45 protein-coding genes and 3 pseudogenes (1 of these 48 running past the window's edge) are annotated in these 57,671 nt (G+C 58.3%); 21 read left to right on the plus strand and 27 right to left on the minus strand.

Annotated elements, in window-relative coordinates; translation table 11 throughout:
• Window positions 1-661: 661 nt before the first annotated feature.
• Window positions 662-1,678, minus strand: coding sequence for a lipocalin-like domain-containing protein (locus KHU33_RS08285; protein WP_211462318.1), 1,017 nt, complete (start codon window positions 1,676-1,678; stop codon window positions 662-664).
• A 300-nt stretch (window positions 1,679-1,978) separates the two neighbouring features.
• Window positions 1,979-2,734 (minus strand): hypothetical protein, encoded by a 756-nt coding sequence (locus KHU33_RS08290; RefSeq protein WP_211462320.1) that lies wholly within the window; start codon window positions 2,732-2,734, stop codon window positions 1,979-1,981.
• Between the two features lie 382 nt (window positions 2,735-3,116).
• Here KHU33_RS08290 and KHU33_RS08295 point away from each other — a divergent pair, with 382 nt between their 5' ends.
• The 3 genes from KHU33_RS08295 to KHU33_RS08305 all read left to right on the plus strand — a co-directional run bounded on the left by KHU33_RS08295 (window position 3,117) and on the right by KHU33_RS08305 (window position 9,676).
• Window positions 3,117-6,326 (plus strand): nSTAND1 domain-containing NTPase, encoded by a 3,210-nt coding sequence (locus tag KHU33_RS08295; RefSeq protein ID WP_211462322.1) that lies wholly within the window; start codon window positions 3,117-3,119, stop codon window positions 6,324-6,326.
• A gap of 8 nt (window positions 6,327-6,334) precedes the next feature.
• Window positions 6,335-6,697, plus strand: a complete 363-nt coding sequence (locus KHU33_RS08300) for a hypothetical protein (protein WP_211462324.1) — start codon at window positions 6,335-6,337, stop codon at window positions 6,695-6,697.
• 417 nt (window positions 6,698-7,114) lie between these two features.
• Entirely contained in the window at window positions 7,115-9,676 is a 2,562-nt protein-coding gene (locus tag KHU33_RS08305; RefSeq protein ID WP_211462326.1) for an alpha/beta hydrolase family protein, read from the plus strand.
• An 18-nt stretch (window positions 9,677-9,694) separates the two neighbouring features.
• Here the strand turns inward: KHU33_RS08305 and KHU33_RS08310 are convergent, their stop codons facing one another.
• Window positions 9,695-10,393 carry a dienelactone hydrolase family protein gene (locus tag KHU33_RS08310; RefSeq protein WP_211462328.1) on the minus strand — a complete coding sequence of 233 codons (699 nt, stop codon included), beginning with the start codon at window positions 10,391-10,393 and terminating at the stop codon, window positions 9,695-9,697.
• Window positions 10,394-10,737: 344 nt separating this feature from the next.
• Here KHU33_RS08310 and KHU33_RS08315 point away from each other — a divergent pair, with 344 nt between their 5' ends.
• Window positions 10,738-11,268 (plus strand): alpha/beta hydrolase family protein, encoded by a 531-nt coding sequence (locus KHU33_RS08315; RefSeq protein WP_211462330.1) that lies wholly within the window; start codon window positions 10,738-10,740, stop codon window positions 11,266-11,268.
• A 38-nt stretch (window positions 11,269-11,306) separates the two neighbouring features.
• Here KHU33_RS08315 and KHU33_RS08320 read toward each other — a convergent pair whose 3' ends face one another.
• Together KHU33_RS08320 and KHU33_RS08325 are read right to left on the minus strand one after the other, a co-directional pair.
• Window positions 11,307-12,374, minus strand: coding sequence for an alpha/beta fold hydrolase (locus KHU33_RS08320; RefSeq protein WP_211462332.1), 1,068 nt, complete (start codon window positions 12,372-12,374; stop codon window positions 11,307-11,309).
• 54 nt (window positions 12,375-12,428) lie between these two features.
• Window positions 12,429-13,367 carry an alpha/beta fold hydrolase gene (locus tag KHU33_RS08325; protein ID WP_211462334.1) on the minus strand — a complete coding sequence of 313 codons (939 nt, stop codon included), beginning with the start codon at window positions 13,365-13,367 and terminating at the stop codon, window positions 12,429-12,431.
• A 156-nt stretch (window positions 13,368-13,523) separates the two neighbouring features.
• Here KHU33_RS08325 and KHU33_RS08330 point away from each other — a divergent pair, with 156 nt between their 5' ends.
• Window positions 13,524-14,462, plus strand: a complete 939-nt coding sequence (locus KHU33_RS08330) for a LysR family transcriptional regulator (RefSeq protein WP_211462336.1) — start codon at window positions 13,524-13,526, stop codon at window positions 14,460-14,462.
• A gap of 80 nt (window positions 14,463-14,542) precedes the next feature.
• Here KHU33_RS08330 and KHU33_RS08335 read toward each other — a convergent pair whose 3' ends face one another.
• On the minus strand, window positions 14,543-15,433 hold the full coding sequence (locus KHU33_RS08335) for a LysR family transcriptional regulator (RefSeq protein WP_211462338.1): 891 nt from the start codon (window positions 15,431-15,433) through the stop codon (window positions 14,543-14,545).
• Between the two features lie 196 nt (window positions 15,434-15,629).
• On the opposite strand from KHU33_RS08335, the gene KHU33_RS08340 reads away from it, so the two are divergent.
• Both KHU33_RS08340 and KHU33_RS08345 read left to right on the plus strand, forming a co-directional pair.
• Window positions 15,630-16,487: a pirin family protein gene (locus tag KHU33_RS08340; protein WP_211462340.1), complete on the plus strand. Its 858-nt coding sequence runs from the start codon at window positions 15,630-15,632 to the stop codon at window positions 16,485-16,487.
• Window positions 16,488-16,523: 36 nt separating this feature from the next.
• Window positions 16,524-17,234 carry an NADPH-dependent F420 reductase gene (locus tag KHU33_RS08345; protein ID WP_211462341.1) on the plus strand — a complete coding sequence of 237 codons (711 nt, stop codon included), beginning with the start codon at window positions 16,524-16,526 and terminating at the stop codon, window positions 17,232-17,234.
• A gap of 108 nt (window positions 17,235-17,342) precedes the next feature.
• On the opposite strand, the gene KHU33_RS08350 is transcribed toward KHU33_RS08345, so the two are convergent.
• Complete coding sequence (locus KHU33_RS08350) at window positions 17,343-18,140, minus strand: transporter substrate-binding domain-containing protein (protein ID WP_211462342.1); 798 nt, start codon at window positions 18,138-18,140, stop codon at window positions 17,343-17,345.
• A gap of 183 nt (window positions 18,141-18,323) precedes the next feature.
• Window positions 18,324-19,700: an aminotransferase-like domain-containing protein gene (locus KHU33_RS08355; protein WP_211462344.1), complete on the minus strand. Its 1,377-nt coding sequence runs from the start codon at window positions 19,698-19,700 to the stop codon at window positions 18,324-18,326.
• A 157-nt stretch (window positions 19,701-19,857) separates the two neighbouring features.
• Between KHU33_RS08355 and KHU33_RS08360 the strand changes: the two are divergent.
• Together KHU33_RS08360 and ggt are read left to right on the plus strand one after the other, a co-directional pair.
• A pseudogene (locus tag KHU33_RS08360) lies at window positions 19,858-20,580 on the plus strand (GNAT family N-acetyltransferase); the annotation flags it as partial.
• A 132-nt stretch (window positions 20,581-20,712) separates the two neighbouring features.
• Window positions 20,713-22,440 (plus strand): gamma-glutamyltransferase, encoded by a 1,728-nt coding sequence (ggt, locus tag KHU33_RS08365; RefSeq protein WP_211462348.1) that lies wholly within the window; start codon window positions 20,713-20,715, stop codon window positions 22,438-22,440.
• A gap of 282 nt (window positions 22,441-22,722) precedes the next feature.
• Here the strand turns inward: ggt and KHU33_RS08370 are convergent, their stop codons facing one another.
• From KHU33_RS08370 to KHU33_RS08390, 5 genes and pseudogenes are all read right to left on the minus strand, one after another.
• A complete protein-coding gene (locus tag KHU33_RS08370; RefSeq protein WP_268907118.1) occupies window positions 22,723-23,886 on the minus strand; it encodes an anti-phage dCTP deaminase in 1,164 nt (387 codons plus the stop codon).
• Between the two features lie 164 nt (window positions 23,887-24,050).
• Window positions 24,051-24,392 carry a hypothetical protein gene (locus tag KHU33_RS08375; RefSeq protein ID WP_211462357.1) on the minus strand — a complete coding sequence of 114 codons (342 nt, stop codon included), beginning with the start codon at window positions 24,390-24,392 and terminating at the stop codon, window positions 24,051-24,053.
• 373 nt (window positions 24,393-24,765) lie between these two features.
• Window positions 24,766-26,325, minus strand: a pseudogene (locus KHU33_RS08380) (S10 family peptidase); the annotation flags it as partial.
• Between the two features lie 117 nt (window positions 26,326-26,442).
• The gene (locus tag KHU33_RS08385; protein WP_211462361.1) at window positions 26,443-28,014 is read right to left on the minus strand and encodes a S53 family peptidase; all 1,572 of its coding nucleotides are present in this window, start codon (window positions 28,012-28,014) and stop codon (window positions 26,443-26,445) included.
• A gap of 132 nt (window positions 28,015-28,146) precedes the next feature.
• Complete coding sequence (locus KHU33_RS08390) at window positions 28,147-28,350, minus strand: hypothetical protein (RefSeq protein ID WP_211462363.1); 204 nt, start codon at window positions 28,348-28,350, stop codon at window positions 28,147-28,149.
• Window positions 28,351-28,611: 261 nt separating this feature from the next.
• Between KHU33_RS08390 and KHU33_RS08395 the strand changes: the two genes are divergently transcribed.
• Window positions 28,612-30,729 (plus strand): carboxy terminal-processing peptidase, encoded by a 2,118-nt coding sequence (locus KHU33_RS08395; RefSeq protein ID WP_456236948.1) that lies wholly within the window; start codon window positions 28,612-28,614, stop codon window positions 30,727-30,729.
• 105 nt (window positions 30,730-30,834) lie between these two features.
• Here KHU33_RS08395 and KHU33_RS08400 read toward each other — a convergent pair whose 3' ends face one another.
• Window positions 30,835-31,269 carry a LysR substrate-binding domain-containing protein gene (locus KHU33_RS08400; protein WP_211462367.1) on the minus strand — a complete coding sequence of 145 codons (435 nt, stop codon included), beginning with the start codon at window positions 31,267-31,269 and terminating at the stop codon, window positions 30,835-30,837.
• Between KHU33_RS08400 and KHU33_RS08405 the strand changes: the two genes are divergently transcribed.
• On the plus strand, window positions 31,167-31,691 hold the full coding sequence (locus tag KHU33_RS08405; RefSeq protein ID WP_211462369.1) for a DUF1993 domain-containing protein: 525 nt from the start codon (window positions 31,167-31,169) through the stop codon (window positions 31,689-31,691). The two genes, KHU33_RS08400 and KHU33_RS08405, sit on opposite strands and share 103 nt — an antisense overlap.
• Window positions 31,692-32,104: 413 nt before the next feature.
• Here the strand turns inward: KHU33_RS08405 and KHU33_RS08410 are convergent, their stop codons facing one another.
• The 6 genes from KHU33_RS08410 to KHU33_RS08435 all read right to left on the minus strand — a co-directional run bounded on the left by KHU33_RS08410 (window position 32,105) and on the right by KHU33_RS08435 (window position 37,858).
• On the minus strand, window positions 32,105-32,716 hold the full coding sequence (locus KHU33_RS08410; protein ID WP_211462371.1) for a ParA family protein: 612 nt from the start codon (window positions 32,714-32,716) through the stop codon (window positions 32,105-32,107).
• A 332-nt stretch (window positions 32,717-33,048) separates the two neighbouring features.
• Window positions 33,049-33,768, minus strand: coding sequence for an acid phosphatase (locus KHU33_RS08415; RefSeq protein WP_230414130.1), 720 nt, complete (start codon window positions 33,766-33,768; stop codon window positions 33,049-33,051).
• Window positions 33,769-33,837: 69 nt separating this feature from the next.
• On the minus strand, window positions 33,838-34,545 hold the full coding sequence (locus KHU33_RS08420; protein WP_230414131.1) for a TonB family protein: 708 nt from the start codon (window positions 34,543-34,545) through the stop codon (window positions 33,838-33,840).
• Between the two features lie 11 nt (window positions 34,546-34,556).
• The gene (locus KHU33_RS08425; protein ID WP_211462375.1) at window positions 34,557-34,955 is read right to left on the minus strand and encodes an ExbD/TolR family protein; all 399 of its coding nucleotides are present in this window, start codon (window positions 34,953-34,955) and stop codon (window positions 34,557-34,559) included.
• A 1-nt stretch (window position 34,956) separates the two neighbouring features.
• The gene (locus KHU33_RS08430) at window positions 34,957-35,634 is read right to left on the minus strand and encodes a MotA/TolQ/ExbB proton channel family protein (protein WP_211462377.1); all 678 of its coding nucleotides are present in this window, start codon (window positions 35,632-35,634) and stop codon (window positions 34,957-34,959) included.
• A gap of 49 nt (window positions 35,635-35,683) precedes the next feature.
• Window positions 35,684-37,858 (minus strand): TonB-dependent receptor domain-containing protein, encoded by a 2,175-nt coding sequence (locus tag KHU33_RS08435; RefSeq protein ID WP_211462379.1) that lies wholly within the window; start codon window positions 37,856-37,858, stop codon window positions 35,684-35,686.
• Window positions 37,859-38,096: 238 nt separating this feature from the next.
• Here KHU33_RS08435 and KHU33_RS08440 point away from each other — a divergent pair, with 238 nt between their 5' ends.
• The 3 genes from KHU33_RS08440 to KHU33_RS08450 all read left to right on the plus strand — a co-directional run bounded on the left by KHU33_RS08440 (window position 38,097) and on the right by KHU33_RS08450 (window position 41,214).
• Window positions 38,097-38,774, plus strand: coding sequence for a response regulator transcription factor (locus KHU33_RS08440; protein WP_211462381.1), 678 nt, complete (start codon window positions 38,097-38,099; stop codon window positions 38,772-38,774).
• Window positions 38,764-40,074, plus strand: a complete 1,311-nt coding sequence (locus KHU33_RS08445; protein WP_211462383.1) for an ATP-binding protein — start codon at window positions 38,764-38,766, stop codon at window positions 40,072-40,074. Before KHU33_RS08440 ends, KHU33_RS08445 begins: the two co-directional genes overlap by 11 nt.
• Window positions 40,075-40,182: 108 nt before the next feature.
• A complete protein-coding gene (locus KHU33_RS08450; protein WP_230414132.1) occupies window positions 40,183-41,214 on the plus strand; it encodes a questin oxidase family protein in 1,032 nt (343 codons plus the stop codon).
• A gap of 2 nt (window positions 41,215-41,216) precedes the next feature.
• Here KHU33_RS08450 and garD read toward each other — a convergent pair whose 3' ends face one another.
• Window positions 41,217-42,791 carry a galactarate dehydratase gene (garD, locus tag KHU33_RS08455; RefSeq protein WP_211462385.1) on the minus strand — a complete coding sequence of 525 codons (1,575 nt, stop codon included), beginning with the start codon at window positions 42,789-42,791 and terminating at the stop codon, window positions 41,217-41,219.
• The gene (locus KHU33_RS08460) at window positions 42,788-44,128 is read right to left on the minus strand and encodes an MFS transporter (protein WP_211462422.1); all 1,341 of its coding nucleotides are present in this window, start codon (window positions 44,126-44,128) and stop codon (window positions 42,788-42,790) included. The genes garD and KHU33_RS08460 overlap by 4 nt, the downstream gene beginning before the upstream one ends.
• Window positions 44,129-44,433: 305 nt before the next feature.
• On the opposite strand from KHU33_RS08460, the gene KHU33_RS08465 reads away from it, so the two are divergent.
• The 5 genes and pseudogenes from KHU33_RS08465 to KHU33_RS08485 all read left to right on the plus strand — a co-directional run bounded on the left by KHU33_RS08465 (window position 44,434) and on the right by KHU33_RS08485 (window position 50,366).
• A complete protein-coding gene (locus KHU33_RS08465; protein ID WP_211462393.1) occupies window positions 44,434-45,192 on the plus strand; it encodes a FadR/GntR family transcriptional regulator in 759 nt (252 codons plus the stop codon).
• A gap of 160 nt (window positions 45,193-45,352) precedes the next feature.
• Window positions 45,353-45,454 (plus strand): annotated as a pseudogene (locus KHU33_RS26845) (aldehyde dehydrogenase family protein); the annotation flags it as partial.
• A 112-nt stretch (window positions 45,455-45,566) separates the two neighbouring features.
• The gene (locus KHU33_RS08475) at window positions 45,567-46,295 is read left to right on the plus strand and encodes a GntR family transcriptional regulator (RefSeq protein WP_230414133.1); all 729 of its coding nucleotides are present in this window, start codon (window positions 45,567-45,569) and stop codon (window positions 46,293-46,295) included.
• A gap of 520 nt (window positions 46,296-46,815) precedes the next feature.
• Window positions 46,816-49,044: a TonB-dependent receptor gene (locus tag KHU33_RS08480; RefSeq protein WP_211462397.1), complete on the plus strand. Its 2,229-nt coding sequence runs from the start codon at window positions 46,816-46,818 to the stop codon at window positions 49,042-49,044.
• A 164-nt stretch (window positions 49,045-49,208) separates the two neighbouring features.
• Window positions 49,209-50,366, plus strand: coding sequence for a nucleoside hydrolase (locus KHU33_RS08485; RefSeq protein WP_211462399.1), 1,158 nt, complete (start codon window positions 49,209-49,211; stop codon window positions 50,364-50,366).
• Window positions 50,367-50,435: 69 nt separating this feature from the next.
• On the opposite strand, the gene KHU33_RS08490 is transcribed toward KHU33_RS08485, so the two are convergent.
• The 4 genes from KHU33_RS08490 to KHU33_RS08505 all read right to left on the minus strand — a co-directional run bounded on the left by KHU33_RS08490 (window position 50,436) and on the right by KHU33_RS08505 (window position 53,515).
• Entirely contained in the window at window positions 50,436-51,320 is an 885-nt protein-coding gene (locus KHU33_RS08490) for an amino acid ABC transporter substrate-binding protein (protein ID WP_211462401.1), read from the minus strand.
• A 180-nt stretch (window positions 51,321-51,500) separates the two neighbouring features.
• Entirely contained in the window at window positions 51,501-52,046 is a 546-nt protein-coding gene (locus tag KHU33_RS08495; RefSeq protein ID WP_211462403.1) for a DUF3455 domain-containing protein, read from the minus strand.
• Between the two features lie 119 nt (window positions 52,047-52,165).
• Entirely contained in the window at window positions 52,166-53,038 is an 873-nt protein-coding gene (locus tag KHU33_RS08500; RefSeq protein WP_211462405.1) for a helix-turn-helix domain-containing protein, read from the minus strand.
• 78 nt (window positions 53,039-53,116) lie between these two features.
• The gene (locus tag KHU33_RS08505; protein ID WP_211462407.1) at window positions 53,117-53,515 is read right to left on the minus strand and encodes a nuclear transport factor 2 family protein; all 399 of its coding nucleotides are present in this window, start codon (window positions 53,513-53,515) and stop codon (window positions 53,117-53,119) included.
• A gap of 195 nt (window positions 53,516-53,710) precedes the next feature.
• On the opposite strand from KHU33_RS08505, the gene KHU33_RS08510 reads away from it, so the two are divergent.
• Window positions 53,711-54,733: an alpha/beta fold hydrolase gene (locus tag KHU33_RS08510; protein WP_211462409.1), complete on the plus strand. Its 1,023-nt coding sequence runs from the start codon at window positions 53,711-53,713 to the stop codon at window positions 54,731-54,733.
• A 126-nt stretch (window positions 54,734-54,859) separates the two neighbouring features.
• Here the strand turns inward: KHU33_RS08510 and KHU33_RS08515 are convergent, their stop codons facing one another.
• Window positions 54,860-57,013 carry a S9 family peptidase gene (locus tag KHU33_RS08515; RefSeq protein ID WP_211462411.1) on the minus strand — a complete coding sequence of 718 codons (2,154 nt, stop codon included), beginning with the start codon at window positions 57,011-57,013 and terminating at the stop codon, window positions 54,860-54,862.
• Window positions 57,014-57,270: 257 nt separating this feature from the next.
• Between KHU33_RS08515 and KHU33_RS08520 the strand changes: the two genes are divergently transcribed.
• A protein-coding gene (locus tag KHU33_RS08520) for a 2-keto-4-pentenoate hydratase (RefSeq protein ID WP_211462412.1) crosses the window boundary here: on the plus strand, window positions 57,271-57,671 show its 5' portion. 370 nt of this gene lie beyond the right edge of the window; only the first 401 of its 771 coding nucleotides appear in the window; its start codon is at window positions 57,271-57,273; the stop codon falls past the right edge of the window.

Consider the following 57,671-nt stretch of genomic DNA (forward strand, 5'->3'; position numbering starts at 1 on the left):
CAAAACGGTGTTGACCGCAAATTTCACGAGCGGGCTGGTAACTACGCCAACGAGTGCTACAAGCGCTGGCCGCGCAGCTGCCCACAGACCGCAAAAATTGATTGCGGCGACTGCGGACGCATCCACGGCGAATTCCGATTGAGGGATAGTTGTAGTGATATTGATCATGATATTTTTCCTAAATTGAATCACGCTTGACGCGCAATTGTTAAGTGAAATGACTGCTAGCTTGCGCTGAAAACTTCATTTGCTCAGGAGCGCGCGGAACGGCATTGGCGGACCTGTCGTGGGATCCCGAGTCCGGCATCGGGGTCGCCACATCACCAATGTAGCTGCGGCGCCGCGGCGATATCAGTATCTTCAGGTAACACAAGCCCCGGTGTTACCGTAACATCCATCCATGCCGTCACAACGCTTGGCACTCTTGGCACGCTTCAGGCCAAGCTAGACAACATCGTTAACAAGATCGACAAGGCGCCGCTCGAGCAAATTGGTCAGGATCTGCGTAACTCGATGGCGGTGCTAGACAAGATGCTGAATGACGCCGATAAGCTGGTGGTTCAAGTCAACGGGGGAATGTTGTACCGCAGGTCATAGCGGCCAAGCGAAATTTAATAGCCGAGATCGATAACCGACACGTCTCGGCCAGAATTGAAATATCTCAAGCCAAATGTTGCTCATTCCAGGCTTGTCCTGATACCGGCTCACCGTCAAAAACACCTTCAGCAAGAGCTACGCCTTCATAGACTTGGGATCTGGCGATTTGAGGATTCCAGAATTCCTGGCCGGGGATCAAACTCGTCACCGTAAATGATGCGTTCAGCGCCGGGATTTCAACGAGCATTTTTGGAAAATAGACGGTACCGCTTGGACTTGTCCAGGATGGGGCGAGCGGCGTGGCTGTACTGGACTCGAATGTGGACATTCCATCCGGCCAAAGCACGGTTACATGCGATGGAACCGGCACATTTTCGACCAATTTTATATTTGGTTCTGTAAAATTCGAAAGACGTATGCCGTTATTCAATTGACAGTCCTGCAGCGCCCATTTGGTAGACTGAGGCCATGCGCCGTATTCGTGGTCCATCCAGGTGAGGCCGGTTACCTCAAATAATTCACTGCCTATGGTTACAGTCCCGGTGACGTTCAGATCAGTCAACGAATAATAGTAGTTATACCTCTCCAGCGGCGTTTTTCCGCTAGGGTCAACCGGTTCAGGTGAACGGCCAGTGGCCCATACCAAAAGCGGTCCTCGGCCCTGTTCAAAATTCAGATTCAACGTAATTCCAACACCGGTGACGGCATCCACGAAACTGCCCTGGACGTTCATCATAAGTGGATTAGCTGGATCTGCATGCATCGCGATCGCGCCAGGAATGCCGCTCGCTCCGACGTTGACTGACCACGGCTGCTCGGGGTCGGCTTGCGCCCAGTCCGGCGTGGAAGGAAAGGCTGTGATTTGCTGATAGTGGGTGACCGCAGCGACGTCGGTCAGCATGATATTGGCCATCAGGAACGATGGTGTTTCAGCGCTTTGCAGAAAACCCGCGGCACTTATCTCAAACCCGAACTGCCGTGAACCGCAATTGAGGCTGCCAATATGCCACCACCATTCAGCGGGGGCGCCAGGGTGGGCATATTGGTCTTGGGGCAGGCGTATGTAAGGAGACACGTTCATGCGATTTCCAATCAGAGTTGAGGAGCGAGGAAATTTCGCCGTTTTTAATGCAGTAGAACGATAGGCGAAAAACCAAGACCAGTTGGTTCCAAAAAAACCCGTTTTCTCATGCGTGGCAGCTTCATTCGAGCGAGGATGCCATTCGCTCGCCGTGCAACCTCCCACTTCGAAAAAACATCAATTGATCAGCACTTTCCTAGTGCCTCACAAAGCGCAAAGGTACGGCCACGCCATAGGAGAAATAAGTATCTTTAGGTAACGCTACCGAAGCGGTAGCGGCGAGGCTTGCGATACACGCCGTCAACCGTGGGAAAAATAATGTTTCAACGCCTCGCAAATGGAAAAGGCGAGTTCTTCCTGCAGCGAGATCGCCAAAGACGCATGGCGGTCGAATTGCTCTGACCATGCAATACAACCGGCCGCAGCATCCACCAGGCGGAAAGACAGCCGGATAAATTCCCCTTCGACGCGAATACTGCCTTCCAGCAAATGACTCACGCCGTTTTTTTCAATTTTTCTTGAGACGTCGCTTGCATTGGCGCGCTCCGCCATGGCGAAGGTATACGACACAATTTTATTGCCGAATTCTTTGAACAATTGAAAGCTGAGTTCTTCGCTCAAACCTTCGGCGAAAGAGACAGATGGCGCATCGGTCGTTATGCACCTGAGCGGCAGGATGGCCAGCATGTGGCTGTGCTTGAAACTACTGTCGGCCGTCCCCGCCCTGCGTATCTCTGGCATATAACTCCCTACAGGAATTGAAAAAATCAAGTCGGCAGCGTTACCCGATGCCGTGTAATAGCCGCAGAGCTTTTTGCGCAAGCGGCCGATCTGGACCCGCACAATAGGGTCTTCGCTAGTGTTGTACGCCGCTGGATCGCGATCAAATACTTCGATCCCGATGGTGTATTCATTGGTATCCCGGACCGCACCGGCGACCCGTTTCTCGATCAGGAATTGAAGCAGGCGGCTCATGCGCTGGGCTTTGGAGAAGGCGCCGCTTGCCAGTATCTGGGCGAGCGCCGCCTTGACGTCCGGCGCGGAAATATCAGGCACGCAATCCAGCATATCCCTTGTTAAAGGGGCAACGATTGGTTCCATCAGGTCGGCAGTATCCATTGCGGGCAAGTTAATGAGTTTTACTTGATAAAAAGTCACCAGCAAGCAATGACCGACGCAGAACCAGAGTTGACGTTTAGCAAAATCCTGTTTCCTGAGATAAACTCTAGGCGGGATTAGACAAATTAACCTTCTGAATACCTTCCGGTTTATAAGTATTTGTTTTTAAATGGATTTGTCGACTCCGCCGCCTTCAGCGCGTTCAAGAACACACCGACGACAGGTAGCCGCCGACATGAAACATGCCGTTTTTCGCTTTGCAGATTGGGAAATAAGTCCGGCGACAAATTCGATAGGCAACGGAACAACAAGACGGCAGATGGAGCCGCGCGCCATGGACGTCTTGCTGGCGCTATGCAGCCGCGCAGGTACTGTGGTGAGTGCCGAAGAGCTATTGCAGCAATGCTGGGGCAGCACCCTGTATGGCGACAATCCTGTGCATAAGACGATAACGCAGTTGCGCAGCGTGCTGGGCGACAATGCCAAGACCCCTATATATATAGAAACGATTCGCAAACGGGGGTATAGGACTGTCGCCGATGTGACTTATGCAAGCAGTCAGCCAGCTCAGCCAATTGCAGGCAGCTGGCTGAACCAATCGCCGTTCCGCGGTCTGCTGCCGTTTGTTGAAGAACATGCATCACTGTTTTTTGGCCGTAGCGACGCCGTTTTCAAATTATTGCAGACAGTTTCGGCCCGAATCAAAACAGGGCGCGCCTTGACACTGGTGCTAGGCCCCAGCGGATCCGGGAAAACCTCGTTGGTTCGCGCCGGTCTTTTACCAAGTCTGATGCAGCCGCAAAAGCCCGACGGTGGCGGCGTGCTGGTGCTGTCCGCGATCACTTTCGATTTGGCCGAAATGGGCAACCATCCATTGTTCACGGCACTTGGCAGCGTCTTGCTTGATTGGCAGGTAAACGGGACTGACGTATTTCCTGGCGCAAGCGGCAGCTCCCTCGGCTTGCGCCTGGAGCAGGACTTGGCTGCGGTCACGCTTGAACTGCAGCATGCGCTGGCGCACGATCACGCAGAGTGCAACCTGCTTCGCTTGGCCTTATTTATCGACCGCTTTGAAGCGCTATTTGCATTGCCGCATGTTTCAGAGCAAGAGCGTCACTCTTTCCTAAGAACACTCGACGCCTTAGCCCGCAGCAGCCATGTCGTCATTGTGATCGCTTGCCGCAACGATTTTTATCCTCGTCTCGCTGAGTATCCGCTATTGATGGAGGGGAAACCGCTGGGAGGGCATTTCGATCTGAGCCCGCCGTCTCCAGCTGAGATCGCGCAGATCATCCGCATGCCGGTGATCGCTGCCAATCTGTCCTTCGGCGTCGATGTCCAATCGCAAACCAGGCTCGACGACATCTTGTGCGCCAGCGCAGCGGCCAGCCCCGACGCGTTGCCGCTGCTGCAATACACACTGCAAGAACTGTACCGTTTGCGCAGCGTCGACGGCGAATTGAGTTTCGACGCCTTGCATCACCTCGGCGGCGTCGAAGGCGCCATCGGTCAGCGAGCAGAGGAAGTGGTCAACGCATTGAGCGAGGAACAACGCGCATCCTTGCCTCGGGTACTGTCTTTGCTGGTCACCTTGTCGGAGAACGAGGAAGTCGTCACCAGCCGGCGCGCGCCCTGGTCGACCTTGCAGTCCGAGGCAGAACATGAATTGGTCAAGGTGCTGGTGGAAGCCAGGTTGTTCGTCAGCGAGCTGGTTGGCGACGAACCGGGATTCGGCGTAGCGCACGAGGCTTTATTACGGCGCTGGCCAAGGGTTATGGCATGGATCGAAACGCATCGCAATGCCTTACGGGTGCGCGGCCGAACGGCCTTGCTAACCACCAGATGGGTGAACGAAGGGAGAACCGGCGATCTATTGCTGCCGCCAGGCAGGCAGCTTGATGAAGCACGCGGCTTGCTGAAAATAACGGCGTTTTCGCTATCGACGGATGAAATTGCGCTGATTCACGCCTCTATCAAGAAAACCAGACTGCGCGAACGCATACGCATCGGCGTGATGGCGACAATCGTCAGTCTTTCGCTGCTTGCGGCCGGACTGGGTATAAGCGCAATCGGCGCCAAACAGATCGCCCAGCAGCGGCGTGCCGAGGCCGAGGGCTTGATGGGTTTCATGCTGGGGGATTTTGTCGACAAGCTAAGACCAATCGGCAAACTCGATTTGCTCGATACCGTCAGCGCGAAAGCCTTGCAATATCTGTCCGGCTCGAATGCCGAATCATTAAACCCGACTTCGCTGACCCAACGCGCCAAAGCGCTGCAGCTTATCGGCGAGGTGAATGTCGAGCGCGGCAACCCGAAAGCTGCCAGCGAGGCGCTGCTGGCCGCCCACGCCACACTGCTGCGCCAAAATTCGATCGCGCCGAATGAGCGTGAGGTGTTGAAGAGCCTTGGCGCCAATTCGTTCTGGCTCGGCAGGATATGCATGGAACAGGGCGACCGCGACCAGGCCGAACGGTATTTCAAGCAGTATCAAGACTACAGCGACCGCTTGCATGCGTTAGAGCCGGACAACGTCGATTGGTGGGTTGAACAATCGTATGCGCACAGTAGCTTGGGCTCGCTGGCATTGGAGCGTGGAGATGCGCGCAGCGCCGTCAGCGAATTTCTGCTGTCGATTGATCTGAAAACGAAAGCCACCGCGAAGAAACCGCAAGACCGCACCTTGGCGGCTGATTTGGCCAACAGCCTGTCCTGGCTGGGATCAACCAAAGAAACTCTGGGCGAGCTTGATGCTGCCATGAAGCTGTATCAACGCGAACTGGAGATTGTCAAACGCGTGCATGAGGCCGCGCCCACGGATGCGCTGTGGAGCAATCGTTTGGCATTGGCGCTGCAAGGACAAGCCCGCCTGGAGCTTGCCTTAGGACAGGATCAAGTGGCGCTCGACAAGTATCAGGCCGCACAAAATCTATATCATGCAGCTCTTCAGCAAGAGCCGTCCAACCTTGGCTGGCAAAGAAATTCTGCCCTTATAAAACTGGAAGGCTTGCGCATCGCCGCGCGCCAGACAGGCACGCCCGATGTCCTGCCACAGCTTCAGGAAATTGCCAAGACGGCGCACTCCCTGGTGCAGCATGATTCGCACAACATTGTTTGGTCGCGACTGGAAGGACAGGTCCAGCAGCATATAGCCCTTGCATTGCTCGATCTTGGCCGCAACCAGGAAGCCAGGCTGCACCTTGCGCAGTCGCAGAGCCGCTTGACGGAGACGCTGATGCGCAATCCGTCGAATCTCGTCAACCGCCTGGCTCTGGCAAATGGATGGCTGGTTCTCGCCGACATTGAGGCAAAAGCAAACAACAAGGCAGCCGCCGATGATGCATGCCAGCAGGCACGCGAACTGATTGCCAAGGATGCGCCGCAAAGCAGCGACTATCGCCTGCTCGACCCATTGGTACGCATCCACGCTTGCTTCGATAACAATGCTATATTCAACGCGGCCAAAGCGCGACTGCTGCAAATCGGCTACCGCGAGCGCGGCTATCTCCTTTATCTTTCAACCCACAAATAGCTAGGAACATGATGAGCTCACAAACGACAGCTTCAAACCGTACTCGCACAGTGCTGATGAATTTGAATGCCAGCGAACCTCCGAGTGTGAAGCCCGAGAAAATTGTGTTGGATGGAGAGACCCAAATCCGCTATGAGCTGGATAAAGAATCGATAGCGGCCGGGTACTACTTCGCCGGCTACATGGACAATACGCCAGGCACCGGCAGTCAGCTGACCGGGAGATCCATTGACAATGGGGCTGGCTACCAGCTTGAGGATCTGGACGACGACCTCCCTGGGACGCAGATATCGGTGACGCTGTTTATCAGAAACAGCCAGAACCCCAAAGTCAGGTTCACCTATGACCCCGAAATTGTCAACAACCACTGACGCTGACAATTAACCAGATAGACACACGCCGCACCGAACCGACTCGCTGCATCGCATGAATGCTTGCGCTTCATATGCGACTTTAATGACAAGGATCTGCACCACGAACGCCAACCATCGCCGGTTGGCGTAATGAGATGGTCACCCTCCACCCTACAAGGTACTAATCTTGTAGGGTGTTTTCATTTCTGAAGGAGACCATCATGCAGGGCGCGCGATGAAGGGCCTGCTCCCCCCGAAGTTAGCAACATAGCTCAGTAGTGCCGGCGGCCGCTTTCCGTTGCGGATCGATGGAATTGCTAAAAATTCCGCAAGAAAATGCCTTTTTTCAGTCTCAAGTGGCAATATTAGCAAGGTCATTCACAAAACTGACAAACCCCTTATTGCATCCGAATCAAAACTGAGGACACGACACTAATGGCAATAAAATTCCCCTTGACCTGTCTCTGGGTCACACTGCTGGCGACCGGCATCACGTCAGCGGCGCTAGCGGCTTCCGCGCCGTCAACGGCGGACAACTCCGCCTCGGGCTACAACCAGCCGCCCAAAAATATCCTCGACGTCATGCGCGCCCCATCGCCGCCCGTGCCGGTGGTGAGCCCGACGCACGACCGGATGCTGCTGGTGTCCTGGCAGGACTATCCGTCGATTTCCCGGGTGGCGGCGCCTTTCCTGCGCCTGGCAGGGGTGCGCGTCGAACCCAAGAATCACAGCAAGCACGATACCCCGGGCGGTTACGGCATCACGCCCTGCGCCAGCAGCTTTGAGCTGGTGCATATTGCCAGTGGCGCGCAGACGCATATTGCGCTGCCCGCGGACGCCTGCCCGAATCGGCCGCTGTGGAGCGCCGATGGCAAGCGCTTCGCTTTCGAAAATGTCACCGCAAACGCGGTCGAGCTCTGGATTGGCGATGCCAGCAGCGGCGCTATCCATCGTGTCCCGGGCGCGCATCTGAATCCGATGCTGGAAGACCAGATGCAATGGATGCCCGATCAGAAAACGCTGCTGGTCAAACTGGTTCCCTCGCGGATGGGCCCACCGCCGCCCGAACCGGCGATACCTGCCGGCCCCAGCATCCAGGAATCAGGAGGCGGCAAAGGACAGAGCAGCACCTACGAAAACCGCGACACGCTGGGCAATCGGCACGACGAGGATCTGTTCGATTACTACGCGGCCTCGCAACTGGCGCTGGTTGACGCCAATAGCCTGGCGATCACGCCAGTGGGGGCTGCGGGCCGTTACGAATCGCTGGCGGCGGCGCCGGATGGCCGGCATCTGCTGGTTACCTCGATCCGCAAGCCCTATTCCTACGTCACGACCTTTGACCGTTTTCCGCACGAAGTGGAAATCTGGGATCTGTCAAAACGCCAGAACATAGCGGTGCATCACGTCGCCTCGCTGCCATTGGCGGACCGGGTGCCGATTGGCGGCGTCGCGCTCGGACCGCGCGATTTTTCCTGGCGCGCTACTGAACCGGCGACACTGATCTGGGCCGAAGCGCTCGACGGCGGCGACTGGAAAACCGAAGTGCCGGCGCGCGACAAGCTCATGCTGTTGAAGGCGCCGTTCAATACGGCGGCGCTGGAGATCACGCGCACCGAACAGCGTTATGCCGGCATCTCCTGGACTGAGCAAGCCGGTCTCGCGCTGATGCACCAATACGATCGCAACCGGCACTGGCGGCGCAGCTTCCTGATCGATGCCGATGATCCGCAGCAGAAGCCGCGCTTGCTGTGGGATCTGTCGACGGACGAGAAGTATGCGAATCCGGGCACTCCTGTCAAACGCCAGCTGCCGAACGGCGCCTGGGTGCTGCGCCAGGATGGCGACTCGATCTTCCTCAGCGGCGCCGGCGCTTCGCCGGACGGCGACCGCCCGTTCCTGGACAAGCTCGATCTGAAGACGCTGAAATCGGAGCGTCTGTTCCGCAGCGACAAGACATCCTATGAGCAATTCCTGGGCTTCGCCGGAGCGGATGCGCACAGCTTCCTGACCTGGCGTCAATCGGTGATCGATCCGCCCAATGCATTTTTGCGCACTATCGGTGCGCCGCTTGACGCCGCGGCCGGGGAAGCAGCCTTTGCTTCGAGCAGCGCCGCCATCACCCACATTCCGGATCCGACACCGGTGGTGCGGGAGATCAAGAAGCGCCTGGTGAAATACAAACGCGACGACGGCCTCGACTTATCGTTTACCTTGTACACGCCGCCCGGCTACCGGGAGGGCCAGCGGGTGCCGACGATTCTGTATGCCTATCCGCTCGATTACGCCGATGCTTCCAAGGCTGGCCAGACCACCGGCTCGCAAGAAACCTTCACGCGGCTGCGCCAGTATCGATTGCTGCTGCTGGCCGGCTATGCAATCATCGATAACGCGGCCTTCCCCATTGTTGGCGATCCGAAAAAAGCCTACGACAGCTACATGGAGCAACTGGTCGGCGACGCCAAGGCGGCAGTTGATGAGGCGGTGCGGCTGGGTGTCGCCGATCCCGACCGTATCGGCGTCACCGGACACAGTCATGGCGCACTGATGACCGCCAACCTGCTGGCCCACTCCGATCTGTTCCGCGCCGGCGTCGCCACCAGCGGCTCCTACAACAAGACGCTGACGCCGTTTGGCTTCCAGAACGAACAACGCTCAGTGTGGGACGCACAGGATGTTTACCTGAAGGTTTCGCCATTTTTCTTCGCCGACAAGATGAAGACGCCGCTCCTCATCGTGCATGGCGCGGACGACGCCAATCCCGGCACCACGCCGCTGCAAGCCAGCAAGCTCTACGAGGCGATCCGCGGCAACGGCGGCACCACACGCCTGGTGCTGCTGCCGCACGAACCGCATTGGTACTCGGCCATGGAGTCGAACCAGCAGCTCGTTTATGAAATGCTGCGCTGGTTCGACACCTACGTGAAGAACGCGCCGCCGCGTGCGCCTGACGCACGCCAGCCATCATCGGCTGGCGTTTTTTTGCAGAAATCATAGCCGCAGGGGCTTGCCTGCTTACAGATGGTCGCTCAGGAAAGTCAGGGAATTGCCATGAGCTTCCGCCGCGGCGCGCTGGTTGTAGCTGGAGCGGTGCGAGCAATTGAAGCCGTGTTCGGCGCCCGGATAGATGTGGACCTCGACGTCTTCATTGTTTTCGAAGCGCTCGGCAATGCTCTGCACGGCGTCCAGCGAGATATGGCTGTCAGCGCCGCCGAAATGCATCAGCAGCGGCACCTTGATGTCGTCGGCGCGCTGCAACTGATTCTGGATGCCGCCGCCGTAATACGCGATCGCCGCATCGACCAGGCCGTTGGCCGCTGTGTTATACGCGAGCATGCCGCCGAAACAATAACCGATGGCGGCCAGCTTGCCGTCCAGCCCGGGCTGCGCCTTCAAGGCCGCAATGGTCAGCGCGATATCGGATTGCGCCTTGACGACGTCGGTGGCTTTCATCAGCTCGACAGCGCGTTTCCAGCCGGCGTCGTCATAGCTCAGTTCGATACGGCTGCCGCTGCGCCAGAACAAGTCCGGCACCAGCACCATGTAGCCGTCAGCGGCATATTGCTCGGCGACCGAGCGGATGTGCTCGTTGACGCCGAAAATTTCCTGAAGCAGCACGATGCCGGGGCCTTTGCCGGTGTGCGGGATGGCCAGGTAAGCGCCGAAGGCGCCGTCGGCGGCCTTGACCTCGATCCATTTGCTGGTAACGCTCATGCTAGATCCTCTCTATGCGAGAAATAAATGTCGGTGTGTTGGGGATGGGTTCAAGCTTGCGGCTGCTGAAATTATCTGCATCTAAGGCGATCGTCTGCGAACGTATGCATCAGAACAAGCCAATGCCCAAATAGCATGCTACCAGATGGCGGAGCGACGAGTTTGATCTCTCATAATGCGGCTATCTTCGTTCGCCTCCTTGCACGCACGATATCGCCTCCCCCAAGACGCTGCGAGAGATGCACTTGGCCGCCAAAATTGCGCATCTCGTCGCAACGGCGACGACAATTTACGCCATCTGTCATACATTGGCGGGCATAGCAACAACCTGACCGGGATAAATCATGAAGATCAATTTGCCTCGCGCTCTTATCGCGCTGCTGATCGCTGCATGCACCGCTTGCGCACATGCCGTTGGCTTCCAGCACCTTATCGCTCCAGACCCCGACGGCGCGCCGCTAGAGGTCGGCATTTGGTACCCGAGCGCCGCCGTTCCCGCTTCTTCCAGCCATGACGGATCAAAGGATCCTCGCATCAAAGCCGCTGTAGTCGCGGCGCCGGCGCTCGGTTTCGCCTTTGCGCCGGATGGCCTCAAGAACGTGACGGTTCCGGTTCAACTGTGGCGGGCTGAGGAGGACGCCATTCTGCCGCACCCCTGGTACGCCGAAGCTGTGCGCCTGGCGTTGCCGCAGCCGCCGGAGTACCACGTCGTGCCAAAGGCCGGGCACTTCGATTTTCTGCATCCTTGCAGCGAGGCCTTTGCCGCAAGAGCGCCCGATATCTGCAACAGCGCTCCTGGTTTTGATCGTGCAGCATTCCACGTCATGTTCAATACGTCCGCGCTAGCGTTTTTCGACAAGGCGCTGAAACATTGAGAGCGATCATGCATAGGGGCTGCATGCACTGCCATTTACTATTGCGCGCTTAATTTCGGCGATGTACTGCCATCTTCAATTGGGAAAAGATCCTTCAGCAAATTGAAATACGCATCCGTTTCCTCCACCCATGGCCGATGTCCGCTGCGCTCAAAGACAACCAGCTTGCTGCTGGCGGCAGGCAGGGCTGCCTTGATTTCACTGGCGATCTTCGGCGTGCCGACACGGTCGTATCGGCCTACGCAAACCAAGGTCGGAACGGTGAGGGATTGCATGCGGGAGCGCGGATCGTAGCGCTTCATGGTGCCGCCCACCTGCCACTCCGGATCGTTGCCGATGAAGCTCAGGTATACATCGGAATTCGAGGCGTCTGCAGGGTCGCCGGATCGATACAGCTTGCTTTCCATGTCCGGATCGCGCCAGTAGATGTCGAGCTCCGTCTTTCCGTACAGCTCGCCATATTCATCGGCGCTCGATTTAACCCCGCGTGTCCGCAGCTGCATCAGTTGCTCCCATATCTCGGGAAACTGATTACGCGCGGTGAAATTCACGCTGTCGATATTCTGCTGCCAGCTCTGCGCATTGAGCAAGGTGTCGGATAAGACCAGCCGGGAGACATGTTGCGGATACTTCAATGCGTAAGCCAGCGCAGGCATGCCGCCGTATGAATGACCGATCACCGAGATCCGTTCATAGCCGAGCGCGATGCGCAGTGCTTCGATATCTTCCGCATCGCGTTCAACGGTATATCCTGAAGCGCGCTGCGGATCTAATCTATCCGAGCGGCCTCTGCCGATGTTATCCAGATACACGACGGTGTGTTCGGCGGCGAGCCGGGAAAACCACGGATGAAATGAGGCATGGCTTGAGCCGGGGCCGCCGGCGATAAGGAAGACCGGCGAACCGGAACCCTCGGTTTCATAATAGATCTTGCCGAATTTCGAAGGCGCAAACTGCCCTTTTCCGTGAATCTCTATTCCGCTCTTCGCAGGTGTCTCCAAACTGGTTTGCGCAACAGCGCTGACGGAAAGCCAGGAGAACATCATTGTCGTCAATACAAGCGCAGCGATTTTTAACATGCCGCGTTGGCTGAATTGTGATTTCATTTTTTTCTTTCGTTTATCGAAATTCTAATAATGCCGAGGCTGAATGACATCAACTCATTGCCTTACAAGCGTTGAGCGGGTCTCCAAGAACCTGGTGATGCGGCTGGCGATCTCTGCAGAATCCTCTTCCAGCGCAAAGTGACCGCTATCGAGAAGATGAAGCTCGGCATTTTTGATATCCCGCAAATAGGCGTTGGCGCCAGCCTCCACGAATAACGGGTCGTTCTTGCCCCACACGATCAGGGTCGGCGGCTGGCTCTTGCGGAAGTAAGCATGCCAGGCAGGGTATTGCTCAAGATTCGAATGGTAGTCGGTCAGCAGATGCATCTGGATCTTGCGATTCAAGTCATTTTGCAAACCCTCTTCGTCATGCGTCCACGCATCCGGATTCAATCGTTCCGGATTGCGGGCGCCGGTTTTGTACATGAATTGCACGCCTTGCGGACTCAGAACCTGCGACATGGCCCGTTCGGTGGCGGCATTGATGCCGACGCTGAGTTGTTTGATGTCGCTCGCCAGTTGCGAGGACAGCCCTTCCGTATAGGCATTGGCGTTCTGGATGACTAATGCGGAAATCCATTCGGGGTGGCTGGCGGCCATGCGGAAGCCGACCGGCCCGCCAAAATCCTGGACATAGAGCGCAAATTTTGTGAGCCCTTTCTGTTGCACGAAGCGCGTCATGACATCGGCCAGGCCGTCGAATGTCGGCGTAAAGCTGACGCCTTCCGGCACCTCGCTATAACCGCTGCCCGGATAGTCAGGCGCAATGACGTGAAATTTGTCCATCAGCGCCGGAATCAAATCGCGATACATGTGCGATGACGAAGGAAATCCGTGCAATAGCAGAATGGTCGGATTGGCTGGATCGCCTGCCTCGCGGTAAAAGATCTTGATGCCATCCACATCCTGGGTGCGGTAAGACACTTGTGTCGCAGCGTGCGCCTGAAGCGAAGAAAACAGCGCAATACATAATCCTATTACTGTCGATTTCATCGATGTTCTCCTGATGAGAAAGAATGGCAGGCAGTGATTTTCTGCCTCTTTAAAATATTTCATGGGAGAAATATACCTGCATTCACCAGCGCCGATAAGAGGGATAATTAGTTAAACTATGTCCACTATTAATGGACAATAAAATACCCAATCGACATGGCGAATCTTTCTTCGGTCAATCTCAATCGTCTGCAGGTTTTTGTCACGGTGGTGGAAGCCGGCTCGCTGACTGCGGCCGCTAACCGGCTGGGCCTGGCCAAGACCATGGTGAGCACCCATATGCAGCGGCTGGAGAGCGAGATCGGCGCCAGCCTGCTGGTGCGCACCACGCGCCGCCTCAGCCTGACCGACGCCGGAGAGGCCTTTTACGAAGCCAGCTGCCGCATCCTGAGCGATGCCGAGACTGCGATCTCGGCCGCCGGACACGATACGGCGGAGCCGCGCGGCACTTTGCGCATCACTGCGCCGATCGACTATGGCGCGACCGTCGTCGCTCCGGTCGCCGTCGCGCTGCAACAGCGCTATCCGCTGCTGAAAATAGAATTGCTGGCCGGCGACCGCTACTTTGATCTGGTCGCGGACGGCATCGATGTCGCCATCCGCATCGGACGACTGCCTGATTCCGGTTACCAAGCAGTGCGCATCGGCAGCTTTGCCGAATGGCTGGTGGCGAGTCCGCAATTTCTTAGCCGGGTTGGCGAGCCGCAGACACCGGAAGATCTCCGAGACTTGGCGTTTGTCGCGTTATCGGTATTGCCGCAGCCCGTGACATGGACCTTCAAGACACAGGGCGACACGGAACGAACTATCCGCTTCAACTCGACGTTTTCCGTGAACACTGCCTACGCTGCCCGCATCGCCACGCTGGCGGGAGCCGGGCTGGCGATAATGACGGACTTTGCCGCGGCGGAGGATGTAGCGGCGGGCCGCCTGCTGCGCGTGCTGCCCGGCTGGAATCTGCCGGGCGGCGGCATTCACGCGGTGTTCCCGGCCGCACGGCATCGGCCGAAGAAGACTCGTGTATTCATCGACGAACTGAGAAGTCATGTCGACAAATCATCGGGAAGCAACCGAAGGATCGACGTTCAGGGGTAGTTTTGCCAGCAGAGGCGCAATCCAAAGCAATTGCGGGCCATGCGCTGCTGGCGACGTCAACGCTCCAGATCTTATCGAATTCATCCCCGCTTTAGCTGACTTACAAACCAGCGTCCGGCGGGACCCGGCGGCATATCCTTGCGGTATATCGCATGCATGAAAAAGGCTGAACCTGCTGAAGTATGGGCCTCCAGTTCAATCGTCGCCAGCGCGCCGCGTGCGATGTCCTCGGCAACCATATGCTGCGGCATGATGCCCCAGCCCAGGCCCGCGCGTAAAAATGCATGCTTGGCGCCGAGGTCGGCAAGCCGCCAGACCAGCGGCGACACGACACCAAAATCGCGCCCTGCAGTGAGATTGGAGCGATCCGTCAATACCAGCTGCACATAACCGGCAGCCGTAGCACGAGGAATGGCGCCGCCGATGCTTGCCAGCGGATGCGAGGGCGCCGCCACCGTGATTGCGGGAACGCTCAACAGGTATTCGGAGCCGCAATTGCCTGGCACATCCGGTAAGGAACCGATGATGCCGATCCGGCTGCGGCCGTCCAGCACCGGCTGGATCACCGCTCCAAGTGCTTCCACATACAGCCTTAACGGCGTGATGGGAAAGGCTGCATGGAACGCCCGCACGGCTTCAGTGAGCGCTGCAATCGGATACATCACATCCACCGCCACAGAGAGTTCGGGTTCAAGCCCTTCGGCCAAGGTCCGCGCCCTGGCCTTGAAGCCATCCATGCTGTCGGCTGCCGCGCGCGCATCAGCCAGCAGCGCTTTTCCCGCCTCCGTCAATTGCGGATAGCGGCCGGTTCTCTCAAACAGCGGAAATCCGATTTGCTGCTCAAGATTCGCCAGCGTCTGGCTGACGACGGATTGCGCGCGCCGCAGCTTGCGGCCGGCGGCGGAGAAGCTTCCTTCGTCCGCCGCCGCAATAAACGTGCGCAACTGGTCCATGGACATCGCATCTAGCATGTATCGCTCCTGACGATAGATTCCATCTAAATATATAGGCTTCCGCGATAACGGTCTACTGCCTACCATGCAGTCATGGCTTCAGCGCATATTAAACATCCTTGAGCAAAGTTTCACCCTGCCGAAAGCGGCGCGGTTTTGAGGACGAGAAGCAACGTTGCCAAGGAATTATTTTCTTTAACTCAGGAGAAACATCATGCATGCAATTGTCACCAGAACTGCTGCCGCTTCCGAGCAAACAGCCGCCAATGCCCGCCAGGTTATCTATCGCACCCAGGGACGTCGCCAAGATTGGTTTACCCGCCTTGCCAGCCCATCCGGCATCGGTGAAAAAATCAAGCCTTTCGTGTTCCTGGACAACTTTGATGTCGGTTCCAGTGGCATGCCGCTCTCGGGCATGCACCCGCATTCAGGCATCGCAACCGTGACCGTCATTATCTCCGGCAATATGAACTACCGGGATACCACGGGAAAAAGCGGCACCCTGTCTCCCGGCAGCGTCGAATGGATGAACGCCGGCGGCGGTGTCTGGCATGGCGGCGGCGCCGCCGAAGGCGATCGCGTGCGCGGTTTTCAACTGTGGATTGCGTTGCCGCCAGAAGATGAAAACGGCCCCGCGCACAGCCAGTATCTCGCGCCGGAACAAGTACAAACTCACGGCCCAGCCCGCGTCATTCTCGGCCGCTATGGCAATGCGGCGAGCGCCGTCACAACCCGCGCGTCTATCAATTATCTGCATATCAGGCTGAAAAACGGACAGCGCTGGCGTTATCAACCGCCTGCCGGACACACGGTCGGCTGGGTCGCTCTCTACGCAGGCAAGCTGCATACGGCAGGTACGGTGCTGCAGAACGAGCTCGCTGTATTCGAAGAGTCGACAGCCGCCCTGGATTTTCTCGCAGAGGGTGATACCGAATTCGTTCTCGGTTCGGCAATCAAGCATCCCCACGATCTGGTGCTGGGTTATTACTCGGTTCACACGGACGGTTATGCGCTGGAACGCGGCGAAGCCGAGATCGAGCGCATCAGGGAGCTCGTGCCGCGCACAGCCTGAACCGCAGCGCGGAATCCTTACGCAACATCAGAGCGCATGCCCCTGTGCGCTGCCGCCGTAAGCGCCATTCATCTGCATCAACTACGACAACGAATGAAAGGAATCATCATGTCGAACAATTCACAAGCAAAACCGGAACGCGTCGAGCATCTCGGCATCATTGGCGCCGGCGCCATCGGCCAAGCCATCGCCAAACAGGCCGTCCGGGCCGGCCTGAAGGTCACCCTCAGCAATAGCCGCGGCCCTGAATCACTCGCTGGAACGGTCGATTCCCTTGGTCCGAACGCCCGCGCAGGCAGCGTCCGCGACGCGGCAGCAGCTGATATCGTAGTGCTGAGCGTGAACTGGGCGCAACTGCCATCGGCACTGGCCGATCTGCCGCCATGGAACGGGCGCATCGTCATCGACGCCACCAATCCCGTGATTCAACCCGGCTTTCAACTGGCCGAACTTGGCGGGCGCAACTCCAGCCAGGTAGTGACAGACATGCTGCCCGGCGCCCGTCTCGTAAAATCGTTCAACACCTTGCTGGCGGCGGTACTGGCTAGCGACCCCGGCCAGGCTGGCGGAAAACGCGTGGTGTTTTTGTCGGGCGACGATGCCGCAGCCAAATCCACAGTCGAACAATTGATAGACCGGCTGGGATTTGCCGGCATCGATCTGGGCAGCCTGGCCGTGGGCGGCAAGCTGCAACAGTTTCCGGGCGGTCCATTGCCTGCGCTGAACCTGATCAAACTCCCGGCCTAAAGTTGCCGCTCAATTAAGCGAGGGAGCCTGACTACAGAGCAGCGCCGAACATGGCGCTGCTTTTTCACATAGAGCTATATGACGCTCAGGCAAGGCAATTACCAATTACTATTCGATCGCGCTTGCCAGCTTGTCGGGGAGAGGGATATTCAGCCATTTCTTGACCAGCGTATTCAGCTCCCCCGATTTCTTGGCGCTGGTCAACGCTTCATTGACTTTCGCCATCAGCGCCGGCTCGTCTTTATTCATGCCCACCAGGCAGCGCGATTCCTGGATCACGTATTTCATTACCGGCTTGCGGGTGGGGTCTTTTACGCCGATCGTGGTGGCGACAAAATCTCCTGTTCCGATCAACTTTACCTGGCCGGAAACATACGCCGAGATCAAGGTGTTGTTGTCCTCGTAGCGCTTTAGCACAGTGGTTTTTGGCACCGTTTCGGTTAACAAGGTGTCCTCGAAAGTGCCTCGGGCTACGCCGACGGTTTGATTCGCCAAGTCGGCAGGGCCTGATATCTTGATATCGGCCATGCCGAACAGGCTGTTGTTAAATGGAGCGTAAGGCTGAGAAAAACTGATCACTTTTTCACGCTCCGCATTTTTACCGAGCGATGAAATAATCAGGTCCGCCTTGTGTGTCTGAAGATAGGCAATCCGATTTGCGCTGCCAACCGGAATCAGCTCTGCTTTCACGCCAAGACCCTTGGCCAGCAATTTTGCAACGTCGATATCCAAGCCTTGCAGCTGCATATCCGAAGTCACAGACCCATACGGTGGAAAATCCTGCGGCACGCCGATGCGAAGGACGCCGGCTTTTTTGATGTCAGCCAAGGCATCCGCTTTAGCGGTTTGAGCTGCGACGCCAATCAGACCGGCAGACAGAAGTACGAGCAATTTCGCGAATTTCATTTTTTACCCCGGTAAAAAGTGTAAGGGCCATCTCATATTCCACGCAGCGGATACTTAAGCGCGCGAACAAACCGAGGATAGCAATATACGTGCCCAAATACATGCAAAATAAAGTCGCGATATTGGCGCAACCGGGCTTATCTCTCCCACATCTCTTCAAAGCGTTTGCTCAGATAGCGAAAGCTAGAAAATCTCCGCTGCCCGGATCAGTTGCGACAACCGTCGGACCAAAGGTTCAAACAATTCGGCGGAGGTATTGCCGTAGCCCAGCACCAAGCCGTTGTCCTCAGGCATGGGGCGCAGCACAAAACCCGATAGCGGCGCAGGTGCGATACCGTAGCGCCGGGCGGCGTCGGCGATCCGGTGGTCGGGGTAGCGCGCCGGCAGCCGCACGGTCAGGTGCAATCCACAGTGGCCGCCTTGGATCACATGGGGCAGGCGCAGGTACCGGGTCAGGGCCTCTCGCAGCGCTTGCTGGCGGTCGCGATACAAGCGGCGCATGCGGCCCAGGTGCCGGCTGAACTGGCCGCTTTCGATGAACTCGGCCAGCGCCAGCTGTTCGTAGCGATGGCCGCCGCGCAGCATCTCTTCCAGCGGCGTCTGCATTTCCGCAAGCAGCGCTTGCGGCAGCACCAGGAATCCCAGGCGCAACGAGGGGAACATGGTCTTGCTGAAAGTGCCCACGTACAGCACCGGCGCCTGCGTCACCAGCCCCTGCATGGCGCCGATGGATTCGCCGGCGTGGCGGAATTCGCTGTCGTAATCATCTTCGATGATCCATGCGCCGTGACGCCGCGCTTGTGCGATCAGGCCGTCGGCGTCGATGCGGATCGGCGCCAGGCGCAGGTCGCCCGCATGCATCGCGGCCTTCGCACCGCGATAGCCGGGGTCTTCAATCCAGGCTGTGTCGCCGGGATTGGTTAACAAACGCACGCATAACGCGAGAGCTTCCTGCGCCCCCTCGGTAATGACGACCTGAGCCGACTCGCAGCGCACGCCGCGAGCGATGCCCAGATGGCGGGCGATAGCCGCACGCAACGCCGGCTCTCCCAGTGGATCGCCATAGCCCAAGGCCGATGGCCCCGCGTGGCGGATAGCGCGGTCGACGGCGCGACGCCAGGCAGCCAGTGGAAAATGCGACAAGGCCGGCACGCCCGGGCGCAACGTTGCGCCGGCGTCGGCGCGCGGCACGCTCGGTTGAATCCGCGCCAAGCGTAGCGCGATGGCCGGTATGGATGGCGGCGTGCCCTTCGTCTGCAACATCCGCGGCGGCGCCGGACGCGATAGCGTCGCCACCCTGGTTCCCTGCCGATCGGATTGGACATACCCCTCGGCGGCAAGCAGGTCGTATGCTGCAGTCACGGTGTTGCGGGAAATCGACAATGCCTCAGCCAGGGCGCGCGAGCCCGGCAGGCGGCTGCCGGGCGCCAGGCGGCCATCCAGGATCGCCTCTTTGATACGATGGTGCAGCTGGCGTTGCATGGGCGCGGCATCGCGGTCTTTGTCCAGCGGGGCTTCGAGCAAGACCTGGGACACGAGAGCCGGGGTAGTCATCGTCATGGGAAGAGCGGAAAGTACAAGGTTGACTATGCAGGTCTGACTGCGTGGCACCATGAAATATATATGATGTGGCACTTTTACAAGGTCCACGAAGCGCCTACTTTAGCACATGCCCGACAGACGTCTGGCTTCATGTAGCGAGGAAAGAGGACCATTTATGCCCAGCACTTTGAATCAATACCAGCAACCGGTCGGCGAGCCATTGCCGGCCTGGACCACGCGCCCGCAGCCGCCGCACAATAGCCCAATCGAAGGACGCTATTGCCGTCTGGAACCACTGGACCCGCAGCGCCACGCAGCAGATCTCTATGCGGCCTACAGCAAAGCCGCGGACGGCCGCGACTGGACCTACATGTCGGTTGGCCCGTTTGCCGACGCCGCCAGCTACCGCGACTATGCCGAGCGCGCCGCAACCAGCGCCGATCCCTTGCACTACGCGGTCATCGAGCTGAAGACCGGAACCGCAGTCGGCACCCTGGCGCTGATGCGGATCGATCCGGCTAACGGCGTCATTGAAGTCGGATTCGTCGCGTTCTCGCCGCTTCTGAAGCGCACGCCAGTTTCCACCGAGGCCCAGTATCTGCTGATGAAGCATGCCTTCGACCAACTGGGTTACCGGCGCTACGAATGGAAATGCGACAGTTTGAACGCGCCGTCACGCCAGGCGGCCAAGCGCCTTGGTTTCCAGTTCGAGGGCATATTCCGCCAGGCCATCGTCTACAAGGGACGGTCTCGCGATACCGCATGGTTCTCCATCGTCGACAGGGAATGGCCGCAGCTGCGCGCGGCCTTTGAAAGATGGCTGGCGCCGGACAACTTCGATGCGCAAGGACAGCAGCGCACATCGCTGACGGCGCTGCGCGACGCGAAATCCAGCGCCGCATAGTTGTTGTCTCTCTAGGGCCGTGCATTCACTATAGAATGTTGTGCACGGCTCTGGCGACGCTTTGCATGGAGCGCCACGCCGTGCTGCTGACAACGTCCCCCTTTCTTAGCATTGGAGACTCACACCATGAAATTCGATCCCCTTGCCAAATCGCTTCTTGCAACGGCATTCGCCCTTTGTTATGCCTGCGCACAAGCTGCTTCGCAAGCACCGGCTGCCGCCGAAAACGGCATGGTCGTCACGGCCCAGCATCTCGCCACCCGGGTCGGCGTCGACGTCCTTAAGGATGGCGGCAACGCAGTCGACGCCGCAGTCGCGGTCGGCTACGCGCTGGCAGTGGTCTATCCCGCCGCAGGCAACATCGGCGGTGGCGGCTTCATGACCGTCCAGCTCGCCGACGGCCGCAAGACCTTCCTCGATTTCCGTGAAAAAGCGCCGCTGGCCGCCACCGCCAATATGTACCTCGACAAGAACGGCAACGTGATTCCAAACCTGAGCACCAAGGGCCACCTGGCAGTCGGCGTGCCGGGCACGGTGTCCGGCATGGAACTGGCGCTGAGCAAGTACGGCACAATGAAGCGCGCCGCGGTAATCGCGCCGGCCATCAAGTACGCCGAAGACGGCTTCGTGCTGGACCAGGGCGACGTCGACATGCTGGAGACCGCGACCGAGGTTTTCAAGAAGGATGCGGCTGACTCGGGCGCTATCTTCCTGAACAAAGGCGAGCCGTTCCACGTCGGCCAGAAGCTGGTGCAAAAGGATCTGGCCAAGACCTTGCGCGAGATTAGCAGCAAGGGCAGCGACGGCTTCTACAAAGGCTGGGTTGCCAAGGCCATCGTCGCTTCGAGCCAGGCCGGCAAGGGCATCATCACGCAGGCCGATCTCGATCAGTACCGGACGCGCGAGCTGGCGCCGGTCGAGTGCGATTACCGCGGCTACCATGTGGTCTCGGCGCCGCCGCCAAGCTCGGGCGGCGTGGTTATCTGCGAGATCATGAATATTCTCGAAGGCTATTCGATGCAAAACCTCGGCTTCCGCTCGGCCCAGGCGATGCACTACCAGATCGAGGCCATGCGGCACGCCTATGTCGACCGCAACAGCTACCTGGGCGATCCCGACTACGTGAAAAATCCGCTGGCGCGGCTGCTTGACAAGGGTTACGCGACCAAGATCCGCGCCGCCATCGATCCGCACAAGGCGGGCGTGTCGCAAGACATCAAGCCAGGGGTCGCGCCGCACGAAGGCAGCAACACCACGCACTACTCGATCGTCGACAAATGGGGCAACGCAGTCTCGGTGACCTACACCCTGAACGACTGGTTCGGCGCCGGTGTCATGGCCAGCAAGACCGGCGTCATGCTTAACGACGAGATGGACGATTTCACTTCCAAGATAGGCGTGCCCAACATGTACGGCCTGGTGCAAGGCGAGGCTAACGCCATCGCTCCGGGGAAACGTCCGCTGTCGTCGATGAGCCCAACCATTGTCACCAAGGACGGCAAGACTGTGATGGTAGTCGGCACGCCGGGAGGAAGCCGCATCATCACGGCAACCCTGCTGACCATGCTGAACGTGATCGACTACGGCATGAACATCCAGGAAGCGGTCGATGCGCCGCGCTTCCATCAGCAGTGGCTGCCGGAAGCAACCAATCTTGAACCGTTCACCGTGAGCCCCGACACCCAGAAAATCCTCGAAGGCTGGGGCCAGAAATTCACCGTGCCGCAGCCGTTCAACCATGTTGCGGCGATACTGGTTGGGGCGCCTTCGTTAGGCGGCAAGCCGGTCGGCAAGAATCGCTTCTATGGCGCGAACGATCCGCGCCGCAACTCGGGGCTGGCGCTGGGTTATTGAGGAAGACGCAGCCCTGTTCAAGGCTGCGCGCCCTCTGCAGCCAACGTAGCGTCATAATGGAAAAGACCGCCACATCGGGCGGTCTCTTTGAATGGGTAATTTTTATGCCTGCGTCGCTCAAGTGCGCCTTGCCGGTCGCAGCTTAATGCTCAACAATCCCAGGAAGCACCACTCTCGTTCTTCCCGGACGCCTGAATTCTTCGTCAATTGATAGTCTCGCTTCCATGCAGGCCATTCTTCAGTCAATTTTTTTGCTCTCTCGAAATTGTTAAGCGATTTCATTTAATGCTCCTTCGAAGTTTCAATGGAAATGTCCGCAAGTTTATTGACCAAGACCAATTCTGCTTCCAAATATGACAACGGGGTCATAGGGACCCGCAATTCTGCAGTGCTACGACTCCATTCTACTAAACGTCCATCTTGCTTTCTTTCGAGATTACGCCCACTACTTAAACTTGTCGAAAATAAATCAACGAATCTTCGAGGGCCTATGCCAACAAAAGGCTCAAAATTCACTTTGTCAGTGGCTTTATCGCCGTTGGCCTCAATAGAGTCGCTATGCAATTTTGTTGCATAGCTTTTCGGATAGGGCTCCACATACCGAACTTTCGAGATTCCTGCTGCGACAATGTGTTTCGCGCAATTATGGCATGGGTAAGTAGTCGAGTACAAAGTAGCACCGCGAACCGAAATCCCGTTTCGCGCGGCAGAAAGTATCGCCTCCATTTCGGCATGTACGGCGCGACCGTATTCGGTAATGTTAAGTATCCCCGTATCCTTCAAAAATTTGCTGCCTTCAGCGATCAATACTTCATCTGTCTTCGCGCTATTTGGCTCAAGCTTTTTCATGATGCGCAGAGTAATCTCTCGCTTTTCCATTTCGTTCGAATCGTGCCCCAGCGCATAATCTCTTTGATCGTTATCTCCCGGCCAATAGAGCCCGCCACCAAATTGAGGTACGTCATTGGCTCCGGTCGCAATAATATCGTTGTGAGCGTTGGCGATCACAGCGCCAACCTGCCTTGACAGATCCGCGGATCTGAGGGACGCCGCATATGCTAAGAACATGGCGTACTCGTCCGCCGTTGGGGAAACAACCGGCTTCGAAAATAGGAGGTCTAATATCCTGGAAAGTTGTTCAGATAGAGGCTTCGCACCGTCCGTTGTAACAAACGCATCCGCCAATTCGAATACATCCCGCGTTCGTTGTCCGTAGTCTCCTGCCTCTTTGTCGTCCCTCTCAATTAATCTATCGATTTCATCTTCGGGAACACCTTTGGTCTCATGAAGATAATGCTTTCTGCTTGTGATGCTCGAAGAAACTCCCATCAGAAAAAAGCCATCACCATAGACACTCCGCAGTGTCTCCACTTCATCAGGATGTTTCAATGAACGAATCACGTGCGCATGTCTTTTTAATGGGCCGGGTTCCCTAATGCCGTTCAGTTAAGGTTACGGGGGAATGGCGTTAGCTGCGTCATTGGCGACCCCGTCATTCCCGCGAACGCGGGAATCCATTTTTAATCACCATGCTCTGCAACATGGATCCCCGCGTTCGCGGGGATGACGGAATGACCGCATCGGTCCATTTAAAGAATGCCGTTCTGGGCTTAACTGAACGGCATTAGGCCGGGTTCCCCATCTTCAGTAGTTCTTTTTACGTTAATGGCGTTGATTGCCAAAAGCGCGTAAAAATCTCCTCGCTTGTACTTTCCTCTAAGGTCTTTTCCATTATTCATGCCACTGTCAAGCCGCTCCAGCTCGGTCTTCGTCGTCGCGGGGACATCCAGATAAGACAAGCAAAGTTTACTGACATGAATAAAATTAAACTCGTACTGAAACTGATGAAAGAGTGATCCCAGTCGATTTTCCACATCATCCAGATTAACGCCAACCGGGGCGACGATACCGATAACCAACTCGCAATTCTTTGAATGATGATAGAGGCTCATGAATGTCTACTTTGTCCCGGGTGAACAACACGATTCGATCGGCGCGGCAATCCCTTTTCTTGCGCCAACAACATTACTTTAATTGCAACAAACTGTCCACTCCCAACAACCCGGGTCATGTTTTGCCCTGACTGGATAGATTAGGAAGCACCATATTGCAAGCAATATAGAAATAGAAGCACGCTTCGACATCACTCCGGCACTGGCCGCCAAGGTGAGCGCGAGTCTGTCGAAGCCGGAGTCGATGAAGCGCATGCGCTGATGGCAAAGATCGGCGTCGAAGCGGCGCAGTTGACGCAGTTGACTGAAGGCGCGTATGTCGATTCATTGACGCCGCAGCGCAGTGCGGCGTCACCCCATCCCGATTAAGCTGTCAGCCGGTTTTAAGTGTTTGCAAGGTCCTGATCCTGGCCATCGCCTGGTGGTCTGATGTAGCGGCGTCTATCATCGCCGCCACATCGGCTTTCAAGGCAGTGCGCGAAGCTGCCTCCAGATAGATCATGTGGCCCGATGGGTAGAATTTGGCGCTCAGGTTTTTTCGTATGGCCGGATCGGTCAGCGGCATTTTCTGCAGATCGATGACGGTTTGATAGAACGGCGTGACGAAATCGTAATAGCCGTTGGCGGACAGGACTTTCAAATCGATGTTCAAACTCATGGTCGCCGCCAGATCGCCGGCCGTGTACAGGATGACGTCGCCCTTGGCGTCGACGCCCTTTTGCGCACCGGTCGGATCGATATGGCTGAAATCCCAGTTCTGGAACGCCTGGTCGTTGAGATCGGTGAAGGCGGAATTCGAGGAGAACTTCAAGCCGTCATTCAGGTAGTTATTCCACATCGCGGTATATACGCCGGAGACCGCTGTCATGGTTGGATCGTTGCCGCCCGAGTTGGGCGAGATGTCGGCGGCAATCCCGGTATCGATGCCGGTCACGCGGCCGTCATAGGCGCCTAGCGCCAGGCCTTGGCTCTGCAACAGGCTGATGAGAAACAGCGTTCTGCCGTTGTGGTCGCTGGCGGCCAGGTCGAGCCCCCATGTCGTCAGGGTGGTCTGGTCGATGCCGGTGAAATCGCTCAATTTCCTGATCGCCGCCGGATCGGAGCGTGGAAATTTCCGCAATGCCGTCGCGTAGTCGCTACGCGCAAACAGCGCCGCCGTTGCCATCAGCGCCGGCAGGCTGGCCGGTGGCGGCGTCAGATGGGTTTTCTTGTGATACCAGGCGTCAGCTACCGCCGTCGGCAACGCCCCCACCGGATTGCCCGCCTGCGTGTAATCGAGAATCGACGACTGCAGGGTGACGCCGTTCAGATCCACGCCATCTTCGTGCAGCAGATACGACAGCACCGCGCTGCGTGCCGTGCCATACGATTCGCCGAACAGGAATTTCGGCGAATTCCAGCGGTCGTTCGCGGTGAGGTAGCGTTTGATGAATTGCCGGATCGATCCGGCATCCTGGTCCACGCCCCAGAAATCCTTGTTTTTGTAGGGCGCAATGGCGGCCGAATAACCGGTGCCGACCGGATTGATGAAGACCAGGTCGCTCTTGTCGAGCAGGCTGTCGGGATTGTCTTCCAGGGTATATGGCGGCGGTGGCGTAAAGCCGGGCATGGAGGTCTTGATACGCTTGGGTGCAAACGAACCCAACAACACAAACACCGACGACGAGCCCGGTCCGCCGTTATAAAAAAAAGTGAGCGGACGGGTATTGAGATCCTGGCCGTCGGCGGTAAACGCGACGTAGAATATTTTTGCGGCGGGTTGCGAATTGCCGGCGTCGACCGCCACCAGATGGCCGGCGGTTGCCGTGTATGGATAGGCGCGCTTGCCGATGGTGATGCTGTGACGGGTGACGGCCGCATTCTCCGTCGCATCGGCGACCGAATCGCCGGGTCCGTTGCCATAGGCGGTGGGGTCGAAACAAGGCTGGTCTTGCGATGAACCCGCAGCGCGGACCGATGCATGGTCGATGCTCATGATCTTTTCCTTTTCGAGACGTCGAGACGTTAACTGCCGGACCATCCGCCGGTCGCCGCAGCTAAATACGGCACATCAAAGCACGCTTGCCAGTTTCTTGCCGTCAGGGCTGCCGAGTCCGGTGCAGGCGTCCCATCCCGATGCAGCGGCAAAATAACCGTTGTTGCCCTGCGTAACATCGTGGAAGGCAGCCTGTTGCTGATATAACTTTGGATTCACGAAACCGACCGCACTACCCTTCGCCGTATTGATGCGCGCAAACAGCGCTGCCCATAGCGGCGCCACCGCGCTAGTCCCGCCTACCACCGCATCGCTGCCGTCGATATACACCTGATAGCCGGTGACCGGGTCGGCGTTGCCGGCCACGTCCGGCACGCCACGCTGCGCCAGCGGCTGATGTTTGCCATCGCTGCCGGTCAGGACCAGGTTCTGCTGCCAGACAGGCAGCGCGAAGACGGCGCTGACGCCACCGCCGCCAGCGCCGCCTTGGGCGCCGTCGTTCCACACAACCTCACTCTCGATAGCATTGCCGGCCGCCAGCAGACGGGTGCCGCCGCAAGCCAGGGCGTAAGGGCTGGAGGCTGGAAAATCGACATGATTGCCGCCTGCCACGCCGTCGCCGGAACCGCTGTCGCCCGAGGCGACGCATACCGTTATCCCCATCGCGGCTGCCGCTTGCAGCGCCGCGTTGAAGGCTTGCATGGCTTGCGGCGTCCAGCGCGGTTCGGCGCTGCCCCAGCTGATCGAGATGACGGACGGTTGGTTGCTGCTGTCATGCACGGCGCGGTTGAGCGCGTTGAGAAAACCGGCGTCGGTATTCGTCGAGAAATACACCACGATGTGTGCTTCCGGCGCCAGCGCGCCGGCAATCTGGATGTCCAGCACCACCTCGCCATCCGCACCGTTGGGATCGCCGCCAGGCTGGTTTCCCGGGCCATTCACCGTGACCGAAGTGACGCTAGGAAGCGCCACCCCGATCTTCGAGAAATAGGTTTGCAGATCGGCCGGCCGATAACCTCCGCCCAGCTCGATGATGCCAATGCACTGGCCCTTTCCCAAGTTATCTGGAAAGTCGTACAAGGACGCCAGTTGCGGCGGCAGATAAGAAGTGGAGACCTTGTGCGGTGCAAAGCGAAAGGGCGGCTGCAAACGGAAATGCGGCTGCGCCTGCGGCCTATCGTCGAGGCCGACCACCGCCGTCACGATATCCTGCAATTCAGCCGGAATCTTGACCGCGCCGGTACGTCCGCGGTAATTGCCAAAATGCGATTCATAACGCTGTAAATCGACCTCGAATGCTTGATTGAACTGGGCCACGGTTCCGGAGAGGGTGACGCTGCCGCAAACGGCATCCTCACGCACCACTTGCAATGAATGGTCACGCGCAAACGCGGCTATCCTGGCGATATCCTGCGGTACGGCAGAAAACCTGCGAGCAAATTCTTCCCGTGAAAGATGGGTGCAGGGGCCGCCGGCGATCTGCTTATTCCGATTATTCTGATCGTCGACCATCTCGCACAATTCCTGTTCTGCATTGCGGCGCATGACAATCGTCACTTCGAGCTGCTCGGAAGGGGCGGCGTTGCCGACGCATCGGGCTCCGGAGAGGACCGTACGTTCGCTGCCGGGGAGAGGGATTTTTGCCATGACTGTGATACTCCGTTTCTGAAACAGATACAGCGTGGAAGGACAATCAAGTATGTCGATTTCAGCAAGCGCCCCGCGTGCTGATACGAATCTGACCCAGTGTGCGGGGAGACAGTTCATTTCCTAATGGAATTATTTTACTGCGAATATCATGCCGCGCATGGGACGCGGCGGCAGTCGTATGTCGGCCTGAGCAACGCCGGATAGGGCACTTTTATCATGGGCCGCCAGTACGAAGCGGTCAAAGACTAATTTGAGGTAATCAAGCAGTGATTGCTTGCCCGAATTGTTTGCTTGAAAAGCAAGCAAGAATTCCCCATGGAAAACTGCGCTCATGACGAGCGCAGGCTCTTGCTGTCAGCCCGTCCTGGAAAAACCCGGTTTAAGTAAACCTTAAGCAAAGCGCAGTAGAATTACCCAATTTGAACGCTTGCCCGCTGCGCTGGTCGAATTGCACAGCACCCTGCCTTCCGGCGGCCATTCCTGATGTAACTAGCAAGAGTGACAGTCAAGAAACATGTTGTTGCCGCTCAAATCAACACCGAACATCGAATTGAAGGTTATATGCGCGTAAAAAACAGTCTGTTATGTGTAATTTTGGCAATTTCCACCGCCGCCCATGCGTTGGAAGCCGGACCGCCGCCAGTCCTGGCGCCGTTGCAGCAACAAGCGCAAGCGGCGCATTTGAGCGCGCAATTCCTGACACGCTTCCACTACAAGCCGGTGCCGCTGGACGACGCCTTGTCGGCCAAGATCATCAACCGCTATATCAAGCTGCTCGATCCGGAAAAATTCTTTTTCCTGCAAGCCGATATCGATCAGTTTACGGCGCAGAACAGCAAACTCGATGACGCGATCTATAAAGAAGATCTGCACATCCCTTTCGCCATTTTCAATCTGTATGAACAGCGCATCGTCGAACGCCTGACCTATGCGCGCGAGTTGCTCAAGCAGGGTTTCGACTTTAGCCAGAAAGAAGATTATTCCTTCATGCGCGATAAGGAGCCCTGGCCGCAATCCGAAGCAGAAAGCCGTGACCTGTGGCGCAAACGCGTCAAGAACGACTGGCTGCGCCTGAAACTGGCCGGCAAGAAAGATGCGGCGATCCGCGATACGCTCAACAAGCGTTACGAAAATTCCCTGACGCGCGCCTATAAATACAAGAGCGACGATGTATTCCAGATTTTCATGAACGCGTATGCGACATCGATTGAACCGCATACCGATTATCTGGGCACCACCGCAGCGGCGGATTTCGATATCTCCATGAAACTTTCCCTGGTCGGCATCGGCGCGGTGCTGCAGGAAAGAGATGAATACACCACCATCCGCGAACTGGTGGCGGGCGGCCCGGCGCAACTGTCCGGCAAGCTTGCGGTCGGCGACCGGATCGTTGGCGTGGCCCAGGGCGACAAGGGCGTGATGACCGATGTGGTCGGCACCCGTATCGACGATGTGGTGAAACTGATTCGCGGCGCCAAGGACACGGTGGTGCGCCTCGACATCTTGCCGGCCGACGCCGGTCCGGATGGCAAGCACAAACTGATCAATCTGGTGCGCAACAAGATCAGCCTGGAACAACAGGCGGCAAAGAAGACCATCATCACCACCAAGAACGGCGACGCCACCCGCAAAGTGGGTGTGATTACCCTGCCCGCCTTCTACGAGGATTTCGATGCACGGCGTAAAGGCGACAAGAATTTCAGGAGCGCCAGCCGCGATGTGGCGGCACTGCTGGCCGAACTGAAAAAGGACAAGGTCGACAGCGTGCTGATCGATTTACGCAATAACGGCGGCGGTTCGCTGACCGAAGCGGTGGATCTGACCGGCCTGTTCGTCGGCAAAGGCCCGATCGTGCAGCAACGCAATGCGCGTGGCGACGTCAATGTCGAAGGCGACGATCGCCCTGTGCCCGCCTGGACCGGGCCGCTTGCGGTACTGATCAATCGCGGCTCGGCCTCCGCCTCGGAAATTTTTGCGGCGGCGATCCAGGACTATGGCCGCGGCCTCATCATCGGCGAAGGCAGTTTTGGCAAAGGCACGGTGCAAACCATGGTCAATCTTGACGAGCTGACGCACAACGACAAGCCAAAGTTCGGCGAGCTGAAGATGACCATCGCCCAGTTTTTCCGTATCAACGGCGGCACCACCCAACTGCGCGGCGTAACGCCTGACATCAGCTTGCCGGGTTTCTCCGACACCGAGAGTTTTGGCGAATCGAGCTACGACAATGCGCTGCCGTGGTCGCAAGTGAAGGCGGCGGATTATACCCCTGTCGGCACGGTCAAAGACTTGCTGCCGCAGATCCAGGTCCGGCACGATGCGCGGGTTGAAAAAGACAAGGATTTCCAGCGTTTCGTGGAAGATGTGACTGAGCTGAACGCGCTGCGCAAGAAGCGCGTCATCTCGCTCAACGAAACCGACCGCCGCGCTGAAATGAATCTGCAGGAAGCGCGTATCAAGGCGCGCGCCAAGGCTGGCGCCGGCGATAAAAACAAAGATGCCGACAGCGCCGCCGATCTCAGCTTGCCCGACGATGGGCTGCAAGCCAACGAGCGTAGCCTGAGTGCCGATATCGCGGCTGAAAAAGCGCAAAAGAACGCGAAAGACGTCTTACTGAACGAGGCCGCGCAAATTCTCGGCGATGAATCCGATCTGCTCAAGGCGAATGCGAAATTCGCGGTGCAGCAGCTGCCTGTCGCCACCCCCAAATAAGCCGTCGAATGACAGAGAGCCGCCCAGGTTCTCTGTCATGTCAAGCAAGGCTTTTTTCTCGGCGCTACTTCCTGCGTCGTATCAATATCCTAAGAATGATTTCGGTCAGCTCCTGGTCCGCACCAGATGGATCGGCCGCGCCGGCAGCTCCCAGTCTGGCAGCAATTGCACCAGCTGCCCCGAACCGATGGCGCTCTCCAGCAGCACATCCCCTTGCACCACGACGCCGATACCGTTCAAGGCCGCACTGAATAAAGCTTGGCCGCTATTGCTGACAAACGATCCGCGCACCGGGATCGACAGTGCCTGCTCGCCTCGGGTAAACCGCCATCCGTGCTGCGAGGCGGAGACGGCCCAAAAGGGATAGGATGATGATCCGGGTGACAGAAGCCGGTCTTGGTCACGGCTTGGCGCCCTTCTTTTTTTGGGAGTTCGACATGCAGTCTTTATCGATGTATCAAATTTCGGTTCCGGTGTTCGTGCGTGGGCTGGGTGTGCTGGCTGCTTATCTGGAGAAGGCTGAGGCTTATGCCAAGGCAAACAATATCGATCCGGCTGAGATGGTGAATGCGAAATTGGCGCCGGATATGTTGTCGCTGGCGGGGCAGATACAGCGGGCCAGCGATACCTCGAAGAATGCGATTGGGCGGTTGTCGGCGATTGAGGCGCCGCGCTTTGAGGATAATGAGGCGACGTTTTCTGAGTTGCAGGAGCGGGTGGCGAAGACGATTGCTTTTCTCGATAGTGTGCGGTTGGAGGATTTGCAGGGGAGTGAGACGCGGTTGGTTTCCTTGAATTTTGGGAAATTCAAGACTACCTTGCGGGGGGATGCTTATCTGCTGACGTTTACCTTGCCGAATTTTTTCTTCCATGTGACGACCGTGCATGACATTTTGCGGCACAAGGGGCTGGCCGTTGGGAAGATAGACTATCTCGGGCATTTCGACATGGAGCCGGCCTAGTCGATGCAGTTAAATGGGGTCTGAGTTTTTTTTCGCGGCCTTTTGCGAAAATTACTCTGACCCCATTTAACGGACTACGGAGTATGTGCCGTTGCATTCAATGAATGAACGGTCGTCGTTACTTAAAACGGTTGCTACTTCGTGGATACACGCCGGGGGCGGCCCGGCAGCCGCTCACTTTCTTTGCTTCGCCAAAGAAAGTAAGCAAAGAAAGGCGACCGCAAAGCCGTTGCCTTCCCTTCGGTCAGGTCCCCAAATGTAGCGGGTGCCAGTCGGGTGGGAGGACCAACTCGCTGCGCTCAGACATGTCCTCCCACAATTCCCGACTGACACCCGCTACATTTGGCAACGTCTCAATGCGGAATTCACGTCAAAAACAACTGCAACTGCCACAGCCCTGTATTCCGACCGTATCAACGCGCTGACCGCTCTTGAAAAGCATCAATACCGATGTGGCATAACTCCTTTTCTTCCGTCCGTCTTTGCAAGGCATGCAATATCGCCAGGCTGTTGGCGCTGGGTTCTAGCGATTGAGTTCTGATTTTTGTGATCTCTTCGCGAAGGTTCCTGATCTCTGCGATGGCGCGTTCGTTGCGTGGGTTGCATTCGAATATTGATAGGCCTTGATCGAAGCTGCGGCGGTCGTCGATCCATTCGTGGATTACTGTGGCGGCTAGTGTCGATGCCAGGATTTCTTTTGCTACGAGCCGGGCCAGATTGGTCTCGGTCCTTGCAGCGGCGGCGAAGGCGCTGATGACTTGGATTTCTACTATCAGCACACGTAGCGCCGGGTTGAACAGGCGCAGGGTTTCGATGCGTTGGATCAGGGCTTCGCGGTTGTGATTTTGGCGAGGATGGACCGGAACTACCAGTACATCGGTAGCGACCAGCAGCGCGTCTGTATTGCGGACATCGCCGTCATCTGCATCGATGATTATTTCCGAATAGCGGCCGCGATAATAAGACTCTGGATTTTCCAGTTCCGATTGCAGGTTTTCACTGCTGCGTATCGTCATTTTTGCCATCTTCGATTTGCCGCCGGCGGCGCTGCGCCGGGTGTTCCAACTCAGCGCATGTTGCGGCGCCGTAGCGTCCAGCAACAATATCTTGCGATGGTTAAGCGCGCAATATGCCGCCAGGTTGAGCGCTATTATTGAACGCTTGGCAAATTCGTCTGCACTGAAAATCGTGATGATCATGATAAGGCTCGCATGGCTATCTCTGATGAAACCAGTCTAGATAAGCGCGTATAAAGATGTCGTAAAAATGCGGGCGGATTGTATAAACGGCGGCTAAAAAAAACCAACCGCAGGGTTGGCTGGGTTGGCTTTTCTACAGCATCAAGCAGTGCATGGGCTTACATGTTCTCAGCCGGCTCCGGTCCCAGTTCCAGCACGCCGCGCAATTCTTTCTTGGCGGCGTCGAACCCTGTTTTGAAATCTTCGCGGGTCTGCAATCGGGCGGCGATCACGGTGCCGGTGATGCGGCCGGTTTCGATATCGGAACGGTAATGGACGCCGCCGACGATGCGGTTGTTGGCGTATTCGGCGGCGCGCGCCATGATCTCGGCACGTTTTTCCGGCACCATGTTGGACAGCACGATGCCCATCAGCGTACCGGCGGTGGCGTGGCCGGACGGGTAGGCGCCGGAGTGCGACAGTTTGACCACCGGCTTGACCAGGTCGCTATACAAGTATGGACGCGGGCGCTTCCAGACCTCCTTGTAGGTGTCGACCACAGCGCCTTCCGATGCGACCACGCGCAGGAAGAACTTGGTGAACAGCGGCAATTGATCTGGCTTGAATTTGACTCCCATCACATCGGCAAAACGCCAGATGTCTTCAGTAGCGTCGGCCTGCGAACGGGCCACCATTTCCGGTGTGCGGGCGACTTGCAGAGCCAGGATTTCGCCAAGCTCGGCCTTGGTTTGCGGGGAGTCGTTGGCGGGTGGCGGCGGCAACAACTTGATCAGATCGATTTCCTTCGATGTGATGAACGGATTTTCCTCGCGCGCCAGCGCCGGAGCGCTGCAGGCGACGAAAGACATGAGCAGTACGGAGGTAATGAATTTACGCATGAACGGTACTTTCAAATAAAAAGACGGGTTAAAAAAAAGGGATCAATTCACGACATCAAGCCGACCACATCAAGATTTGAATTCGACCCAGACCTGATACACATGATCCTTGCCCTGCATCTCGGCCGGAGGCGCAGGGTAACTGGCGTTCTGCACCGATTGCAGAGCGGCGCGGTCGATCATGCCAACGCCGCTGGCGGTGACAATCCGGGCCTGGCCGGCGCTGCTGTCGCGCAGATGGAATTCGACCCGCACGCGCCCGGAAAAATGCAGGGCCGCGGCTGCCGGCGGATACACCACGGCAGCTTGCACCGCAGCCTTGACCTTGGCCGCGTACTCGGCGTCAGGGGCGTCCTTGTCGCCGGCGGGCGGTGCTGCAGGCGGCGTCCGCACCGGTTCGGAAAACGCTGTCGGCGCTGCGGCTGCCGGCGTCGGCTCGCTGGGCGCCGGTTCTGGCGTCGAAACAGCCGCTGCCGGCGCTGCGGGTTGCGGCGGCGCCGTCTTGCTCTTGGGCTGAACCTGCGGCTTGGGCATGGCGACCGGCGGCAGCGGTTTCGGTGGCAGCGGTTTCGGTGGCGGCGGGGTTGGTGCGGCTGGCGCGGTAGGCTCCGGCGGCGCCGGTTCTTCACTGACCAAGGTGATCGGCACCGGTTCCGACAAGGCCGGCCTGGACGATACGACGCCGGCCAGCATCAACGCCAGCACGCCGACGATGGCCAGCTCGGCCAGGATCGCCAGCGCAAAGGCACGGCTCGGAAAATGGCGGAAAATAGTCAAGATTGCCGCCCTTACTTACTATCGCCGTTGCGCGTGGCCAGGCCAAGCTCGGTGACGCCGCCCTTTTTGATCGCATCGATGGCTGCCATCACTTGCTGCAGCGAGGCGCTCTGATTGCCGGCGATGGTGACGGCGGTCTTGCTGCTGTCTTGCTTGCGTAATTTCTCGGTCAATTGCGCCGGCGTCAGCTGCTGGCCCTCCACCAGCAATGTGCCGTCTTGCTGAATCTCCACCAGCAACTTGGGAGCCGGAATGCTGACTGCGGTGGAGCTGGTGGGCAGCTTGGTCAGATGGCCGGAGGCCGGGATCATGCGCAGCGTCAGCATCGCGAAAAAGACGAGCAGGAACAACATGATATCGATCATCGGAATGATTTCTATCCTGGCCTTCTTGGTTTCCAGATAACGCATCTCAAGCCCTCGCCGCCGGATGGGAAATCGACTTCACATTGGATGCCGCCGACGCTACCCGCGTTTGCAGGCGTTCGTGACGGTTGAGCAGCATGATCTTGATGGTTTCCAATTGATGCAGCACGATGCGTACCCGAGTATGCAAGGCATTGAAGAAGGCCAGCCCGATCATGGCGATAAACAGGCCGGAGGCGGTGGCGATCAACGCTTCGGCGATGCCGCCGGTGACCTGGGCCGCGCCGTTCTGCGCATCGCCCAGCACGTGGAAGGCGTTGAACATGCCGATGATGGTGCCGAACAAACCCAGCAGCGGCGCCAGCGTGACCACGGTATCCAGCAGCCAGAGCGAGCGGTCGAGGGTCGGCACTTCGTGCATGATGGCTTCTTCCAGATGGCCGTCGAAGGCGGCGCGGTCGACGTTGGCCGGCTCATGTTGCAGCACCTCGAACAGACGGCCGTGCGGCAGCCGCGCCAGTGTCGGCGGCAGCGTTGCACCTTGCTCCAGGTCGCCCTCTTCGCGCTTGAGCATGGCGATGATCTGCTCGCCGCCGTGCTGCATGTTGGACAAATAGCGAGCGCGTTCGATGATCACGGTCAGGGCCACCAGCAGCAGCACCAGCATCAGGTACAGCGTGCCGCCGGAATCGTTGGCCAGTTCGAATAAGTGTGAAATGTTCATGTGGCGATTTCCATAAAATTGGGGAGCACGCTCCCCGGTCACTGAGTATTTAGAAATCCAGATTCAGCGCTAGCGACAAGCTACGCGCCGGCAACAGCGTCAGCACATCGCCCGGCGCCGGCGCCGAGGTGGCGGTCGTTGCCGGATTGACGCCAACGATGCTGTGCTTGTCGAACAGATTGTTCACGCCGAACTGGATCTTGGCCTGCTTGATGAACTGTGTCGGATGCTTGATGGTGTAGTTGACGAACAGGTTGGAAATCGTGAACGGGCTGATCTTGACCGCCTGGTGGACGCCGCCGTTGTCGTTGTACATGGTACCGACGCGCTTGTTGAGCCAGCCGATATCCCAGCCGCCCTGGTTGTAGTTCAAGCCCAGGGTTTCGGTATCGCTAGGCGCACTGGCAACCCACTGGCCGCTGGAATATTTGGCAGTGCCGTAGGTGGCGTTGGCGTACAGGCTGAAGCCGCCGCCCAGCACCAGGTTGCCTTCCGCCTCGATGCCCTGGGTGGTGGAACTGCCGTTGGCGAAGAAAGTGGTATTGCCGGCGTTGTCGGTAAAGGATGAATAGGCGTTGTCGAACTTGATATGGTAGGCGTCGATATCGAAGGTGAAGCGATCGGATTTCCAGACCGAACCGATCTGGAAGGTCTTGCTCTTGATCGACGACGGCAACGCGGTCACATTGGCGTTCTTGACATCGAACACGCTGCTCGGCGGAATTTCATCGCCAACCACGTACTGGCCGTAAACCGACCAGTTCGGCTGCAGCAGATAATGCACATCGATCGACGGCAGCACCGTGCTGTAGGTCGCCGCATGCTCGACGCTGGGCTTGCCGCCGAGATTGCCGACGGTCTTGCCGTTATCGGCGTACTGGGTCAGGTCCTGGCGATACGACGAATACTTGATACCCGGCGTGACTTTCAGATCTTTGGCAAGCTGGAATTCATACTCGACAAACGGCTGCAAGGTGGTGGTCTTGAAGCGCTCGTGGAAATTCGGCAGCACGGCGTCGACCCAGGTGCGCGGATCGGATGGGATCTGATAACGGTTGGTATCGGCGTTTTCTGTCCACAGGCCGGTGCGCAAGATACCGAAGCTGGATTCCTGGCTCAGGCGCAGCAGGTTGCCGTAGGTGCGGTAGCTATTGAGCTTGTCGGTTGCGCTGGTGGCGGTGATGGTGCTGCCGTTGTAGTTCTGCTGGTTGTGATAGGCGTAGGTGTAGAGTTTGTCGTCCAGCTTCCAGCCGCCGCCCAGGTTCGATACCAGGCCGGCGTATTCGAAATCCGAAGTCACATGGTAGAAATTGTAGCCCCAGTAATTGGCTTGCTTGGGATCGTTGCTGAGCAAATAGGCGTCGCCGAACTGGGCCACCTGGGCGCGCGTCGGGCCCTTGGTATTTGGCGTATTGGTCTTGAGGTCGATATATGAACCGAACAAGGTCAGCGCGGTATTGTCGGTAATCGCATATTGATATTTGAGCGATACCGCATCGCGCGTCTGCTTGTTGTAGCTCTGGTAGCCGTTGGACGTCATCTGATGCGCGTTGAGCAGCAGGTTGGAAGCGCCGTCGCCGCCGAACTGGCCGCTTTCAAATTCTGCGCCGTAGATCTTGGTGTTGAACGAGCCGTAGGAACCGAAAGCGCTGATGCGCTGTTCCGCTTCCAGATTGCGCGACAACAGGTTGATCGAGCCTCCGAAGTTGGACGGGCCGATGGTTGCCGCCGTACCGGGGCTGCGGTCGATTACCGCGCCGCCCAGGAACTGGCTCGGGAAAAAGGCCCAGGTGTGGTGCGTCGGGCTATTCGTATCCTGGAACGGAATGCCGTCGAAGCTGATCGTGTAGTCGCCGTCGGCGAAACCGCGGAAGAAAGTCTTGGTGTCGCCCAGGCCGACGCCGTTCTGGCTGTAGCTGTACATGCCCGGCGTCATCTGCAGCACCTGGCTGAAATCGGCTACCGGCGAGGTCAGGTTGCGGATGAATTCGTCGCTCACGATCGATTGCGCCGAACGCGCCGTCAGCGAACCCTGCGACGGCGTGTTCTTGGCAGCCCTCACTGCGGCTGCTGTATTTTCTGTAACCGCGGCGCCACCGCTGGCGCTGACTGCGCCGAGATCGGTGGCTTGCTGGGCGCTGGCGATCATCGGCGCCGCCATGCACATGACAGCTAATGCGTGCAAGACTTGCCGGGTGCCTGGTTTCAAACTTGGGCGCTTCATTTCCATGTTTCCTTTTTTAGAATCGTGCAGTAAAAATGGTGAGATCGAAAGAAAATATTCGGCGCCTGGCGTGCAAGGCATAGCCGTCGGCCATAGTTCGGGGCGAAGCATAAGCTTTGAAAATTAAGCGAAAATGAGCTGTGCGGAATTTGTATGATTTGTGTCAATCTCCTGTAAATTTCACGCGCTCGTCACAATCGGCTGCTATCTTCGAAGGTCGACCAAGGCGAACCTCCCGATGCGCTTACTTCTGATTGAAGACGACTACATGCTGGGCAACAGCATCCGTAAGGGGTTCTATCCCTACGGCTTCATCGTCGACTGGACCCAGGACGGAATCGCCGCCGAAGCGGCGCTGGCTGCAGAGTCTTATTCGGCGGTCTTGCTGGACTTGGGCTTGCCGCGCAAATCGGGGCTGGAAGTGCTGAAGAAAATGCGCTCCGGCAGCAACAGCACGCCGGTCATCATCCTGTCGGCCAGCGACCGCGTCCTGAACCGGATCGAAGGACTGGACGCCGGCGCCGACGACTACCTGAGCAAACCCTTTGATCTGGATGAACTGGCGGCACGCGTGCGCGCCTTGCTGCGGCGTAGCGGCGGCCGCACCAGCCCGTTGCTGATTCACGGCGAGATTCAGTTCGACCCGGCCAGCAATACCGTCGCCTACAAAGGAAAAAATATCGCCCTGAGCAGCCGTGAACTGATGGTGCTGGCGGCGCTGATCGAGAAACCGGGCGCGGTGCTGTCACGCGCGCAACTGGTCGACAAGGTCTACGGCTGGAACGATGAGGTCGAGAGCAACACTATCGAGGTGCATATCCACGCACTGCGGAAGAAACTATCGTCGAGCGTGATCCGCAACATTCGCGGCCTGGGTTACATGCTGGCCAGTAGCGAGAGTTTGTGTGTCGATTAGAAACCGTCTGCTGTTTTGGCTGCTGTCCGGATTGACCATTCTGGGGGCTTGTTTTGTGCTGGCCGACTACCTGATCGACCGCGCCTTGCTGGCCGATATCTACGATGACCAGATGAGCCAGATTGCCTTTGCCATTCCAGCCGATTTCAGCAGCAGCGATCTGGAAAGAAATACGCCGGCGCTGAAATACGATGGCGACGACAGCATCCTGCAGATCTGGGACCAGAACGGCAAACTCAGCTATCGCTCGCATGCCGCCATCTCTCTGCCGCAATTCACAACACCGGGATTCAGCGAGGTGCGGTGGCGCGATAGCGACTGGAAACTGTTCATCCGCAAGACCGACCGCAACCTGATCCAGGTGGCGCAGTCCTTGAGCGGCAGGCGCAATATAGCGCTCGACCATGCGCTGCGCTCTCTGATTCCGCTGCTGATCTTTCTGCTGATCATGGGCTTGCTGATCCATTGGAGCGTAGGCACCGGTTTGCAATCCTTGACGCGGCTGTCGCAAGAACTGGCCGAGCGCACTCCCGACAAACTGGGCCGCTTGGCGTCGCAAGACCAGCCGGCTGAAATCAAACCGCTGACGCATGCCCTCGATACCCTGCTTCAGCGCCTGAGCATCGCTCTGGAGGGGCAGAAGAAATTCATTGCCGATGCGTCGCACGAATTGCGCACGCCCTTGGCTACCTTGCAAATCCAGACCCAGCTGGTGGAACAATCGCTGGGCAGCGGACGCGAAACCCGCGCCCTGGCCGATCTGAAGGCGGGCGTCAAACGCACCAGCCATCTGGTCGAACAGCTGTTGATGGTGTCGCGCCTGGAGTCGGCCGGCATCCACGATCCGCACACGCGCTTGCAGTTGCATGAGATAGCACGCGAGGTGACCATCGATCTCATCCCCTATGCCAACACGCGCAACATCAACCTCGGCGTCGAGCAGCTGGACGCCGGCGCCATCATGGGGTCGGAACATCATTTGCACATCCTGCTGCGCAATCTGATCGACAATGCGGTGCGCTACACGCCCCGCGGCGGCCAGGTCGACGTCGCGATCCGCGCTCGCCAGGATGACATCCTGCTGGAAATCGAAGACAGCGGTCCCGGCATTCCGCCGGCTGAGCGGGAGCGCGTGTTTGACCGCTTCTACCGCTGCCTGGTGCCGCAAGCGACCGGCAGCGGCCTCGGCTTGGCCATCGTCAAGCAGGTGGCCGGACTGCATCAGGCTGAAGTGCGGCTGGACCAGGCGCAGCGGCTGCCGGGATTGAAAGCCAGCGTGATCTTTAAAAGAGCGGCATAAAATTCCTGTTGACTTCAAGTTTACTTTAACTTGCATACTGCGCCGGTCAACCACTGATCTTGGGGCTACCACATAAATCCACGACTGCGCGAACCAACCCTGCATCGCTTGCTCGACGCCAATGTCCGCTTTGCCAACGATAACCAGGGCTTCGCCAACCACTGTCCGATGGCGCTGTGCGCGCTGGCCGGCATGGGGGCGCAGCCGGCGCGCCTGCAGGAATTTTTCGATATGTGGGAACGCCGCTTCGCCGCTGCGGCGCGGCCTGTGGTCAAGCCGGTCAGCCGCGACGTCAATCACGATATCAACCGCGAAGCATGGCTGGCATGCATAGGCGACGCCAATGCATTCCCCGCCCTGCGCGAATACCTTGAAGAATGGATCTGGAGCGCCGGCGCCGACGCCGTTCTTGAACAAGTGCTGAGCCGGATACCGTTCGCCCCCGCCAGCGTTGCGTTCCACGCCTTGATCCGGCTCAGCTACGGCCTCGAAGCGCAGCATGTCGGCGAAATCGCCGCCGGACTGGCGGCGCTGGTCAGCGGCAATCTGCACATCGATATGGGGCCGGAGCAGCGCCCGCCGGCGGCTTCAGTGAATCAAGGTTGGGATATATTGTCGCGCGCCTTGGGTGGCGCGAAATTCACAGGCGATTGGATTACAACGCGCGTGCAGGCAGCAGTCGCCGATCCACGGTTTCGTGCAACACTGCCGGCCGCGCCGCCGCAGCCAGGGCTGCTCGACGACATGGCGCTGGCGGCAATTGCCTTGTATTGGCAAACCAATAATTTCACCGCATTGCACATCGTCACCGGCCTGCATGCGGCGCGCCGCGTCCTGGCGCATTTGCCGGCAGCGCTGGCGCAGCGCCTGCTGCCGGATTTGTGGATTGCTGTTTGCGCCGCTTATGCATCGATAGGCGCACCGCCTCTGGCTGCGTCAAATGCCATGCTGAATGACGATGAATCCTTGGTTGACAGCGCGGACGCCTGGCAGGATCTGTTCACTACCGCCATCGCCTCCGACGACGACCATGTGATCAAGATGGTCTACACCTGCTATTGCGAAAACCTGCGCGCGCCGTCGCCGTTTTATCTGGCGGCGGCGGCACGGCGGGCGGGCCGCGTGTTCCAGGTGCATTAAGTTCAGGTGATCGGCGCCGGATTGAACAGCGTCAGCGCGTTGTGCAATTTGTGGTGTTCCGCCCAGGTCTTCTTGCGGCCGCTGGCGACGTCCAGCATCAGCTGGAACAGCTCCCAGCCGACGTCTTCGATGCTGGCTTCGCCGCTGGCGATGCGGCCGGCGTTGACATCCATCAGGTCATGCCAGCGCCGCGCCAGGTCGTTACGCGTAGCCACCTTGATGACCGGCACCGCCGCCAGGCCATAGGGGGTGCCACGGCCGGTGGTGAATACGTGCAGGTTCATGCCGGCGGCCAGTTGCAAGGTGCCGCAGACGAAATCGCTGGCCGGCGTGGCGGCATAGATCAAGCCTTTCTGCCGGAGCTTGTCACCCGGCGCGAGCACGCTGGAAATCGCGCTGCTGCCGGATTTGACGATCGAGCCCATGGCCTTTTCGACGATGTTGGCAAGGCCGCCTTTTTTGTTGCCGGGCGTGGTGTTGGCGCTGCGGTCGACGCCGCCGCGGGTGAGGTAATCGTCGTACCAGGCCATCTCGCGGATCATGGCTTGCGCTACTTCGGCGTTGGCGGCGCGCGCGGTCAGCTGGTCGATGCCGTCGCGCACTTCGGTGGTTTCGGAAAACATCACGGCAGCGCCGGCGCGCACCAGCAAATCGGTGGCGAAACCGACCGCCGGATTCGCCGTCACGCCGGAGAAGGCGTCGCTGCCGCCGCACTGCACGCCGACCACCAGTTCGGATGCCGGGCAGGTCACGCGGCGACGCTTATTCAGTTCGGCGAGTTGCCCGGCGGCTGTGTCCATGATCGACACAATCATGGCTTCGAAGCCGACGTGCTCGGCATCCTGCAAACACACCACGCGCAAGCCGTCCTGCTTGCCGCCGGTGTTCTGGATCGGTATCGAACCCTGCGGGAACAACCGGCCCGGCTGCAGTTTTTCGCAGCCCAGACTGACCACCATCGCCTGGCCGCCGAAGTTGGGGTTCATGCTGATGTTGCGCAAGGTGCGGATCGGAATCTCGGCCCCCGGCGCATCGATCGCTACCCCGCAGCCATAGGTGTGCTCAAGGCCGACGACATCGTCGACGTTGGGATATTCCGGCAGCAATTCGGCCTTGATGCGCTTGACCGCGTGCTCCACCACCCCGGAAACGCATTGCACCGTGGTGCTGATCGCCAGGATGTTGCGGGTGCCGACGGTGCCGTCGGCATTGCGATAGCCTTCGAAAGTGTAGCCTTCCAGCGGCGCGGCGGCGGCGGGAATGCGGGTGGCGATCGGCAGGTTGCTCAGCTCGCGCGCCGGCGGCATCCTTACCAGCGATTCTTCGATCCAGCTGCCTTGCGCAATCGGCTGTTGCGCATAGCCGATCGCCACGCCGTAGCGCACGATGGATTCGCCTTGCGCCAGATCGCGCAGAGCGACCTTGTGCCCTTGCGGCACTTTATCGCGCAACACCAGCCCGCAAGGAAACACCGCGCCGGCCGGCAAGCCGCCGTCATTGGCCACGATGGCAACGTTGTCCTGCTCCTGCATGCGGATATACAACGGCGTGTTGTGGTCTGCTGCTTCCTTGATCATGATTCCACTCCGGATAATTTCTTGTATGGCTGCCCGCCATCGTCCAGCGGCTTGAGCTCGACCCGCTTGATGTCTTTCACGATCACCAGATAGCTGATCACCGCCAGCAAGGCATTGGCGCCGACGTACACCAGCGCCCATTCGAAGGAACCGGTTTGCTTGATGATGTAACCGATCACGATCGGCGCGGTGATGCCGGCAATATTGCCGAACATGTTGAACAGGCTACCGGTGAGGCCGATGATCTCTTTCGGCGAGGTATCCGCCACCACCGCCCAGCCCAAGGCGCCGACGCCCTTGCCGAAAAACGCCAGCGCCATGACGCCGACCACCAGCCATTGGGTATCGACGTAATTGCACAGGACCATGGTGGTCGACAACAGCAGGCCGGCGACGATGGGAATCTTTCTAGCCCAAGTCAGCGAAAAGCCGCGCTTGATCAGGCGATCCGAAATCATGCCGCCCAGCACGCCGCCCAGAAAGCCGCAAATCGCCGGCAGGGACGCCACCATGCCCGCCTTCAGAATCGACATGCCGCGCTCCTGCACCAGGTAGATCGGGAACCAGGTCAGGAAAAAGTAGGTAATCGTATTGATGCAATACTGGCCGAGATAGACGCCGGCCAGCATGCGGTTGCTGAGCAGCTGCTTGAGATAAGCCAGCTTGACGCCGCGGTTGACCTGGCGGCCCTTGCCGGCAGCCAGGCCCTGATCCATGTCGACCAGGCCGCCGCCGTCGCGGATATGCGCCAGCTCTGCCGGGCTCATGCGCGGATGGTCTTTCGGGCTATGCATGACCCGCATCCAGATCATGCTCAGCACCAGCCCGGCCACACCCATGACGACAAAGGAAGCCGACCAGCCGTAAGCATGCGTAAGCCAGGCCATCAAGGGCGCGAACAGCACGGTGGCGAAATATTGGGCGGAATTGAAAATCGCCGAGGCGGTGCCGCGTTCGGTGGTCGGAAACCAGGCGGCGACGATACGGCCGTTGGCGGGGAAGGAAGGCGCCTCAGCCAGGCCGACCATGAAGCGCAGCATGAATAATGCAGGCACCCCCCACAGTACGCCGAAAAAATGCACGCCGCCCTGCAGCAGCGTAAACAGCGACCAGATAAAGATACTGGCGGCGTAGACCCGTTTCGAGCCGTAACGATCCAGCAGCCAGCCGCCCGGCAACTGCCCCAGCACGTAGGCCCAACTGAAGGCCGAGAAGATGAAACCCATGGTGACGGCGTCGAAGCCCAGTTCGCTCTTCATTGCAGTACCGGCAATGGAGAGAATCGCGCGATCGGCGTAATTGAAAGTGGTCACCATGAACAGCATGAACAAAATCATGTAGCGCAGCTTACCGCGTTGGGCCGCTGCCGGCCCAGCCGTTTTTTCGTTATTCACCTACGTCTCCTGGTTTTGCCAGAGTCAGCGCTTGTGACGGAGCTGCTTGGAAATACAGCAGATTGCGGGTCACGGCCTGGTTGTTACAAGGTACAGGGCGCTGCTCTTATTGTTCTTGGCGTTTAGCTTGCGTTAAGCCACTCTTATGTTATCAGTCATCCTACAACTTGAATCGTAGTATAATCAGCGAAGAATAATTTAGCAATCAGATTTACCTGTCCTGCCTTACCTTTTCTGCGGCCCCACCCATGAATACACCGCTCATTACTCAGCCCGCCCCGAGCGCCCCGCGCAAAAAACATCGCAATCTGGCGCAGAGCGTGATCGCCGATATCACCGAAAGCATACGCAACGGCAGCAGCAAACCCGGGGATAAGCTGCCCACCGAATCCGAATTGATGCGTACCCAAGGCGTCAGCCGCACCGTGATACGCGAAGCGATTTCACACCTGCAAGCCTCGGGACTGGTAGAAACCCGGCACGGCATCGGCACTTTCGTATTGGCGGCAAGCAGCTCCGGCAATTTCGACATCGATCCGGAAACCGTGATCACCATGCGCGATATCCTGGCCATCCTGGAATTGCGCATCAGCCTCGAAGCGGAAGCCGCCGGACTGGCGGCGGCGCGCCGCAACGATGAGCAGCTGGCGCAGATGCGGCTGGCGCTGGACGCCTTTCAAAAGAGCGCCAACGAACACGGCGACTCGGTCGCAGCCGATGTGCAATTCCATCTGCACATCGCGCAGGCTACCGGCAACCGCTACTTTGTCGACATCCTGACCCACCTCGGCACCACCATCATTCCGCGCACCAGGATCAATTCGGCCAAGCTGGCGCATGACGATCCGGCGGCCTATCTGGACCGCGTGCATCGCGAGCACGAAGATATCTACAATGCGATCGTGCGCCAGGATCCGGAGACAGCGCGGGCAGCGATGCGCACGCACCTGAGCAACAGCCGCGAACGTTTGCGCAAGGTGCAGGACAGCATGGGGTTGACCTCGTAAGTAGCCAGGCAGGCGGCTAACGCCGAACGATTCCGCTGCCGGCGCATCCGGCAGTGCTGCAAATCTCTGTTGTGCGACAACTGACAACATAATTATCCGAACGCCGACACATCCTGTCACGGCGAAGGCGGCCGAAACCTGCCGCGTCCCGATCTACGCTCGCGCAAGATCGCCCGCCATCGGCCCGGTCGCGATATTCGGCGCCAGCAATTCCTCGCTGGCGTTCTCGGTCGCCGGCGTCGAACGCATGAGCGCGATTGCCCATCTGGCGCGGTTTGTGCTGTGGTTCATGCTGCGGCTTTTGCGCATGACTGACGGCAGGAATTTGCGGTAGCATGAGCGCAGGCCTGCAATCCAAAACAGAAATGGAATCCATGAAAAAAAAATCTGGCGACACGGCTTCTGCGCCGGCCAAGCCGGCCGCCAAGCGGGGCAGCGGCATTGTCGATCAAAAAATCTACGACTCGGTCTTGAAGGCGGTGATGAGCCAGCGCCTGCCGCCTGGCACCAAGCTGACAGAGGCCAGCCTGTGCGACTTGTTTGCGGTCAGCCGGACTATCGTGCGCAAGGCGATCCAGCGTCTGGCGCACGACCATATTCTCGAATTGCGGCCCAACCGCGGCGCCATCATCGCCCAGCCGACGCCGCAAGAAACGCGTGAGATCTTCGCCGCCCGGCGCGCCATCGAAGCCGCGATCGTGCCGCTAGCGATAGCCAACGCCACCCGCGCGCAAATCACCCGTTTGCGGCAGATCGTGAGAGAAGAACATGCGTCCTTTCATTCTGGCGATCACGCCAAGTGGATACGCCTGGGCGGCGAATTTCATATCCTGCTGTCCGACAGCGCCGGCAATCCGGTGCTGACCCGCTTCCTGCGCGAACTGGTATCGCGTTGCTCGCTGATCATCGCGCTATATCAAGCGCCGGGCAGGACCGCCTGCCCGAACGACGAACACGAACAGCTGATCGACGCAATTGCCGCCGGCGACACCGCACGGGCGATCAGGATGATGGATCGGCATCTGCTCGATATCGAGCGCGCCTTGCGCCTGAGCGACGACCAGCACGAAGTGGATCTGGCTGAAATCCTCGATATTGCGTAATGAAATACGCTCGCTGCCGGCATCCTCCGGCCATCCCGCAGCGCCATGTTTTATCCCGCAATGAACATTGCCCAAGCTCGTTTAAAGTGTATACAGATCATTAAAAAATATCGCTGATCCTAGACATTGGCATGCACTAATCCGGCTCTTTTCCGAAACAGATGTCCCTCATTTGGCGCGGGGCTTATCCGGATTCACCAATAAACGGCGTTATTTTTCTTCGGCGCCAGCCTCTCTCCAGCCATTCCGGCTTGCATTCCATGCATCGTGGTTTGGTAGCAAAAGCCATTTTCCATATGTATACAATATATTTTCGATACAAATCGTAATACCGTTTTCCGATTCTTCCTGCCTGCAGAAATTCTGGCACGGTCTTTGCGTTGCATGAATCCGTTCTGGTCAACAGCCGAGAGTGCATCTCGCTGGCCTGATCTTCACTTGCGTGATGTTGGCAAAACAAAAAACAAGCAAGTCCGCGAGCAAATCAAGTTTATCAATGTCGACAACAGAGGGATGGAAAATGGGAAAAAAAGCGAGGGCGCGCGCCCGCATGCGTTGTGCACAGGTGCTGACACTGGGAGCGGCGCTGCCGTTCGGCGCGGCAATGGCGCAGACCGCGCCGGCAGCAGCGGAAACGGCACAAGGCGGCGGCTTGCAGCTGGAAACCATGACGGTGACAGCGCAGCGGCGCGTGGAAAAGATCAGGGACGTGCCGATTTCGGTGACCTTGCTGAAAGGTGAAACGCTGGATGTGCTGAACTCCGGCGGCCAGGATATCCGCGTGCTGGCGGCCAAGGTGCCGAGCCTGAATATCGAATCGTCGAACGGCCGCACCTTCCCGCGCTTCTATATCCGCGGCTACGGCAATACCGACTTCTCCGCCTTCGCCTCGCAGCCGGTATCCCTGATATTCGACGATGTAGTGCAGGAAAACGCCGCCCTCAAAGGCTTCCCCATGTTCGACCTGGCAGGGGTCGAGGTGCTGCGTGGTCCGCAAGGCACGCTGTTCGGCCGCAATACGCCGGCCGGCGTGGTGAAATTCGATTCGGCCAAGCCGAGCCTGGACAAGGTCAGCGGCTACTACAGCGTCTCTGACGGCACCCACAATACCGCCAATGTCGAAGCGGCAGTCAACGTGCCCCTGAGCGATCAATGGGCGATGCGGTTCTCGACGCTGGTCGAGCATCGCGACGACTGGGTCAAGAACAACGGCGGCGGCACTCCCAACCTGGAAGGCTACAACGAACGCGCCGGCCGCCTGCAATTCCTGTACAAGCCGGACGGCACTTTCAACGCCTTGTTCAATCTCCACTCGCGCGCCACTGAGGGCAGCGCACGTTTGTTCCGCGCCAATATCCTGGAGAAGGGCAGCGACGGTTTCGTCGCCGGTTTCAGCCCCTCCCAAGTCACCTTCAACGGCTTGAACAACCAATCCTTGCATACCGCCGGCGGCAGCGCCCGCCTGAGCTGGAACCTGGATCAGGTAAAACTGTATTCGATCACCGGTTATGAAACCATTTCCAGCTATTTCAGCCGCGGCGATATCGACGGCGGCACGCCGACCGGCCCCGGCTTCATTCCATTCCAGGTGCAGACCGGCGGCGGCGTCGCCGATCATAAGCAGTTCTCGCAGGAGTTCCGGGTCGAATCGAAGAACGAGGGGCCGCTTAACTGGCAGACCGGCTTGTATTATTTCTACGAAGACGTCGCCGGCAACAGCTCCAACTTCGACAGCACCACGCAACTGCAAACCAGCTATCTGCAGAATCGTCAGAAAAATACGGCTTACGCGGCATTCGGCTCGCTGACCTATGACGTCAACGACAGGTTGAAGCTGCGCGGCGGTCTGCGTTATACCCAGGACAAGAAGGATTTCGCCAACGAGGTCGCCAACAATGTGACGTTTACCGGACCCAGCTCGATCAGCGAAAGCAAATCGAACGTGAGCTGGGACGCCAGCGCCAACTACGCCTTGACCAAGGACATCAATACCTATGCGCGTGTCGCCACCGGCTTCCGCGCCCCGAGTATCGCGGCGCCGTCGTCCTCGGTGCCGATCACTGTCGCCAACGCGGAAACCATCACTTCCTATGAAGCCGGGATCAAGGCCGACCTGTTCAACCGCCGTGCCCGCGCCAATTTCAGCGTCTACAGTTTCGACGTCAAGAATCAGCAGCTGACAGCGGTTGGCGGCAACTCCAACTCGATCATGCTGGTGAATGCGGCAAAAACAGTGGGCCGTGGCGCCGAGCTGGATCTGGAAGCCAACCTGACCGAGCGCTTGCGCATGACTTTAGGCGGCAGCTACAACTACACCCAGATTCGCGATCCGAACCTGCTGGTGGCCGGCTGCGCCACCTGCACCGTGCTCAACACGCAGGTGCGGCCAGGTTTGTATTCGATCGACGGCAACTCCTTGCCGCAAGCACCGAAGTGGATCGCCAACGTGACGGCGCGCTACGGCATCCCGATGGGCAACAACGACGAACTGTACTTCTATACCGACTGGGCCTACCGCAGCAAGATCAACTTCTTCCTGTACAACTCGACCGAGTTCACCGGCAAGCCTTTGCTCGAAGGCGGTCTGCGCGTAGGTTACAAGTGGGATGGCGACAAGTATGAAATCGCTGCATTCGGCCGCAATATCACCAATAAGATCGTTGCGGTGGGCGGCATCGATTTCAATAACCGGACAGCCTTCATCAACGAACCGCGCATGTTCGGCGTGCAGTTCCGGTCGAACTTCTAAACCGTCGCCGGGCTAATGCCGTTCAGTTAGGGGCAATTCCCTCATATGGCAGCCCCGTCATTCCCGCGTTCGCGGGAATGACGCAACGGGGAATTTGTGCCGCCTAACTGAACGGCATTACCGTCGCCGGGTAAATTTTTATATTTTCCAATTGAAAGTGTTTAATGAAATCGAATTCAATCCGGCGCCGCTTGTTATCGACGGTATTCATGCTGGGAGTAGCAGTCTCTGCGACATTGCCGTCGCAAGCCCAGGCCGAAGGCAAACGCAAAGTGATTATCGACGACGACATCGGCGGGCCGCGCGCGGCGCAGCTGATGGCAATCCAGTCGCCGGATGTGGAAGTGCTGGGGATTACGATTATCAGCGGCTCGACCTGGCGCGACGAAAATATCGCGCACGCCCTGCGCACACTGGAAGTGATCGGACGCAGCGATATCCCGGTGGTGCCCGGCTCCACCTTCCCCTTGCTGAATACGCAGGAAACGACGCGGCGCTGGGAAGCCTTGTACGGCAAGCTGGTCTACAAAGGCGCCTGGATGGATGAAAAATGGCCGGACGGCACCATTCAAAGCCAGCCGAACTACCACGCCTACAATGTGGTGCCGCAGCTGCCGGAAGGCATGCCGCATACCAAGCCGTCGGCTGAAATCGCCGCCAATTTCATGATCAGGAAAGTGCACGAATTCCCGGGCCAGGTCACCATCCTGGCCACCGGGCCGATGACCAACGTCGCGCTGGCGATCAGTCTTGACCCCAGCTTTGCCGAGACAGCGAAAGAAATCGTCTACATGGGCGGCAGCCTGAATCCGCATCAAATGCTGCCGTCCAAATCGGCGGAACAGTTTGCCCGCGAATATATCAATACGCCGCGCCTGGAATTCAATTTCCGCTGGGATCCGGAAGCAGCGAAGATCGCCTTGCGCGCACCGTGGAAACGGATCGTCATGGTGCCAGCCGATCCGTCGACCGCGACCGAACTCAGCGCCAGGCTGTTGAACGACATGACCAAGGCCGGCACGCCCTTGACGCAAATGGTGAAGAAGGTTACCGAAACCGGATTCCCAATGTGGGATGAGTTGGCCACCGCGGTCTGGCTCGACCCGACGCTGATCAGCAAATCCGATCAGCTGTATGTCAGCATCGATACCGATTTCGGCGCCGGCTACGGCAATACCTTGTCCTGGCCGGCCGCGTACGCACCGCCGGGCCTGATCGCCAGTCCGACGACGGTGGTGCGTGAAGTCAACGTGCCGGCTTTCGAAAAGCTGATGATCAAACTGATGAATCAGCCGACGCCGCCGGCTCCAGCGTCAAAGTAATAGTTGCGGGCCAAGCCCTGATGCTGACGGCAGCTCCGCTCAGCATCAGGCTAATAACCTGGGCAGCTCTTACTGCGCCGTCTTGTCCGACGGATATTGCAAGGAATCGCGCAGCAGATATCCCATCGGCATATTCAAATTGCTGCCTTTCGGACCGTTCGCCTGGGTGAACCAGTAGCTATAGGTCTTTTGCAATTCACCCTCGTTGATCAGGCGCACCATCTCGCGATCCACCAATTTCTTGAAGGCCGGATCGTCCTTGCGCAACATCAGCGAATACGGTTCGATCGAGAGCGGATCGCCAAGGATCGTATAGGCCGCGGGATTCTTGGCGGTCGAGCGCAAGCTATACAGCAGCACGTCGTCCATCGCATAAGCATCGGCCTTGCCCTGCTCGACGAAGGCAAACGCTTCGGCGTCGTCCTTGGCTTCCAGCACCTTGATATTCAGCGAGCGCACATTGCTGCGTTCGTTGACCAGGTCGATGGTGGTGGTGCTCTTGGTGGTCGCGATGGTTTTGCCGCGCAGGTCGGCCCAGTTCTTGATGCCGCTGCTGTTCTTGACGATCATGCGGACGCTGGAAAAGAAATGCGGCACGGTGAAACCGACGCGCGTGCGGCGTTCGGCGTTATTGGTGGTGGAGCCGCACTCCATGTCGGCCTTGCCTTCGATGATGCTGGAAAAGCGGGTAGTCGAATCGACCGCCAGATACTGCACTTTCAGATTCGGCAACTTCAGTTCGCGTTTTACTGCCTCGGCGATCTTCTGACACATGTCGATCGAATAACCGACGATCTGCTTATTGTCGTTGGTGTAGGAGAAGGGCGCGGTTTCCCGATAGGCAAACGTCATGGTCTGGCTATCGCGAATCTTGCCCAGGGTGTCGCTCGCACTTGCAGCCAGCGGCGCCAAAATACAAAACAAAGTCAAACCATGCTTGATCACACCACGCATAACAAAAGCTCCAATGAGTCGCCGGCGGCCGCCGGCAATGCCGGGCGACCGGAAAATAGTTAGGGAACAAATTTCCCCGCGACAATATATCAGCACTTTTGCTGCTTGCGGCGCATGTTACAAATTGCCTGCATTAATTTATCGTGGCGCTTCCGGCAACGGATTCCTGCGCCGGACAGCTTACGATCTGGCGGAGTAAAACCGGTATATCGCTTGATAAGGTACGCGTGCTTCTTTGCCAAGTTGCGCTTGATCGCAACCAGCCGCCGGCGCTTTGCCGCCTACGGTCTGCAGGCGCTGGATGCTTTGCGTCAGGCCGAAGACGCCAGTCCCGGAAGTTGATTTTGCGCTGAGCAGCAACCACGGAATGGCGCCGGCGTCGGGACCGGCGTTTTGCGCCTGCACGGCGCCGACCACCTTGCTGCCGTCGATCGATTCCCAGGTCGGGCCGGCGTAGTGGCGGCCTATCTTTTTACCGTCGCGGTCGAACAGATCGGCTTGCGGCGCCACGAAACGCCATTCGAATTGAGAGGCGTCGGCTTTTGCAACGGCGCATTGATAAATTTGCACGCCGCTGGCCTGCACTTCCAGCGACAGGGTCTGGGGCGGCGCTACATTCAGATTATCGGGGATGGTGATCGGCGTCGCGCCTGGCGCGCCGGCGCATGCAACAAGCAAGGGCGCACACCATGTTGCGACTGCCAGGCCTAACATTTTCCTTGCCATTTTGCTTCCTCCAGAAAGTTCGATGGATGTATCGGGCGTATTGTAAAACGTTGCGCAATTGATGAGCTATTGAGGGTTTCATCATTCATGACATCACCACGGCAAGAGTCATCTGGGGTTCAGGCGCGGCTCTTGAACCATGCTGCGGTAGCGGCGTCGGCGGGGAAGAATGACTCAATCCGTAACTCGTGCACGGTGACGTCGTGCGGCGTACCCATGGTGGCGATCGAGGTGAACAGGTTCAGCTCCACGCCGTCTTTCTTGATCGTCATCGCCAGGAACGGCAAGACGCGCGTGTCCAGATTCGGCGTTTGCGTGGCGGCCTTGATGCCGGGCAGCGCCAGCAATTGCTCAAGCAAATCGGTCGCCTCGCTGCCCGGGCCGTCGCTCATGGCTTCGCGCTGTATCCAGTGCAGCAGATCGGCGCCGACATCCTGCCAGTTGACCAGATATTTCCGGATGGCTTGCGGATCCAGCATCAGCTTCAGGACGTTGGCGCCTTCACGCGGAATCGGCTGGCTCTCCGGCATATCCAGCAGCCACTTGATCATCATGGCTGCCGGGCCGTTGCTCATCACCAGGTTCCATAAGCGGTCCACCACCAAGGCCGGATAAGGCGCTTGCTGGGCCAGCATGAAATCCAGCGCCTGCTTGACCGACGCCAATTCGGGATCAGACAATTTCCGCTCCTGATAGGCCGGCGCGAAACCTGCCGCCAGCAACATCACATTGCGCTGGCGCAGCGGGATGTCCAGTACCGTGCCCAATTTCAGGATCAGCTCCCGGCTCGGCTGCGAACGCCCGCCTTCCAGGAAACTGATGTGGCGCTGCGAGATATGGCTTTCGGCAGACAGCCGCAACTGGCTATAACCGCGTTTGTCGCGCCAGTAACGCAATGCTGCCGCGAAATCGTTAAAGTAGCGATTCCGCGCAGCGTGCTCCGCCTCCGGTTTTGCTGCGGCCTGTTTTTCTACGAGTTGTCGTGCGCCCATAACTTGTCTCCACAGAATTACCGGGCAGTGTAGCCCGGTATCGCAGGGGCTGTCGGCGGTTCATTTGATGTGATGGCTTCAAGCCGGCAGGTTGGCCGCGTCCAGAAAACCGGTGACGCTGCTGATCCGTCCGTCTGCAGCCACCACCGCGATGTCGGTGCCGTAAGCCACCGGCTCGGCGCCATCGGCCGCCAACGCCCAGGAAAAACGGACAACATCGTTATGGCCATCCTGTTTGCCATGCAATCCGAAACGCAGCCCGGCGAATTGCTTCTGCACTGCGCCTATCATGGCGTCCAGCCCGTCATGGCCGGCGTTGCGCATCATCGGATCGACATAGCTTGCGTCAGGCGTAAAGACTGCCGCTATCGAGGCCCGGCGGCGTACTGCATCTTGCTCGTTCCAAGCCGCGATATAGCGGGTGGCGATGGAGGCTGCTTCGTTTGCGATATTTTTGGCGCTGGCGGTGCTGGTCATGATCGTGCTCCTTCAAGGATGGCTGGGTTCGGAGGGATTTGCTTTGTCGTTGTCGACAACTGCATTCTCCACGCCGGACCGGGCACAGTCGATTACGTCTCAGGTAATCAAATGCAAGACGAACGGGTCGGCGCAGCAGCAGCCGAATTCAGGGGGTAAGATAGCCGGCTTGCCCTGATTTCCGGAGAATAAAGCATGCCGAATTCATTGTCTTTCTGGATCGCCGCTTTGCTGCTGAGCGCCACATTTTCTGCCGCGACAGCCCAAACCGCTCCTGCTGCGCCGGCTTACGGCCCTGAACTGCAGGGCTTCACCTATCCCTATGCGCTGAAACATTACGCCTTCGAATCGCAGGGGCGGCAGCTGCAGATGGGTTATATGGATGTTGCCGCCAGCGGCGTCGCCAACGGCCGCAGCGTGGTTTTGATGCATGGCAAAAACTTCTGCGGCGCGACCTGGGAGCAGACGATCAAGGCCTTGAGCGCGGCCGGTTATCGGGTAATTGCACCGGATCAGATCGGCTTTTGCACATCGAGCAAACCTGAGCATTATCAGTATTCGTTTCAGCAACTCGCCAGTAATACCCACGGCTTATTGGAACAATTGGGCATCCATCAGGCGATCATCGTCGGCCATTCCACCGGCGGCATGCTGGCCACCCGCTACGCCTTGCAGTATCCGCAGCAGGTGACGCAATTGGTGATGGTCAATCCGATCGGACTGGAAGACTGGAAAGCGCTGGGTGTGCCTTATCGTACGGTCGATCAGTGGTATCAACGGGAATTGAAGCTGAATGCCGACGGCCTGCGCAACTATGAGAAGAATACTTATTACGTCGGCCGCTGGAAGCCGGAATATGAACGCTGGGTAACCATGCTGGCGGGGCTAAACCAGGGACCGGGCCATGCGTTGGTGGCGTGGAATTCGGCACTGATCTATGACATGATTTTCACGCAGCCGGTGGTCTATGAATTCAAGGATCTCAGCATGCCGGCGCTGCTGCTGATCGGCGATGCAGACACCACCGCCATCGGCAGCGACGCTGCTTCAGCGGCGGTAAAAGAAAAAATCGGCCAGTACAAGCTGCTGGGAAAACAGGCCGCCAAACTGATTCCGCAAGCGACGCTGATCGAGTTTGCCGGGCTGGGCCATGCGCCGCAGATGGAGCAGCCGGCTGAGTTTCATCAAGCCTTGCTGGATTGGCTTGCCAAGCACTAGACAGCTGACTCTGTGAGAGGGCATTTGCGTGCGTCCGCGCCCTGCTCTTTCAGCCAAGCTTGCACCTTGGGATCTTTCACATTTTCGAAGTAGCGATAGGGAGACAGAAGGCGATAAAAAATCTGATCAACGTTTTTTAGATTGGCCTATGCCCCACTGCGACAACATCCAGGCCATTTCAAACGCTCTTTCCTTGATGGCGTCATAGCGGCCGGAAGCGCCGCCGTGGCCGGCGCCCATATTCACTTTGAGCAGCAGCGGATGGCGGTCGGTTTTCATGGCGCGCAGTTTGGCGACATATTTGGCCGGCTCCCAATACATGACCTGGCTATCGTTCAAGCCGGTGGTGACCAGCATCGCCGGATAAGCCTTGCGCTCGATATTGTCGTAGGGCGAGTAGCTGCGCATGTAGTCGTAGGCCGGCTTCTGGTTGGGATCGCCCCATTCCAGGTATTCGCCGGCGGTCAACGGCAGGCTGGCGTCCAGCATGGTGCTCATTACATCGACGAAAGGCACCGCCGCGTGCACGGCGTGAAACAGCTCCGGGCGCATGTTGGTGACCGCAGCCATCAACAGGCCGCCGGCGCTGCCGCCTTCAATGATCAGACGCTGCGGGCTGGTCCAGCCTTGCTGGATCAGGTATTCGGCGCTGTCGATGAAATCATGGAAAGTGTTTTTCTTGTGCATCAGCATGCCGTCGTCATGCCAGTGTTCACCCATGTCGTTGCCGCCGCGAATGTGCGCTTCGACAAACACCACGCCACGGTCGAGCAGGCTGATGCGGCTGTTGGAGAAGGTGGCTTCAGCCGGTATGCCATAGGAGCCGTAGCCGTACAGCAGCAATGGCGCGGAGCCGTCCGGCGTGAGGCCTTTTTTGGCGACAGTCCAGAGCGGCACCTTGACGCCGTCGCGCGCAGTTGCCCACAGGCGTTTGGTTTCATACAGAGTTGGATCGTAGCCCGGCACTTCCTGTTGCTTCAGCAGTTCGCGCTGGCCGCTCGCCATGTCGATATCGAACACCGTCGGCGGCGTCACCGGCGATTGGTAGGTCAGACGGTAGCGGTGTGAAGTGAATTCCGGCGTGCCGCCTGGATGCGAGGCGTACACCGCTTCGTCGAACTGCACCGTATGCCAGCTATGCTCGGCGAAGTTGTAGATGCGCGAACGTTCCTGGGCGTCGGTCTTTTCGCTGACGACCAGGAAATCGCGGAACAATTCCAGGGATTCCAGCAAGACGTGCGGATCGTGGGCGATCAGTTCTTGCCAGTGGGCCGGGTCCGGGGTCGCCAGCGGCGCTGTCACCAGGCGGAAATTCTTGGCGTCCTTGTTGGTCAGGATGAACAGCTCGCCGTTGCGGTGATCGACGCTGTAACGGTGTCCGGTTTCACGTCCCAGCACAGAATCAAAACTGCCCTCCGGCCGATCGGCCGGCAGCAGGCTGACTTCGCTGGTGTCGGTGCTTTCGGCGTCGAGTTCGATGAATTTGCGGTCGCTGCTGTTGCCGACGCCGAGATTGAACTGCTCTACCGCTTCGCGATACACCTCCACCGGTTTGCTGCCCAGCTTGAGGCGCAACAACAGATCGGAGCGCTTGGTGGTGGCGTCTTCCTGCACCAGGAACAAGGTCTGGCTATCCGCGGCCCATGCCAAGGAAGTCACACGCTCGACCGTATCGTCCAGCAATTTCCCGTTGCTCAGATCCTTGATATGCAGCTGATACTGGCGGTAGCCGGTGGTGTCGGTGGAATAAGCCAGGTAACGGTCGTCCGGGCTGACCGAGAAACTGTCGACCTCAAAGAATTCCTTGCCCTTCGCCAGCTGGTTTTCATCCAGCAGGATTTCTTCCTGGGCGCTGGCGTCATAGGCAAAGTCGGCAGCGCTATTGGCACGGCGGCGGCAGATGATCGGATACTGCCGGCCGGCTTCGGTGCGGCTGTAATAGTAGAAATTGCCGCGCCGGGTCGGCACCGACAGATCGGTTTCCTTCATCCGGCCCTTGATTTCGCCGTAGAGTTTTTTCGATAGCGGCGCCAGGTCTTTGGTCATGGCCTGGGTGTAGGCATTCTCCGCCTTCAGGTAAGCAATCACCTTGGGATTGGTTTTTTCACGCAGCCAGTGATAATCGTCAGTGACGACCTCGCCGTGGCGGGTTTCCTGCCAGGCCTGCTTGGCGGCAATCGGTGGTGTTGGAGCGGCGGAAGCTAAGGTGGTGGTGGTGGATGTCATCAGGGCCAGGAATAATGCGCCGAACCAGCCGGCGGGTTGCTGAAGAAAAGACATATAGTACAGATCCTTCTGTGGATTGATGGCAATCTTCGCGCGCCTGAATTTGCAGCGCTTCCGAACTGCCTCTTATACCTGTAAGGCCATTGCAATTTTCGAAGTTATCCGTAATTGGCCGGAAATACAATATGCCGGCCTGCGCGTCATCGGCATTCGCGGCTAGAATATCGGGCAATCCCCCCATGCATGCAATCCAAGCCCGAGCGCTGCATGGTGCGCCGATCCGCCAACCCATCTATGTTTCGAAGGCTCCCATGTCTCCAACCCAGCAAGCCTGGTCCGACGCCGCCGCCATCCTGGCGACGCGCCGCAAAGCCGGCACCCAAGGTGTGCGCCTGCCGCTGCCCATGCGGCCGCTGGATGCCGAGGCGGCGCTGGCGATACAGGCGCTGGTGAGCGCACAACTTGGCGACAAGATATGCGCGTGGAAATGCGGCTTGCCGCTCGATGGGCAGCAGGTGCTGGCTCCCATCCATGGCGGCACTGTCTGCTCCAGCGGCCCATGTGCCGCATGGACGCATGAAGGCCAGGTCCGGGTCGAGCCGGAATTGGCTTTCATCCTCGCGCAGGATTTACCGCCCCGCCCATTGCCCTATTCCGTAGCAGAGATCGACAGCGCCATCGGCAGCACCCATCTTGCGCTGGAATTGATCGA

Source organism: Collimonas silvisoli (assembly GCF_018305005.1).
GTDB classification, from domain to species: domain Bacteria; phylum Pseudomonadota; class Gammaproteobacteria; order Burkholderiales; family Burkholderiaceae_D; genus Collimonas; species Collimonas silvisoli.

Coding starts and splice junctions, on each gene's coding strand:
- KHU33_RS08375 (WP_211462357.1), bottom strand. CDS start 24,392: ATGAGCCTCTATCATCATTCAAAGAATTGCGAGTTGGTTATCGGTATC.
- KHU33_RS08465 (WP_211462393.1), top strand. CDS start 44,434: ATGAATACACCGCTCATTACTCAGCCCGCCCCGAGCGCCCCGCGCAAA.
- KHU33_RS08330 (WP_211462336.1), top strand. CDS start 13,524: ATGGCGAATCTTTCTTCGGTCAATCTCAATCGTCTGCAGGTTTTTGTC.
- KHU33_RS08285 (WP_211462318.1), bottom strand. CDS start 1,678: ATGAACGTGTCTCCTTACATACGCCTGCCCCAAGACCAATATGCCCAC.
- KHU33_RS08310 (WP_211462328.1), bottom strand. CDS start 10,393: ATGAGCGTTACCAGCAAATGGATCGAGGTCAAGGCCGCCGACGGCGCC.
- KHU33_RS08440 (WP_211462381.1), top strand. CDS start 38,097: ATGCGCTTACTTCTGATTGAAGACGACTACATGCTGGGCAACAGCATC.
- KHU33_RS08415 (WP_230414130.1), bottom strand. CDS start 33,768: ATGCGTAAATTCATTACCTCCGTACTGCTCATGTCTTTCGTCGCCTGC.
- KHU33_RS08295 (WP_211462322.1), top strand. CDS start 3,117: ATGGAGCCGCGCGCCATGGACGTCTTGCTGGCGCTATGCAGCCGCGCA.
- KHU33_RS08430 (WP_211462377.1), bottom strand. CDS start 35,634: ATGAACATTTCACACTTATTCGAACTGGCCAACGATTCCGGCGGCACG.
- KHU33_RS08460 (WP_211462422.1), bottom strand. CDS start 44,128: ATGATTTTGTTCATGCTGTTCATGGTGACCACTTTCAATTACGCCGAT.
- KHU33_RS08335 (WP_211462338.1), bottom strand. CDS start 15,433: ATGCTAGATGCGATGTCCATGGACCAGTTGCGCACGTTTATTGCGGCG.
- KHU33_RS08385 (WP_211462361.1), bottom strand. CDS start 28,014: ATGGCAAAAATCCCTCTCCCCGGCAGCGAACGTACGGTCCTCTCCGGA.
- KHU33_RS08345 (WP_211462341.1), top strand. CDS start 16,524: ATGCCCCTGTGCGCTGCCGCCGTAAGCGCCATTCATCTGCATCAACTA.
- KHU33_RS08435 (WP_211462379.1), bottom strand. CDS start 37,858: ATGAAGCGCCCAAGTTTGAAACCAGGCACCCGGCAAGTCTTGCACGCA.
- KHU33_RS08475 (WP_230414133.1), top strand. CDS start 45,567: ATGAAAAAAAAATCTGGCGACACGGCTTCTGCGCCGGCCAAGCCGGCC.
- KHU33_RS08405 (WP_211462369.1), top strand. CDS start 31,167: ATGCAGTCTTTATCGATGTATCAAATTTCGGTTCCGGTGTTCGTGCGT.
- KHU33_RS08490 (WP_211462401.1), bottom strand. CDS start 51,320: ATGCGTGGTGTGATCAAGCATGGTTTGACTTTGTTTTGTATTTTGGCG.
- KHU33_RS08325 (WP_211462334.1), bottom strand. CDS start 13,367: ATGAAATCGACAGTAATAGGATTATGTATTGCGCTGTTTTCTTCGCTT.
- KHU33_RS08300 (WP_211462324.1), top strand. CDS start 6,335: ATGATGAGCTCACAAACGACAGCTTCAAACCGTACTCGCACAGTGCTG.
- KHU33_RS08515 (WP_211462411.1), bottom strand. CDS start 57,013: ATGTCTTTTCTTCAGCAACCCGCCGGCTGGTTCGGCGCATTATTCCTG.
- KHU33_RS08510 (WP_211462409.1), top strand. CDS start 53,711: ATGCCGAATTCATTGTCTTTCTGGATCGCCGCTTTGCTGCTGAGCGCC.
- KHU33_RS08315 (WP_211462330.1), top strand. CDS start 10,738: ATGAAGATCAATTTGCCTCGCGCTCTTATCGCGCTGCTGATCGCTGCA.
- KHU33_RS08505 (WP_211462407.1), bottom strand. CDS start 53,515: ATGACCAGCACCGCCAGCGCCAAAAATATCGCAAACGAAGCAGCCTCC.
- KHU33_RS08425 (WP_211462375.1), bottom strand. CDS start 34,955: ATGCGTTATCTGGAAACCAAGAAGGCCAGGATAGAAATCATTCCGATG.
- KHU33_RS08340 (WP_211462340.1), top strand. CDS start 15,630: ATGCATGCAATTGTCACCAGAACTGCTGCCGCTTCCGAGCAAACAGCC.
- garD (WP_211462385.1), bottom strand. CDS start 42,791: ATGATCAAGGAAGCAGCAGACCACAACACGCCGTTGTATATCCGCATG.
- ggt (WP_211462348.1), top strand. CDS start 20,713: ATGAAATTCGATCCCCTTGCCAAATCGCTTCTTGCAACGGCATTCGCC.
- KHU33_RS08305 (WP_211462326.1), top strand. CDS start 7,115: ATGGCAATAAAATTCCCCTTGACCTGTCTCTGGGTCACACTGCTGGCG.
- KHU33_RS08410 (WP_211462371.1), bottom strand. CDS start 32,716: ATGGCAAAAATGACGATACGCAGCAGTGAAAACCTGCAATCGGAACTG.
- KHU33_RS08355 (WP_211462344.1), bottom strand. CDS start 19,700: ATGACGATGACTACCCCGGCTCTCGTGTCCCAGGTCTTGCTCGAAGCC.
- KHU33_RS08320 (WP_211462332.1), bottom strand. CDS start 12,374: ATGAAATCACAATTCAGCCAACGCGGCATGTTAAAAATCGCTGCGCTT.
- KHU33_RS08495 (WP_211462403.1), bottom strand. CDS start 52,046: ATGGCAAGGAAAATGTTAGGCCTGGCAGTCGCAACATGGTGTGCGCCC.
- KHU33_RS08500 (WP_211462405.1), bottom strand. CDS start 53,038: ATGGGCGCACGACAACTCGTAGAAAAACAGGCCGCAGCAAAACCGGAG.
- KHU33_RS08480 (WP_211462397.1), top strand. CDS start 46,816: ATGGGAAAAAAAGCGAGGGCGCGCGCCCGCATGCGTTGTGCACAGGTG.
- KHU33_RS08350 (WP_211462342.1), bottom strand. CDS start 18,140: ATGAAATTCGCGAAATTGCTCGTACTTCTGTCTGCCGGTCTGATTGGC.
- KHU33_RS08485 (WP_211462399.1), top strand. CDS start 49,209: ATGAAATCGAATTCAATCCGGCGCCGCTTGTTATCGACGGTATTCATG.
- KHU33_RS08390 (WP_211462363.1), bottom strand. CDS start 28,350: ATGAGCGCAGTTTTCCATGGGGAATTCTTGCTTGCTTTTCAAGCAAAC.